The organism is Acetobacter sp. KSO5 (assembly GCF_044094635.1).
In the GTDB taxonomy this organism is placed as follows: Bacteria; Pseudomonadota; Alphaproteobacteria; order Acetobacterales; family Acetobacteraceae; genus Acetobacter; species Acetobacter cerevisiae.
On the sequence record NZ_CP172014.1, the window covers coordinates 1855001 to 1912671 of the forward strand.

At 58.3% G+C, this 57671-nt stretch carries 50 protein-coding genes and 1 tRNA gene (2 of these 51 running past the window's edge); 23 read left to right on the forward strand and 28 right to left on the reverse strand.

What is annotated here, in order from left to right; translation table 11 throughout:
* Window positions 1–234: the 3' portion of an NUDIX domain-containing protein gene (locus ACHQGU_RS08505; protein WP_395494647.1), read on the forward strand. It extends 213 nt beyond the left edge of the window; only the last 234 of its 447 coding nucleotides appear in the window; its start codon lies beyond the left edge, outside the window; it ends in the stop codon at window positions 232–234.
* Window positions 235–242: 8 nt separating this feature from the next.
* Here ACHQGU_RS08505 and ACHQGU_RS08510 read toward each other — a convergent pair whose 3' ends face one another.
* On the reverse strand, window positions 243–2762 hold the full coding sequence (locus tag ACHQGU_RS08510; protein WP_395494648.1) for an excinuclease ABC subunit A: 2520 nt from the start codon (window positions 2760–2762) through the stop codon (window positions 243–245).
* A 142-nt stretch (window positions 2763–2904) separates the two neighbouring features.
* On the opposite strand from ACHQGU_RS08510, the gene mobB reads away from it, so the two are divergent.
* Complete coding sequence (mobB, locus tag ACHQGU_RS08515; protein WP_395494649.1) at window positions 2905–3432, forward strand: molybdopterin-guanine dinucleotide biosynthesis protein B; 528 nt, start codon at window positions 2905–2907, stop codon at window positions 3430–3432.
* Here mobB and ACHQGU_RS08520 read toward each other — a convergent pair.
* From ACHQGU_RS08520 to fdnG, 5 genes are all read right to left on the reverse strand, one after another.
* Window positions 3414–4634, reverse strand: a complete 1221-nt coding sequence (locus ACHQGU_RS08520; protein WP_395494650.1) for a molybdopterin molybdotransferase MoeA — start codon at window positions 4632–4634, stop codon at window positions 3414–3416. The two genes, mobB and ACHQGU_RS08520, sit on opposite strands and share 19 nt — an antisense overlap.
* Window positions 4635–4696: 62 nt before the next feature.
* Complete coding sequence (fdhE, locus tag ACHQGU_RS08525) at window positions 4697–5677, reverse strand: formate dehydrogenase accessory protein FdhE (RefSeq protein ID WP_395494651.1); 981 nt, start codon at window positions 5675–5677, stop codon at window positions 4697–4699.
* Entirely contained in the window at window positions 5674–6327 is a 654-nt protein-coding gene (locus ACHQGU_RS08530; protein ID WP_062144080.1) for a formate dehydrogenase subunit gamma, read from the reverse strand. Before ACHQGU_RS08530 ends, fdhE begins: the two co-directional genes overlap by 4 nt.
* A 2-nt stretch (window positions 6328–6329) precedes the next feature.
* Window positions 6330–7289 (reverse strand): formate dehydrogenase subunit beta, encoded by a 960-nt coding sequence (gene fdxH, locus ACHQGU_RS08535; RefSeq protein WP_253558579.1) that lies wholly within the window; start codon window positions 7287–7289, stop codon window positions 6330–6332.
* 9 nt (window positions 7290–7298) lie between these two features.
* Window positions 7299–10349: a formate dehydrogenase-N subunit alpha gene (gene fdnG / locus ACHQGU_RS08540; RefSeq protein WP_395494653.1), complete on the reverse strand. Its 3051-nt coding sequence runs from the start codon at window positions 10347–10349 to the stop codon at window positions 7299–7301.
* 585 nt (window positions 10350–10934) lie between these two features.
* Here fdnG and ACHQGU_RS08545 point away from each other — a divergent pair.
* Entirely contained in the window at window positions 10935–13343 is a 2409-nt protein-coding gene (locus ACHQGU_RS08545; protein ID WP_062274020.1) for a TonB-dependent receptor, read from the forward strand.
* 115 nt (window positions 13344–13458) lie between these two features.
* Complete coding sequence (gene hpxZ / locus ACHQGU_RS08550; RefSeq protein ID WP_395494654.1) at window positions 13459–13860, forward strand: oxalurate catabolism protein HpxZ; 402 nt, start codon at window positions 13459–13461, stop codon at window positions 13858–13860.
* A 21-nt stretch (window positions 13861–13881) separates the two neighbouring features.
* Here hpxZ and xdhC read toward each other — a convergent pair whose 3' ends face one another.
* The 3 genes from xdhC to xdhA are packed head-to-tail and all read right to left on the reverse strand — an operon-like array spanning window position 13882 to window position 18527.
* Entirely contained in the window at window positions 13882–14703 is an 822-nt protein-coding gene (gene xdhC, locus ACHQGU_RS08555; protein WP_395494655.1) for a xanthine dehydrogenase accessory protein XdhC, read from the reverse strand.
* Between the two features lie 13 nt (window positions 14704–14716).
* Window positions 14717–17059, reverse strand: coding sequence for a xanthine dehydrogenase molybdopterin binding subunit (gene xdhB, locus ACHQGU_RS08560; RefSeq protein ID WP_395494657.1), 2343 nt, complete (start codon window positions 17057–17059; stop codon window positions 14717–14719).
* Window positions 17052–18527, reverse strand: a complete 1476-nt coding sequence (gene xdhA, locus ACHQGU_RS08565; protein WP_395494658.1) for a xanthine dehydrogenase small subunit — start codon at window positions 18525–18527, stop codon at window positions 17052–17054. The genes xdhB and xdhA overlap by 8 nt, the downstream gene beginning before the upstream one ends.
* A gap of 203 nt (window positions 18528–18730) precedes the next feature.
* Between xdhA and ACHQGU_RS08570 the strand changes: the two genes are divergently transcribed.
* A complete protein-coding gene (locus ACHQGU_RS08570) occupies window positions 18731–19675 on the forward strand; it encodes a LysR family transcriptional regulator (protein WP_395494659.1) in 945 nt (314 codons plus the stop codon).
* Window positions 19676–19690: 15 nt separating this feature from the next.
* On the opposite strand, the gene ACHQGU_RS08575 is transcribed toward ACHQGU_RS08570, so the two are convergent.
* From ACHQGU_RS08575 to ACHQGU_RS08595, 5 genes are read right to left on the reverse strand one after another with little or no spacing between them, the layout of a single operon-like run.
* On the reverse strand, window positions 19691–21130 hold the full coding sequence (locus tag ACHQGU_RS08575; RefSeq protein ID WP_395494660.1) for a nucleobase:cation symporter-2 family protein: 1440 nt from the start codon (window positions 21128–21130) through the stop codon (window positions 19691–19693).
* 4 nt (window positions 21131–21134) lie between these two features.
* A complete protein-coding gene (gene uraH / locus ACHQGU_RS08580) occupies window positions 21135–21467 on the reverse strand; it encodes a hydroxyisourate hydrolase (RefSeq protein WP_061504920.1) in 333 nt (110 codons plus the stop codon).
* Window positions 21464–21970: a 2-oxo-4-hydroxy-4-carboxy-5-ureidoimidazoline decarboxylase gene (uraD, locus tag ACHQGU_RS08585; protein WP_062142322.1), complete on the reverse strand. Its 507-nt coding sequence runs from the start codon at window positions 21968–21970 to the stop codon at window positions 21464–21466. The genes uraH and uraD overlap by 4 nt, the downstream gene beginning before the upstream one ends.
* Entirely contained in the window at window positions 21967–22860 is an 894-nt protein-coding gene (gene puuE, locus ACHQGU_RS08590; RefSeq protein WP_215754985.1) for an allantoinase PuuE, read from the reverse strand. Before puuE ends, uraD begins: the two co-directional genes overlap by 4 nt.
* A 33-nt stretch (window positions 22861–22893) precedes the next feature.
* The gene (locus ACHQGU_RS08595; protein WP_395496406.1) at window positions 22894–24306 is read right to left on the reverse strand and encodes an NAD(P)-binding domain-containing protein; all 1413 of its coding nucleotides are present in this window, start codon (window positions 24304–24306) and stop codon (window positions 22894–22896) included.
* A 147-nt stretch (window positions 24307–24453) separates the two neighbouring features.
* Here ACHQGU_RS08595 and ACHQGU_RS08600 point away from each other — a divergent pair, with 147 nt between their 5' ends.
* Both ACHQGU_RS08600 and guaD read left to right on the forward strand, forming a co-directional pair.
* A complete protein-coding gene (locus ACHQGU_RS08600) occupies window positions 24454–25356 on the forward strand; it encodes a LysR family transcriptional regulator (RefSeq protein WP_062142316.1) in 903 nt (300 codons plus the stop codon).
* A gap of 29 nt (window positions 25357–25385) precedes the next feature.
* Window positions 25386–26714: a guanine deaminase gene (gene guaD / locus ACHQGU_RS08605; RefSeq protein WP_395494661.1), complete on the forward strand. Its 1329-nt coding sequence runs from the start codon at window positions 25386–25388 to the stop codon at window positions 26712–26714.
* 13 nt (window positions 26715–26727) lie between these two features.
* On the opposite strand, the gene ACHQGU_RS08610 is transcribed toward guaD, so the two are convergent.
* The 6 genes from ACHQGU_RS08610 to ACHQGU_RS08635 form a co-directional block, all read right to left on the reverse strand.
* Window positions 26728–28335 (reverse strand): gamma-glutamyltransferase family protein, encoded by a 1608-nt coding sequence (locus ACHQGU_RS08610; RefSeq protein WP_395494662.1) that lies wholly within the window; start codon window positions 28333–28335, stop codon window positions 26728–26730.
* Window positions 28336–28339: 4 nt separating this feature from the next.
* Window positions 28340–29704, reverse strand: coding sequence for an AtzE family amidohydrolase (locus tag ACHQGU_RS08615; protein WP_395494663.1), 1365 nt, complete (start codon window positions 29702–29704; stop codon window positions 28340–28342).
* Window positions 29704–29889, reverse strand: a complete 186-nt coding sequence (locus ACHQGU_RS08620) for a DUF4089 domain-containing protein (protein ID WP_253558563.1) — start codon at window positions 29887–29889, stop codon at window positions 29704–29706. The genes ACHQGU_RS08615 and ACHQGU_RS08620 overlap by 1 nt, the downstream gene beginning before the upstream one ends.
* 34 nt (window positions 29890–29923) lie before the next feature.
* Window positions 29924–31153 (reverse strand): alanine--glyoxylate aminotransferase family protein, encoded by a 1230-nt coding sequence (locus tag ACHQGU_RS08625; protein ID WP_061491075.1) that lies wholly within the window; start codon window positions 31151–31153, stop codon window positions 29924–29926.
* 24 nt (window positions 31154–31177) lie between these two features.
* Window positions 31178–32464, reverse strand: coding sequence for an allantoate amidohydrolase (locus ACHQGU_RS08630; RefSeq protein WP_395494665.1), 1287 nt, complete (start codon window positions 32462–32464; stop codon window positions 31178–31180).
* A gap of 124 nt (window positions 32465–32588) precedes the next feature.
* Window positions 32589–33302, reverse strand: coding sequence for a GntR family transcriptional regulator (locus ACHQGU_RS08635; RefSeq protein ID WP_395496407.1), 714 nt, complete (start codon window positions 33300–33302; stop codon window positions 32589–32591).
* Between the two features lie 343 nt (window positions 33303–33645).
* Here ACHQGU_RS08635 and pgm point away from each other — a divergent pair, with 343 nt between their 5' ends.
* The gene (gene pgm, locus ACHQGU_RS08640; RefSeq protein WP_395494666.1) at window positions 33646–35292 is read left to right on the forward strand and encodes a phosphoglucomutase (alpha-D-glucose-1,6-bisphosphate-dependent); all 1647 of its coding nucleotides are present in this window, start codon (window positions 33646–33648) and stop codon (window positions 35290–35292) included.
* A 254-nt stretch (window positions 35293–35546) separates the two neighbouring features.
* On the opposite strand, the gene ACHQGU_RS08645 is transcribed toward pgm, so the two are convergent.
* The 3 genes from ACHQGU_RS08645 to ACHQGU_RS08655 all read right to left on the reverse strand — a co-directional run bounded on the left by ACHQGU_RS08645 (window position 35547) and on the right by ACHQGU_RS08655 (window position 38848).
* Entirely contained in the window at window positions 35547–36890 is a 1344-nt protein-coding gene (locus tag ACHQGU_RS08645) for a radical SAM protein (protein WP_395494668.1), read from the reverse strand.
* 199 nt (window positions 36891–37089) lie between these two features.
* The gene (locus tag ACHQGU_RS08650) at window positions 37090–37959 is read right to left on the reverse strand and encodes a neutral zinc metallopeptidase (protein ID WP_395494669.1); all 870 of its coding nucleotides are present in this window, start codon (window positions 37957–37959) and stop codon (window positions 37090–37092) included.
* A gap of 103 nt (window positions 37960–38062) precedes the next feature.
* The gene (locus tag ACHQGU_RS08655; protein ID WP_395494670.1) at window positions 38063–38848 is read right to left on the reverse strand and encodes an ImuA family protein; all 786 of its coding nucleotides are present in this window, start codon (window positions 38846–38848) and stop codon (window positions 38063–38065) included.
* A 322-nt stretch (window positions 38849–39170) separates the two neighbouring features.
* Here ACHQGU_RS08655 and ACHQGU_RS08660 point away from each other — a divergent pair, with 322 nt between their 5' ends.
* Window positions 39171–39626: a DUF2946 domain-containing protein gene (locus ACHQGU_RS08660; protein ID WP_395494672.1), complete on the forward strand. Its 456-nt coding sequence runs from the start codon at window positions 39171–39173 to the stop codon at window positions 39624–39626.
* An 87-nt stretch (window positions 39627–39713) separates the two neighbouring features.
* On the forward strand, window positions 39714–41897 hold the full coding sequence (locus tag ACHQGU_RS08665) for a TonB-dependent receptor (protein ID WP_395494673.1): 2184 nt from the start codon (window positions 39714–39716) through the stop codon (window positions 41895–41897).
* A gap of 140 nt (window positions 41898–42037) precedes the next feature.
* Here the strand turns inward: ACHQGU_RS08665 and ACHQGU_RS08670 are convergent.
* A tRNA-Gln gene (locus tag ACHQGU_RS08670) sits at window positions 42038–42111 on the reverse strand.
* Between the two features lie 189 nt (window positions 42112–42300).
* Here ACHQGU_RS08670 and ACHQGU_RS08675 point away from each other — a divergent pair.
* Window positions 42301–43431: a Ppx/GppA phosphatase family protein gene (locus tag ACHQGU_RS08675; RefSeq protein ID WP_395494674.1), complete on the forward strand. Its 1131-nt coding sequence runs from the start codon at window positions 42301–42303 to the stop codon at window positions 43429–43431.
* Window positions 43428–44228, forward strand: coding sequence for an RlmE family RNA methyltransferase (locus ACHQGU_RS08680; RefSeq protein WP_062274318.1), 801 nt, complete (start codon window positions 43428–43430; stop codon window positions 44226–44228). The genes ACHQGU_RS08675 and ACHQGU_RS08680 overlap by 4 nt, the downstream gene beginning before the upstream one ends.
* A 43-nt stretch (window positions 44229–44271) precedes the next feature.
* Here ACHQGU_RS08680 and ACHQGU_RS08685 read toward each other — a convergent pair whose 3' ends face one another.
* Window positions 44272–45168: an ROK family protein gene (locus tag ACHQGU_RS08685; RefSeq protein ID WP_395494676.1), complete on the reverse strand. Its 897-nt coding sequence runs from the start codon at window positions 45166–45168 to the stop codon at window positions 44272–44274.
* Window positions 45169–45280: 112 nt separating this feature from the next.
* On the opposite strand from ACHQGU_RS08685, the gene ACHQGU_RS08690 reads away from it, so the two are divergent.
* The 11 genes from ACHQGU_RS08690 (at window position 45281) to trpS (ending at window position 55195) form a co-directional block, all read left to right on the forward strand.
* Window positions 45281–45523, forward strand: a complete 243-nt coding sequence (locus ACHQGU_RS08690) for a sulfurtransferase TusA family protein (protein WP_043549995.1) — start codon at window positions 45281–45283, stop codon at window positions 45521–45523.
* Window positions 45524–45601: 78 nt separating this feature from the next.
* Window positions 45602–45856 (forward strand): exodeoxyribonuclease VII small subunit, encoded by a 255-nt coding sequence (locus ACHQGU_RS08695; RefSeq protein ID WP_373320526.1) that lies wholly within the window; start codon window positions 45602–45604, stop codon window positions 45854–45856.
* 7 nt (window positions 45857–45863) lie between these two features.
* Window positions 45864–46802 (forward strand): polyprenyl synthetase family protein, encoded by a 939-nt coding sequence (locus tag ACHQGU_RS08700; RefSeq protein ID WP_215754996.1) that lies wholly within the window; start codon window positions 45864–45866, stop codon window positions 46800–46802.
* A 5-nt stretch (window positions 46803–46807) separates the two neighbouring features.
* The gene (gene dxs / locus ACHQGU_RS08705) at window positions 46808–48787 is read left to right on the forward strand and encodes a 1-deoxy-D-xylulose-5-phosphate synthase (protein ID WP_395494677.1); all 1980 of its coding nucleotides are present in this window, start codon (window positions 46808–46810) and stop codon (window positions 48785–48787) included.
* A gap of 4 nt (window positions 48788–48791) precedes the next feature.
* A complete protein-coding gene (locus ACHQGU_RS08710; RefSeq protein WP_395494678.1) occupies window positions 48792–49541 on the forward strand; it encodes a TlyA family RNA methyltransferase in 750 nt (249 codons plus the stop codon).
* 179 nt (window positions 49542–49720) lie between these two features.
* The gene (locus ACHQGU_RS08715) at window positions 49721–50344 is read left to right on the forward strand and encodes a hypothetical protein (protein WP_395494679.1); all 624 of its coding nucleotides are present in this window, start codon (window positions 49721–49723) and stop codon (window positions 50342–50344) included.
* Between the two features lie 183 nt (window positions 50345–50527).
* Window positions 50528–51742: a 23S rRNA (adenine(2503)-C(2))-methyltransferase RlmN gene (gene rlmN, locus ACHQGU_RS08720; protein WP_395494680.1), complete on the forward strand. Its 1215-nt coding sequence runs from the start codon at window positions 50528–50530 to the stop codon at window positions 51740–51742.
* 114 nt (window positions 51743–51856) lie between these two features.
* Window positions 51857–53098: an argininosuccinate synthase gene (locus ACHQGU_RS08725; protein ID WP_043550972.1), complete on the forward strand. Its 1242-nt coding sequence runs from the start codon at window positions 51857–51859 to the stop codon at window positions 53096–53098.
* Between the two features lie 43 nt (window positions 53099–53141).
* Window positions 53142–53633 carry an FKBP-type peptidyl-prolyl cis-trans isomerase gene (locus ACHQGU_RS08730; RefSeq protein WP_062142105.1) on the forward strand — a complete coding sequence of 164 codons (492 nt, stop codon included), beginning with the start codon at window positions 53142–53144 and terminating at the stop codon, window positions 53631–53633.
* 60 nt (window positions 53634–53693) lie between these two features.
* Window positions 53694–54164 carry a cytochrome c gene (locus ACHQGU_RS08735; RefSeq protein ID WP_062249023.1) on the forward strand — a complete coding sequence of 157 codons (471 nt, stop codon included), beginning with the start codon at window positions 53694–53696 and terminating at the stop codon, window positions 54162–54164.
* A 35-nt stretch (window positions 54165–54199) separates the two neighbouring features.
* Window positions 54200–55195: a tryptophan--tRNA ligase gene (gene trpS, locus ACHQGU_RS08740; RefSeq protein WP_395494681.1), complete on the forward strand. Its 996-nt coding sequence runs from the start codon at window positions 54200–54202 to the stop codon at window positions 55193–55195.
* A gap of 69 nt (window positions 55196–55264) precedes the next feature.
* Here trpS and ACHQGU_RS08745 read toward each other — a convergent pair whose 3' ends face one another.
* From ACHQGU_RS08745 to ACHQGU_RS08755, 3 genes are all read right to left on the reverse strand, one after another.
* Window positions 55265–56029 (reverse strand): YoaK family protein, encoded by a 765-nt coding sequence (locus ACHQGU_RS08745; protein WP_395494682.1) that lies wholly within the window; start codon window positions 56027–56029, stop codon window positions 55265–55267.
* A gap of 65 nt (window positions 56030–56094) precedes the next feature.
* On the reverse strand, window positions 56095–56562 hold the full coding sequence (locus ACHQGU_RS08750; RefSeq protein WP_062271977.1) for an MliC family protein: 468 nt from the start codon (window positions 56560–56562) through the stop codon (window positions 56095–56097).
* 154 nt (window positions 56563–56716) lie between these two features.
* Window positions 56717–57671 carry the final stretch of an FUSC family protein gene (locus ACHQGU_RS08755; RefSeq protein WP_062142110.1) on the reverse strand. 980 nt of this gene lie beyond the right edge of the window, so 955 of the gene's 1935 nt are visible here — the last part of the coding sequence; its start codon lies beyond the right edge, outside the window — the gene reads right to left on this strand; its stop codon occupies window positions 56717–56719.

The following is a 57671-nucleotide window of genomic DNA, read 5'->3' on the forward strand; positions in this document are numbered from 1 at the left end:
CTGGGAACATTCACTGCGGCAGCCGCGAATGAACCCGGCCACCATATTCAGGCTGAGGTGTTCCGGATGATTTTATCTACGCCCGTCACCGCGCAGGCAGAAATTGCGGAAGTCATCTGGATTGACCCGGCAAAGGCTCCTGAGGAGCAGCTAGCTCCCCTCACCCGTGACACGCTGATGCCTTTGGCGAAAAAGCTCCTGCTTTCCGCCCACCCGACCAGCGAAGAGGCTTAAGCCTCCTCCTATATATAACGTGCCAGGAAGGGGGCTGTTTTGCTTTGAGGCTGCGCCGCGACATCCTTCGGAGTGCCGGCAGCGACAATATGGCCCCCATCCTCACCAGCGCCCGGCCCCAGATCAATCACCCAGTCACTTGCTGCGGCCACACGCATATCGTGTTCGGCCAGCACGACGCTGTTGTTCTGGTCCACCAGTGTCTGCAACTGGCGCATCAGACGATCGACATCTGAGGGGTGCAGACCGGTCGTGGGTTCATCCAGCACATACAACACATGGCCTGAGCGACGTTTCTGCAGTTCTGTAGCCAGCTTGATACGCTGCGCTTCCCCGCCAGAAAGCTCTGTTGCGGGCTGACCAAGCCGCAGATAACCCAGACCGCCCTGCTGCAATGTGTCAAACCCGTGCGCAATATTGGGTTCCGGCGCAAAGAAATCATGCGCTTCATCAACACTCATCCCCAGCACGTCAGCAATGGTCTTGCCGCGCAAGGTGACCTCCAGAACTTCCGGCTTGTAGCGTGTGCCCTCACATTCCGGGCACGGCGCATACACACTCGGCAGGAAGAGCAGTTCCACCATTACGGAGCCCACGCCCTCACATTTAGGGCAGCGGCCTTTGGCGACGTTGAACGAGAACCAGCCGGCATCAAACCGTCTCTTCCGTGCTTCCGGCGTCGCAGCAAAAGCCTGACGGATCAGGTCGAACAGCCCGGTATAAGTCGCCAGATTGGAACGGGGTGTGCGGCCAATAGGCTTCTGGTCGATCACAACCAGCCGTTTGATCTTGCTCAGGCCGGAAACCACCTTGCCGACGGGCTGACCGGGCTCACTATCGAGAAGAGACGCATCATCCCCTTCTTCCGTCGCCGTTTCCGTCTCAATCGACTGGCCCAGAGCCTTCCCGACGACAGAGACCAGCGCCTGCCCCACAAGGCTGGATTTACCAGAGCCGGACACACCCGTAACAGAAACCAGCACGCCCAGCGGCAGAGAAAGGCTGACGTCGCTCAGGTTATTCCAGAAAATACCGGACAGTTCCAGCCAGCCCGCAGGCTTGCGCGGCGGCGTGTCCCGATGCGCTGGCGGGTTAAACAGATAGGGCCGCGTGCGGGACTCTTTAACTGCCTTCAAACCCTCAGGTGGCCCGCTATACAGAACGCGGCCGCCACGCTCACCGGCGTCTGGCCCGACATCCACCAGCCATTGCGCCCGACGGATAACATCCGGGTTATGCTCGACCACCAGCAGGGAATTGCCCGCTTCAAGCAGGCCATCAAGGGCGCGCAGGAGAGCCTGCGTATCCGCCGGGTGCAGGCCTGAGCTGGGCTCATCCAGCACATACACCACTCCGAACAGGTTAGAGCGGATCTGCGTGCCCAGTCGCAACCGCTGATACTCACCCGGGGAGAGCGTCTGAACCGGCCGACTGAGTTGCAGATAGCCCAGACCGAGGTCGAGCAGCACGTCAATGCGCTCAATCAGTGCCTCGACAATGCCTTGGGCCGCGAGGGTTGTGGCATCTTTCTGTGTCAGCCCAGCCAGAGCCGAGCGTAATGCATTCTGAATATGTTTGAGAGGAAGCTCGGACAGGTCTGCAATATTGCGCCCGTCAAACGTCACCTTCAGCGCATCCGGGTTGAGGCGCTGCCCATGACAGACAGGACACGGCGCGCTGACCATGAAGGACGCCGCCCGCGCCCGCATCTTGGCACTCTGAGACTTTGTAAAAGTTTGCAGCACATACTGACGCGCGCCGGTGAAGGTGCCGTTATAGCCCGGTGGGTCACCCCGCTTGATGGCAGCCAGCACTTCCTCATGCGTCAGGCCGGGATAAACCGGCTCCGTCGGGGTTTCCTCAGTATAGAGGATCCAGTCCCGCGTTTTCTTCGGCAGGTCACGCCAGGGCGTATCAACATCCACGCCACGCGTAATCAGGATATCCCGCAGGTTCTGCCCCTGCCACGCCGTGGGCCACGCCGCCACGGCCCGCTGGCGAATGGTCAGACTATCATCCGGCACAAGCGTTTGCTCGGTCACATCATAAATGCGGCCCATACCGTGACAGCGGGGGCAGGCCCCCATCGGCGTATTAGGCGAGAAAGATTCTGCCTCCAGCCGGGACAGCCCCGGCGGATAGGTCCCTGCACGAGAATAGAGCATGCGTAGAAGGTTGGAGAGCGTGGTGACACTCCCGACAGATGAGCGCCCGCTGCTTCCGCCACGTTGCTGCTGCAAAGCGACTGCGGGAGGCAGACCATCAATGGCATCCACTGCCGGAACCGGCATCTGGTTAAACAGGCGCCGCGCATAGGGCGAGACAGATTCCAGATAGCGCCGCTGCGCTTCCGCATAAATCGTGCCGAAAGCGAGGGAAGACTTGCCTGACCCGGACACCCCGGTGAACACCACCAGCTGGTCTCGCGGTAAGGCGACATCGACATTTTTCAGGTTATGTTCACGCGCCCCACGGACGCGGATCATGGTGCGTGGGTCGATCGAGGTGGTTTTTGTCTGCTCGTCCATGCATCGCACTATACAGCTTCTGACAGGCAGGGAACCGCTGCACGCTCCCGCAATCTGTCAGACTTGCCATGCGTGACACGCTCCCCCTTCCCTGCCCTGATACGTATGATAAAGCGAGGCAGGCAAGACCGGAGACATGGCCATGACAAAACCTATCAGACATCAGGCCATTTTTGGCATCACGGGCCGGAGTGGATCAGGGAAAACACACCTTCTGGCCCGTCTGCTTCCTGCCCTGCGAGCCCGAGGGTTGCGGGTGTCCACCATCAAACACACGCACCACACTATTGATATCGACAAACCCGGCAAGGATTCCTTCGTGCATCGGGAAGCAGGTGCGTCGGAAGTGATGCTGGCCACGCCGGACCGCTGGGTTTTGCAGCATACGCAACCTGACGAGCCTTTTACGCTGCCGGACCTGCTGGCCCGCATGGCGCCGGTTGATCTGATCCTGATTGAGGGTTTTCACGCCACAGTGCCTGCCTGCCTTGAGATCTACCGCCCCAGTGTGGGCAAGGCCCCTCTCTTCAGCGTGCAAAGCAATATTATCGCGGTGGCGACTGATACACCTGAGGCCGTCCCGGCACCGCTTGCCGCACTTGACCTGAACGATACGGAAGCGCTGGCCGCGTTTATTCTGGAACGGGCTGTTCAGATCCCGTTAGGCTGAAGCGGCAGAACCCAGCGGGTTTGTCCGGGCTCTACCGGTGCCTCAGGATCAACCCGCAACAAGGCCGAAGCGCGGGAGAACACGATAATATCGGACGCTCCCACAGTGGGCAGGGCGGACAAACGCCAGCCTTGAGGCTCGGGATGGCAGGCCACAGGGATAAAATGCGTTGTGCCTGCAACGGGTGTAAACGCAAAATCCGCCACACCCGGGACCATGGGCGCAGACGCCGATGCCCCCATAACCGACCGCAGGTAAGGCATAAGAAAAACCATCGCACAGATGGCAGACGCCCCCGGATTGCCTGGCAGGCAAAAAGCCTTACGGGTGCCCTGCGTCATAACGGTCAGCGGTTTGCCGGGGCGGATTGTTACCCCTCGGAACACCGTCTGCGCGCCAAGGCTGCTGAGCGCATCCAGCACATTATCCGTCTGCCCGACCGAAATCCCCCCGGTGGTGACTAGCACCTCGGCTTCAGCCCACGCCTGCGCCAGCGTCTCGCTGAGCTTCTGTTCGTTATCTGAGGGAACGGAATGCAGCGCCACCTCTGCTCCGGTCTCACGTAGCAAGGCGGCCAGCATGGGAGAGTTAGAATCTGCACGGGCGTCAGACGCATCCGCAGCCAGTTCGGCCCCGTTTGAAACCACGGCAACGCGCACAGGACGGACGACAGTGACATCTGCGATCCCCTGACATGCCAGAAGAGCGATATGCCGCCAGTCCAGACGGGTGCCACGTGTCAGCAGAATTTCGCCTTTGGAGAATTCCTCCCCAGCCCGCCGAATGTTGGCTCCTTTATCAGCAAGCACCTTGGCGGGCATTACGCAGCCCGTCTCGGTCAGGCGCATGCGTTCCTTAGCCATCACGCAATCCGCACCTTGCGGAATACGCGCGCCGGTCAGAATACCGAGAGCCTGACCCGTTGGAAGCGGCATGGGCATGTCACCCGCAGCGGTTTGGCCGGCAACAGGCAAACCTGCCTGAGCGGCCTGCATGGCGGCATGATCAAACGCATAGCCATCCATGGCGGAAATATCGGCTTCAGGCCGGGCTGTAACGGCGCGCACATCTTCCGCAGCAATACGCCCGGCAGCCTCAGCCAGCGGAACGCGCATACTTTGCAGGGGAGTGCTTTTCGCGCACTCGGCAATCAGCCGTAATGCGGTGTCACACGCCACCATGCTCGTAAAACTGTTCCGCATTATCGGAAAAATCCTGTCCTGAAACACCCGGCTCCGGAACGCCGCCCTGCGGCGGCCGTCCTCTAGGCCGGAAGGGCGAACGGGTTCAGTGCCGCCCGGATAAAGCCCTGATCTTCTAGTGCTGCATCCAGCACGACAGTTGCCAGATCATCCGCGAGCACTTCCAGCGCGGGATCTCGGTCCAGCCGGAAGAGTTTCACGTAACTCTTACAATCCCCGCAGGTTTCCGCCTGTATGGGAGCATTTGTGTTCTCAAAGGACCAGTAATCGATATGGTCCGTCGCGTCACACACGCTGCATGTGGCCCGCACTTTGTGCCAGCGCGTTTCACACAGGCTGCACTGAAGATACCGCAGCCCTTCCCGGTCACCCGTCAGAACCAGCGCGCCAGAGGGCGGCGCACCGCAACAGGGGCATGCTCCGCCTTCTGACCGACGCTGTTTCAGCGCCTTGTCCTCGTCTGCCAGCAAGGCAATGGCCTGCGCCCAGAAAACAGAAAGTGCCGCCCACAAAAAGACAGCCGCCCCGGCATCAACCTGATCATACTGGCCGGACAGTAGCGAATAGGCCTGCGTGGCCAGAACGTCCGGCTTTTCTGCAGCCAGCACTTTCAGCGCGTCCTGCGTTTCCGCCGGAAGCTGAGCGCCGGCATCATCCACGAGAGTTGAGAAGGCTTTCTGCCAGTACAGGCTTTTCTCCAGCATGTCCTGCGTGGGGATATCCGGAGAGGTGTTTTTGCCGCGCAGCAGAACCCGAACGGGCTCGGCCTCCGCGAGGCTCAGCGGGGTTTTCGCCAGCAGACGCCCCTGCGCGGCCACAAGGCCAGACAGAAAGCTGAAATACCCGGCGTTTATTTCCTCAGCCTCGGCAGAAGACGGCTCAGTCTGAGCCGCCTCTTTCACCAGCTGGAAGGCCAGCTCTTCCAGCCGGGCCGAGCGGCGCGCATAGAGCGCCTCAAGCCTGGGGAAAATAACGGGCTCGATAGCGGGAACGCCGGGAATCCGCTTATCGAGTGAAGGAATGTCTGAGTGGTCTTTAATCATGAATGATGCTTTGCCGGAGTATCCTTGGAGGGTGCAACCTCTTCATCATACCACCGGTCATGATGCTGTTTGGCCCATGCGCGGGAGACGTAACCCGTCAGCATGCCCGTCACAGACCCACGCACCCAGATGCCCATATAGATATGGCCAATCACCAGCAGGATCAGACCAAGGCCAGCCAGAGAATGCGCCAGCAGCGCCAGACGAATGGCCGGAATAGGGAAATACCCCGCAAAGTAAGGGCGCCATGCCACAACACCCGTGGCAAACAAAGCGCTGATCAGCATCATGATGCACCAGAACAGGATTTTCTGCCCGGCGTTATATTTGCCAATTTTCAGCGGTTTCGTGTGCTTGTTCATCAGAACATCCACAATGTTCCGAAACCACGTCACATCCGTTCTGACCGGCATGTTGTGGTGCACAAAGCGGAAGAACATGCAGATCAGCAGCACGAACACTACCGTGCCGAGGAACGGATGCAGCATCCGCGCCAGCTGCGGCGTGCCCAGCACACCGTTCATCCAGCTCAGGCTGGGGAAAAACCATGACAGGCCAGACATGGCGACCAGAAAGAAGCAGGCCACCATGGTCCAGTGGCACATGCGGTCCATAAACTTGGTCCGCAGGATAAGATTTTTGGTGTCCATGGTTATTCTCTCCCTGCCGGGTGATCATCCTGAGCCGTATCAGACGCTGCCACAGTCTCTTTTTCTTCAGCCAGCTTTGCGGGCTCAGCCTCAGGGTCCGGGATATCGACCGTATTCGGACCAACGCCGACATAGTGCGCAAAGGCCCCGGCCAGTGTGGCGATAAAGCCCAGAGCGCCAACCGGCTTCAGCCACTCTTTCCAACCCCGCACAAACGGGCTGATATGCGGGTCTTTCGGCAGGCGATGATACATTTCCGGCTTGTCGGCATGGGTCAGCACATACATCACGTGCGTGCCACCAACGCCCTGCGGGTCATACAGCCCTGCCCCGTCATGCCCACGGCTTTTCAGCTCTTCAATACGGGTTGCGGCCAGATCCTTCATTTCGGCTTTGGAGCCGAAGGAGATTGCACCGGTCGGGCAGGTTTTCACGCAGGCCGGTTCCTGCCCAACGCTCACACGGTCTGCACACAGGGTGCATTTGTAAGCCTTGTTATCTTTCTTGTTGATGCGCGGCACATCGAACGGGCACCCGGCAATGCAATAGCCACAGCCAATGCACTGGTCGGACTGGAAATCGACAATCCCATTCGCAAACTGCACAATCGCGCCGGGGCTGGGGCATGCCTTCAGGCAGCCCGGCTCCTCACAATGCATGCAGCCTTCTTTGCGCAGCAGCCATTCCAGAGTGCCGCTTTCATCTTCCACTTCGTCAAAGCGGATGACTGTCCAGCTTTCCGCCGTCAGGTCCGCCGGGTTGTCATACACCCCAACGTTATGGCCCACGTCATCCCGCAGGTCATTCCATTCTGAACACGCGACCTGACACCCCTTGCACCCGGTGCAAATGGAGACGTCAATCAGCTTGGCGACTTCCTGCTGATGGTCACGCGCCTGCGGTGCGGGCGTCAGGCCATTGGTTGCGGACCGCCTGATGATGTCCTGTGATTGCATTCCCATCATTCCACCTCAGGCTTTTTCAACATTAACAAGGAAGGCCTTGAATTCCGGTGTCTGGGAGTTTGCATCCCCCACTGCCGGGCTCAACGTATTGGCAAGGAAGCCTTTGCGCGTTGCGCCTTCAAAACCCCAGTGACAGGGGATGCCGATCTGGTCGAGCTCACGCCCCATCACGTTCAGGGTACGGATACGCTTGGTCACCACGGCCTTAGCCTCAATATACCCGCGCTGGGACGAGACTTTCACCTTGTCCCCTGCGGCAATATTCAGACGGCCGGCCAGCTTCTCACCAATCTCAATAAACTGTTCCGGCTGCGCGATGGCGTTCAGGCGAGAATGCTTCGTCCAGTGCCGGAAAAGCTCGGTAATGGAATAGGTGGTTGCCACATAAGGGAAGTCTTTCTGTTCCCCCATCCGCGCACGGTCATCCTTCAGCACACGTGCTGTCGGATTGTAGGTGACCTTCGGGTGCAGCGGGTTATTAGCCAGCGGCGTTTCTGTCGGTTCGTACTGTTCCGGGAACGGGCCATCGACCATCCCACCGCAGGCAAACAGACGCCCAAGGCCGTCCGGCTGCATGATGAAGGGACTGACCCCACTGCCCGGCGGTGACGTCGGCGGATAGTCCGGCACATCGGACCCACCCCAGCGCTTGCCATCCCATTCCAGAATCTGGCGTTTGGGGTCCCACGGGCGACCATCCGGGTCCATGGAGGCACGGTTATACAGAATACGGCGGTTGGCAGGCCATGCCCACGCCCAGCCCGGTGTGCAGCCAAGCCCGGTATCCGTGTTATCCCGGCGGGCCATCTGGTTGCCCGCTTCCGTCCAGGACCCGGCGAATACCCAGCAGAAGCTGGAGGTTGTGCCGTCATCCCGCAGCACAGAGAAATCGGGCACCAGATGGCTTTTGGGGACCACAATATGGCCCTGCTCATCCGTGATGTCGGCCAGCGCATAGCCGTTACATTCGCGGGCCACTTCTTCCGGCGTCGGGTCTTCAGGATCTTTATAGTTCCACTGCATGTTCAGCACAGGCTCGGGGCAGACACCGCCCTCTTTCCTGTAAAGCTCACGCATCTTGGTAAAGATCGTGCCGATGACCTTGCCATCCTGCCAGGTTTCTCCGGGCGGTGCCGCGCCAGCAAAATGCCACTGCAACCAGCGACCGGAATTGACGATGGAGCCGTTTTCTTCCGCGAAGCAGGTTGCAGGCAGACGGAAGACTTCTGTCTGGATATCTTCCGTCTTCACATCATTAAACTGCCCCTCATTCTGCCAGAAGGAGGACGTTTCCGTGCTCAGGGGATCAATCGTGACAAGGAATTTCAGCTTGGACAGCGCCGCAATGGTCTTGTTCTTGTCCGGCATGGCGGCCAGGGGGTTGAAGCCCTGCGCGATATAGCCGTTCACCTTACCCTGATACATCATATCAAAATAGGCCAGCATATCGTAGCTGCGGTCCCATTTTGGCAGCCAGTCATAGCCCCAGTTATTGGCGGCTGTGGCGTGGTCACCCCACAGCGTCTTCATCATGCTGACAAAGAATTTCGGCGTATTGTGATAGTAGTTCACCTGTCCGGGCACATCCGCCACGGGCGTGGTGGCCTTCAGATAGGTGGCCATATCCTGCTGTTTGTCTGACGGCAGGTTCAGATACCCCGGCAGACGCAGGGAGAGCAGCCCAAGGTCGGTATAGCCCTGAATATTGGAATGACCACGCAGGGCGTTCATGCCGCCGCCGGCCATACCGATATTACCCAGCAGTAGCTGGACCATGGCCGCCGAGCGGATAACCTGAGAGCCACTGGTATGATGCGTCCAGCCAAGCGCAAACAGGAAGGTGGACGTCAGATCCGGCGCACTGGTGGCTGCCAGTGTTTCACACACATGCAGGAAGTCTTTCACCGGTGTGCCACACAGCTGCGTCACCATTTCCGGCGTGTAGCGCTCCACGTGCTTGCGCAGAAGGTTGATAACGCAACGGGGGTTCTGGAGCGTAGGATCCTGAAGAGCAAACCCTTTTTCGTCCCGCTCATACGTCCAGGAGGATTTATCGTAGGTGCGGTTTTCAGCGTCATAGCCGCTGAAAAGTCCCTCATCAAACGAGTAATCTTCCCGCACGATCAGGGCCGCGTTGGTATAGGCCTTAACGTATTCATGCTGGATTTTGTCGTGAGACAGCAGGTAGTTCGCCACCCCCAGCATGAACGCCGCATCGGACCCCGCACGGATAGGCGTGTAGAAATCCGCCACCGCCGCACTACGGTTAAAGCGCGGGTCCACCACCAGCACTTTTGCACCGTTACGGATCTTGGCTTCCATCACCCATTTAAAGCCAACCGGATGCGCTTCCGCCGGGTTGCCACCCATAATGAGCACGACGTTGGCGTTCTTGATATCCACCCAGTTGTTGGTCATCGCCCCGCGCCCGAAAGTGGGAGCAAGCGCGGATACGGTGGGAGCATGACAGAGGCGGGCCTGACAATCGAGCCCCAGCATCCCCAGAGAGCGGGCGAACTTAAAGTCCAGCAGTCCGGTCTCATTACTGGCCGCAGAGGATGCCAGCATCCCCGAACTCAACCAGCGGTTGACCAGCTCCCCTTTTTCATTCCGTTCGATGAAGTTTTTGTCACGATCGTCTTTCAGCAAGCGGGCGATACGGGTCGTCGCCTCATCCCAGCTGATCCGCTTCCACTCCTTGGAACCCGGCGCGCGGTATTCCGGATACTGCAGACGGCCTGCACTATGAATGAAATCAACCAGCCCGGCCCCTTTCGGGCAAAGAGACCCACGGCTGACGGGATGATCCGGATCGCCTTCAATATGGAAGATGCTCGGTTTGGCGTTCTTCGCGCCGTCGCCAAGGCTGTACATCAGAATGCCGCAGCCAACGGAACAGTAGGTGCAGTTGTTCCGGGTCTCTTTAGCCCGCAGCAACTTATATTGCCTGGAATCCCCCGCGTAGGCCTTCGGCGGTGCAAAACCCAGAGCGAGAGCACTGGCCCCGGCAACACATGTGCCGCCAGCCTTTAAAAATTGCCGTCTTCCCAGAGTCATTGCACTAAGCCTTCAGTTACGCATCGAATAAACTGCATAAGGAATATTTAGATGATTTCATCACAATCTGAATTGATGCAGATCATTTAACGACTTGCACGGCAAATCACTTTTCTTTCAAAATAAAGAATTTGTGGCAGTTTTCTATATTCGTTCGAATATAGAATGAGCAACCATAGGTTGAATATTTAATCTTTCTTATACGTTTGTGGCATGGGGAGAGCATCTTCCCCTCACCCGCATAAACGCCTCGCCCCTTAAACATGAAGCATACAGGCTGCCCTGCACCCCCTTGCCGGATCGACATATCCTTATTAAACGCGGGCAACCCGACCTCATATTAGCAACGCTGAAGTGCTTTTTTTTATTTTGTGCGAACACCGTTCGTCTTTTATATAACGATTACGGATCATTCCTTAAGATTATCGGATAGAGAAATGCAGTCCCTTCTCCCATCTCATGCGCCAGACATGCACCGAGATATGGTCTCTGCTTTTTTCAAAATCCAAGACGTTTTCCCTCCCCTGGCCAAATCCTAGCGCCCTGTTCCCAAGCCGCTGTATCTCCTGACAGGAAAATCCCCGCATGCCCACCAAATGCCTACATCCCCGCAGTTCCATTGCTTGTCTGGCGGCTCGCCCTTCCCGCCTTTTCGTCACGAGCCTGACCGGAGCTGTAAGCCTGTGGGCCATGCTGGCATATGCTCAGGCCGCAACGGGAACGTCTCATGCCAGCCGCACGCATCACGGTGGCAAAGCAGTCTCTCCTGCAAAAACGGCGCAGCCCCGTAGCGTGGCGCGACGCCCATCAGGCCCGGTGCTTGCCAAAGGGGAAGAAGAAATCTCAGTCGCCTCCCATCGTCAGGCGCTGAATGGCGGTGGCGGGATGATGCGGCAGGAAACAGCTCCGCATGCCGTGCAGACGGTCACAAAAGCCTACATCAACATGCGCAGCCCGACTTCCACTGCGCTTGATCTGGTCAAAAACCTGCCCAGCCTGAACATCATGACGCCGGATAGCTCCGGCATGGAAGGCGGGCAGATCCAGTCTCGTGGTCTGACAGATCTGGATATGGCGCTGATGGTGGATGGGGCACCGGCGGCATCGGCCAAATACCTGTCGGAAAATATTGATTCCGAAAACCTTGAGGAAGTGAGCGTTACACCCGGCAGCGCCGCGCGTGATCTGCCTGTGATGTCTGCCGCAGGTGGCGTGATGAACTCCCGCACCCATCTGGCCTCCCGCAAAGCAGGCGGCATGGTGGATTTCTCCTACGGCACCAACAATCTCTCGCGCGAATTCATCCGTCTGGAATCTGGTGAGATTGGCAAAAGCGGCGTGCGCAGCTTCTTCTCCTTCTCCAACGCCCATGCGCGGAGCTGGATGGGGGCTGGCATCAACCAGCGTAAACATATTGATTTCGGGCTGCAGAAAGACTGGCAGAACGGCTCCAACGCCCGTCTCTTCCTTTCATGGAACTCGGCTGATTTCACGATCGACAATTACCCGACTGCGCAGGAATTCTTCCAATATAAACACACAGGCACTGGCTACGGACGGTCTGCTGATCCTAAGAGCGTTAATTACTGGAAGAACAATAACGATCATTGGAACCAGATTTTCCTGACGGCTCCTATCCATATTGTTCTGCCCAAAAAGTTCAACTTTGACCTCCAGCCTTACTTCAGCATGGGTCAGGGCTGGGATGCCTCTCCGGGCGGCGTGGCGGCAGAAGGGCAGTATACGCATAACAGCGGCGGCGCAGCCGTTCCGGCTGGCACCAACATGACCAGTTTCTTCCTTGAAAACGAAGCACGGCAGGTCGGCGCTGTGGCCAAGCTGAGCTACGATATTGATAGCCACAACCACCTTACACTTGGCTACTGGTATGAAAACAACCAGACCATTCAGGGCTACCCCACCAGCACAACCATGGCGAACGGGGCGGCGGCCAGCCCGAACTGGGCAAAATATGCCGTTGGCGGTGCAATGTATGGCCAGAACGCAGGATATGAACTGCATTCCCTGTTCATTCAGAACCAGTCCCGCTACCTGAACAACAAGCTGCTGATTAACGCTGGCTTCAAGTTTGTCATGTCCAACGCGTGGAACCGTGGCTTTAGTGGTGAAAACAAGAACTGGATTTCAGGCGATCGCTCTGGCAACAACACCACAGCCCCCCTGCCCCAGCTGTCGATCAGCTATCAGATTGACCCGAACAGCCAGATTTATGTGAATGCGGAAGGCGATTACCGCCAGCCGAGTGCAACGGATATGGGCTGGCTCTCCGCCAGTGCGCCGATGCTGAAAAACCAGTATTCCATCAAGGAAGAACTGGGCTACCGCTATCACAACAAATACCTGCTGCTGGACCTGTCCTTCTTCAACTACAATGTAACAAACCGCATTGTGGACCAGTATCTAGGCATGAACAGCTTCAAGCCGTTTTCCATCGGCAACCAGACCATGCGCGGGCTTGATTTCATGATTGCCGGCAGAGAGATCCACGGCTTCAGCCCCTATGCGTCCGTGGAGTATCTGCACGCCACTCAGGACAGCAATGTTTTTGACCCGTACCAGAACATCATGCTGCACTCCAAAGGCACGCAGGCTGTCATGGCACCGCACGTTATCGCAAACTTCGGCCTGACCTATACCTACAAAGGATTTTTTGCGAACGGTGCGGTGCACTACACCGGCCCGCAATCTGTCTCTGTTGCCAATGATCAGCGCATTCCGGGCTACGTGACGGACTCCCTCTCTCTGGGCTATCACTTCAAGCCTGTTGGGTTCCTCAAATCCCCCACGTTTAAGCTGAACTTTACCAACCTGACCGGCTCTATTGTCCGCTCTGGCGCGATGGGCGCTGTCTATAGCGCCCACGATACCAGCACGGTTTATAGCGGCAGCAGCGCGGCTTACACGGGTTACGGCAACGCCTTCATGCTGGAACCGCGCTTTACCATGACTGGCACGGTCTCCACGTCCTTCTGATCAGCCTCTTTACGGAACGCTGTTCCCGTTCTTCAATACGGTGTCGAATATCTCACTCTGAGATGTCCGGCACCGTTTTTTTGTGTTCTGCCGCATAGCCTGAAAGACCCCGGATATGTTCAATACACCCGCTCTGGTGGCCGAAATCACTGCTCTTTCCGATGCTTATGAAAAAGCTCTTGGCGAGAATGACCTTGTCGCACTAGACGCCTTCTTTCACAATGGCCCGGAAACCGTGCGCTACGGCGTGGGCGAAAACCTGTATGGCGCGGAAGAAATTGCAGCCTTCCGACGCGCACGCAGCGGCGGCTCTCCCCCGCGCAAGGTTCTGCGCCGGGCTATTACTACTCTGGGTGAGAGCTCAGCCGTTGTCAGTCTGGAATTTCAGCGGGAAGGCTCCACCCGGATTGGGCGGCAAATGCAGACATGGGTGCTGACAGACAAAGGCTGGAAGATTATCGCCGCCCATGTCTCACTTATGGCAGAGCGCCCGGAAACCAGCCGCCCGGCCTCATAAATCTGTCAGAAAAATATGGCTTTATGCCGCCTGCGGCGGATGGGGCAGAAACCGTTCAATCAGTTCCGCCGCCACAAGGGCTGCAATAATTTCAGGCCGTTTGTCTCGCACACCCCGGTCACCAATCGGGCAGATCAGCGAGGCAATCCGCTCTTCGGGCAGCCCGATTTCCCGGAAGCTGGCTTCAAACCGGCGGCGCTTAGTGCGGGAACCAATCAGCCCGACGTAAGACAAATCCCCGCGCTCCAGAGCGGCGGCCACAATCAGGGCATCCAGCGAATGGTTAGGGGTTAGCACCAGCACGCCAGAACCGGCTGGCACTTCGGCCAGAACATGCTCCCAATCGGAGGTAACGCGTGCATCCACGCCCTCCGGCATCGTGCCAAATTCCTCCGCGCGCGGGTCCACCCAGATCAGACGCAGCGGAAGAGGCGCCAGAGCCCTTGCCAAAGCGCGCCCGACATGCCCTGCCCCAAACAGCACCAGCACCGGCCAGGCCTCTTCCTGTCCGGCAAGCTGTTGTTGCAGGTGCGTTGCCAGAGCTGCATCCATGCGCGTGATGCGCACATCCACGCGACCGCCGCAGCATTGCCCGGTTTCAGGCCCCAGCACAAAGCGATGAGACCAGTCAGTCTCTCCCGTCTGCAAAAGAGTTCTGGCCTGATGCACACAGTCCCATTCCAGACACCCACCACCGATGGTCCCGGCCTGCCAGCGTTCCCCAATCAGCATGAAAGCCCCGCTTTCTCGCGGGGCAGAGCCACGCACATCCATGATCTGCACACACGCGACCGGCGGTGCATCGGGAGACCACTCAGACAGACGTGCGGCGAGCTCCTTCATGGCATTGCCGCGCTCAGTGCGCCGCCTGCTGCCGCATCCGCTCAGCCGTGCGCAAAATCTGCTCCGGCGTAGCGGGGGCATCAAGCTGTGGGCAGGTCTGATAATCATTCAGGCTGGCGAGCGCATCGGAAATAGCCTGCAACACCGCCACACCATGCACAAAGGGGGGCTCCCCCACCGCCTTGGAGCGGAAAATAGTCGCCTCCTGATTAGGAGAATGCTCCAGCAACGCCACGTTGAACACGCGAGGCCGGTCTGAACAGGCCGGGATTTTATACGTGCTGGGGGCATGGGTGCGCAGCCGGCCTGTGTCATCCCACACCAACTCTTCCATGGTCAGCCAGCCCGCACCCTGCACAAAGCCCCCTTCAATCTGCCCGATATCAATAGCCGGGTTCAGAGACTGCCCGGCATCATGCAGAATATCCACGCGCTCAATGCGGTTCTCACCGGTCAGCAGATCAAGCGCCACCTCGGCGCACGCTGCGCCATAGGCAAAATAGTAGAAAGGACGCCCACGCCCGGTTGCTGCATTCCATGAAATTTTAGGCGTTTTGTAGAAGCCATTGGCCGAAAGAGAGACGCGGGCAAAATAGGCCGCTTTTGTCAGCTCAGGGAAGGAGATGATCTGCTCTCCCACCTGCACGCCGTCTGGCAGAAACTGCACGTTCTCTTCCGGCACCTGCCAGTGCTCAGCCGCGAAGCTGATCAGCCGGCCCTTGATCTTATGCACCGCATCCAGCACCGCCATACCGTTCAGGTCTGCGCCGCTGGACGCAGCCGTCGCGGAGGTATTGGGCACCTTGCCTGTGGTCGTTGCGGTAATGCGCACGCGGTCTTCTGTCAGGCCGAACTCCCGCATGGCAATCTGCACCATTTTGGTATGCAGCCCCTGTCCCATTTCCGTGCCGCCATGGTTCACCTGCACGGAACCATCCGTATAGACATGCACCAGCGCGCCGGCCTGATTGTAATGGGTCGCGGTGAAGGAAATCCCGAATTTTACCGGCGTGAGGGCAATACCGCGTTTGATGCACGGGCTGCTTTTATTGGCCTCCCGCAAGGCCTGCCGCCGCTGGCGATAGTCACAGCGCTCGGCAAGCTGCGTCATGATCTCGCCCGCAATCGAATCTTCCACTGTCATATGATACGGCGTGATGTTGCGCGTGCCGGTGCCATACACATTGCGCACCCGCACATCCAGCGGGTCCAGCCCGGTGGCAAAGGCTATTTCCTCAATCACCCGCTCCGCCGCCACAATGCCCTGAGGGCCACCAAACCCACGATAGGCCGTATTGGACTGGGTATTGGTTTTCAGCGGTTCTGATTTAAACCGCACATCCGGGTAGAAATAGGCATTGTCCGCGTGGAACAAGGCTCGGTCGACTACAGGGCCGGACAGATCTGCCGCCCAGCCACAGCGAGCCGCCAGCACCATATCGACGGCAAGAATATTGCCCGCATCATCAAACCCAACCTCGTAATCAATCACGAAGTCATGCCGCTTGCCGGTCATCATCATGTCGTCATCACGGTCCAGCCGCATTTTTGCAGCGCGACCTGTGACATGGGCGGCAATCGCGGCAAGGCAGGCTGGCGTATTGGCCTGAGATTCCTTTCCCCCAAAAGCGCCCCCCATACGGCGGACTTCAACCGTCACCAGATTGCTCGGCACATGCAGGCAATGCGCCACCATGTGCTGCGTTTCTGTAGGGTGCTGGGTGGAGGACCATACCCGCATCTCGCCTTCTTCTCCGGGCTGCGCCAGTGCCGCCTGCCCTTCCAGATAGAAATGCTCCTGCCCGCCAACCGTCACCTGACCAGAGAGCCGCCGAGGGGCCGCCGCCAGCCCTGTCTCCACATCACCCCGGCTCATGACCAGAGGACGCCAGACCAGAACGCCCCCGGCCTCCCGCGCCTGCGCGATATTCAGCACGGCTGGCCGCTCTTCATACTCAATTTTCGCCAGTTTGGCCGCGCGACGTGCAACCCCTCGATTTTCCCCCACCACGACAAAAATCGGCTGGCCGTAAAAACAGACCTCGCCATCTGCCAGCAAAGGTTCATCCCCTTTGCCAACAGCACTGACCTGATTGTCTCCGGGGATATCAGCCGCCGTCAGCACACACACCACACCGGGCACGGCCCGCACGGCCTCAAGATCCATGGAGATAATCCGGGCATGCGCTTTGGTGCTTAAGCCCGGAACCACATGCAGCAGACCCTGCGGTTCCGGCAGATCATCAATATAGGCAGCACTGCCGGAAACGTGCATCCGGGCACTTTCATGCCGCAGGCTTTTGGAAGCACCGCCCGGTACGATCCGGGGCGTCTGTTTTGTCAGAGTTTCAGACATGAGCCTGCTCCTTCCACCCGGCCAGCCGGGTTTCTGTCCCTGCATGTTCAGGGGCTGTTTCCACAAACAGGCGTGTCAGCAAATTCACGGCGACGGTCTGACGATACCACGCACTGGACCGCATATCGGAAATCGGCGCGAAATCTGTTTTCATGGCCACCTGAGCGGCCTTCAACGTAGCCTCCGTCCAGAACTGGCCTTGCAAGGCCGCTTCCGTCGCAGAAGCACGTTTGGGCGTTGCCGCCATACCGCCGAAAGCAATCCGCGCGGTGGCAATCCGCCCGGCATCATCAAACACCAGCGAGAACGCCCCCAGCACGGCAGAAATATCCTGATCAAACCGCTTGGAAATCTTGTAGGCCCGGAAAACGGTGTCCGGCTGAGGCTCGGGGATCACCACAGCTTCAATGAACTCGCCCTGCTGTCGGTCCTGTTTACCATACGCCAGAAAATACTCTTCCAGCGGCAGACTGCGATGAGCCTCCCCACAGCGAAGTTTCAGCACAGCGCCTGCTGCAATCAGGAGAGGCGGTCCGTCCCCGATGGGAGAGCCATTGCCAATATTACCGCACACCGTGCCTGCATTGCGCACCTGCGTAGACCCAATACGCCGGATGACCTCACCAGCATCGGGCAGGAGTGCTGCAATGGGCTCTTTCGCCTCCGTATAGGTTACAGCGGCACCAATCCTCAACCCTTCCGGCGTAGACTCAATTTTATGCAGATCCGGCACCAGCCCGACGCTGATCAGATGCGGCAAGGTACGCAGGCCTTTGGTCACCCACAACCCGACATCCGTTGCACCAGCGACCAAGGTTGCCTGCGGGTCTGCCTGATACGCTGCGGCCAGAGCGTCTGCACTGGCGGGAAGAGTGACGCGACCCTCCGGCCCCGCAATCTCCACAGTCTGACCATCAACCAGAGCCTTCAGGCGGGTTTTGATCGCCTCTGTCTGTGTATCCAGCCCATCTGCCGGTGCTGTCAGAGCCTGCTTCATAGCCCGTACAATGGGAGCATAGCCGGTGCAACGGCAGAGATTGCCTGCGAGAGCTGTGTTAATGGCCTCGTCCTCCATGGAGGCACCGGGCGTCTTGCAATAGGCCACCATCGACATCACAAAACCCGGTGTGCAAAAGCCGCACTGAGCGCCGTGCAGGTCCACCATGGCCTGCTGCACCGGATGCAGCGCGCCGTCCGGGCTGCGAAGATCTTCCACGGTAAAAAGCTGCGCGCCGTCCAGCATCCACAGGAACTGGATACAGGCATTCACCGCCCGCCAGACCAGCGTATCGCCTTCCAGCCGGACGACCAGAACTGTGCAGGCCCCGCAGTCGCCCTCATTACAGCCTTCCTTGGTGCCCGTGCGGCGGCGGTCTTCCCGCAGCCAGTCCAGCACGGTCCGGGTCGGACTGAACCCAGAGACTTCGTGACGGACATTTCCAAGGTAAAACCGGATAGACTCCCGCATAAAATGCGCTCTCCTGCTGGAACATGCGGCCCGGTGGATGATGGGCGAGCGGTTCCGGGTCATGATGGTATTGTTTCAGAATCATCTCATTTTCGGGTTTCGTCCAACATAAAGAATGCGACGCCCTGTTGCGTTTTTGTCGACACACCGCCAACAGTTCCACGCGATGCTCAACACCCCTCCCTACTGTCTGGAGATGCGCCATGCGGAGCCCTAACCGCGTTTTTACGCTATCCCGGTTTTCCATTTATTTTGAGATGGTTGCACAGACTGGCTCCATCCGGCAGGCGGCAACCGCTCTGAATGTTTCACCCTCCGCAGTCAACCGGCAAATTCTGGCTGTGGAAGAGGAAATGGAAACCCCTCTGTTCCATCGTCACAGTTCGGGCCTGACCCTGACGACTGCGGGGGAGTTGCTCTTGGCAGCCATTATCTCCGGCAAGCGGGATTTTGAGCAATTTCAGTCCCGGCTCGACAGGCTCTCCGGCCTGCATGGCGGTGTGGTGGAAATTGCTGCCATTGAAGCCGTGAGTGACAGGCTGATACCGGACATCCTCTCCGACGTAACCAAGCAGCATCCGCGCGTGGAATTCAAGCTTCAGACACTGGATTTCAAAGCCATCTGGCAGGCTGTCAGCCGGAATGAAGTTGATTTCGGGATTTCTCTGGCTGGAAAATCCTCGCGGCAGGTGCGCATTGTCAGCACACTCCAAGCCGCTATCGGGTTTGTTGTCAGGCCCGACCATCCGCTGGCTCAGCGGGACCATGCCCGCCTGAACCATGTATTTGGCAGCAAGCTAATTTTACCGGACAGCACGCTGGCTGTGGGTGCAGCCATTCAGGAAGGGCTGGCCCAGCATAACGTCAGCCTGCATCCCACGTTTACCAGCAACCGGATTGCCAGCATCAAGGCCCTGATCCGCAGCGGTCTGGGGGTTGGGATGCTAACCCAAATGGATGTGATGAATGAGGTGAAAGCCGGCGAACTCTGTTTTGTGCCGCTGACTGAGTCCGGCATCAAACCGCTTGGCTTTTGCCTGTTCTATAATACGCAACGGCGGCTCTCCGCCGCCGCCCAGACTACGCTTGATCTGATTACCGAGAACTTCCACGCACTGGCAGAGCAGAACGCGGAAATGGCCTCCTGAACCGCAAGAGAGGCCTTAGCCCTCGCGCACAGTCTCTTCGTGCGACAGTGCAGCTTCCATGCCCTCTGCAGGAAGAGTTTTAGAAGGCTGATCGCCTATCACTACCCCATGCTTATTCGCGGGCATGAAGTGGTTGAACACCAGATGCAGGCTCATGGCCGCCATGGAACCCAGTGTAATCCCACTGCCAAAAATGATCTGCGCCCAGCTGGGGAAATTATCGGCAATATGCGGCTGAGCCGTAGCCAGCATGCCAAGGCCGATGCTGGTGCCAACGATAATCATGTTGTTCTGATTATCAAAATCCACCTGCGCCAGCGTCTGAATACCCACCACGGCCACCGCCGCGAACATGGCCAGCGCAGCACCGCCCAGCACAGGCAGCGGCACACTTGCCATAATGGCCGCCAGCTTAGGGATACACCCCAGCACCATCATGATGACCGCAGCAGACGCAACCACCCATCGGCTTTTAACCTGCGTTAGCCGCACCAGCCCGACATTTTCGGCAAAGCAGGTGTAGGGGAAGGAATTGAAGACCCCGCCGATAAAGGTCGCCAGCCCGTCTGCCCGGATGGCTGCGGCAATATCAGCAGAGCCAATCGGCTTTTTGACAATCGCCCCCGTTGCAAACACATCGCCCGTTGTTTCCAGCATGGAAATGATCATGACGATAATCAGCGAGAGAATGGGCACAACATGAAAGGTCGGCATCCCGAAGTAGAACGGCTTTGAGATGGTGAGTAGCGGCGCTGCCCCGACATCGGCAAAATGCGCGTCCCCCAGCACCCAGGCAACCAGCGTCATACAGACCAGACCGATCAGCACCGCAATGGTGCCCAGAAACCCACGACAGAATTTCTGAATGGCCAGAATAAAGAACAGCGTGCCCAGCCCGTAGGCCACATTGCGCAGTTCCACCGGGTTTTGCATGGCGTTGGTGCCGTGCCCTGCCACAATGTCATTCGCCGCGACAGGCAGCAGCGCCAGCCCGATGACCAGAATGACGGAGCCCGTCACCACCGGCGGGAAAAAGCGGATCAGCCGGGAAAAATACGGGGCGACAATGTATGAAAAAATACCGGCGACAATGACGGAGCCAAAAATCTGCCGAAGCCCTTCAACCCCACCACCAGCTGACACACCAATGGCGATCATCGGCATGACGGCCACAAAGGTTACCCCCTGCAGGAGCGGCAGCCGCACCCCGATCTTGCCAATGCCGACCGCCTGAATGAAGGAGGCAATGCCGCAGGTAAACAGGTCTGCTTCAATCAGGTGTTCCAGCATCTCATGCGAAAGGCCAAGCGCGCTGGCCAGCAGAATAGGAACAATAACCGCAGCCGCATAAAATGTCAGAACATGCTGAAAGCCGTAAATAGCCAGCTCCCACAGGGGGAGGACTTCATCAACGGGGTGAACGGGTTCGGTCGTATTACGTTTGTCGAGGGTCACGCACTCAACTCCCTCGGTAAGTCGAATATCCATATGGGGCGGCAAGCAGCGGCACGTGGGCATGCCCCTCCGCACTTAGCCCGAACACGAGGGGGACAACATCCAGAAATGGCGGGTCTGCCAGCTCATGCCCCTGTGCGCGGAAATAGGCTGCAATTTCAAACTCAAGCCGATACTGCCCGCCCTCAAGCGTCAGCTCCCGCAAAGCGGGGCAACGGCCATCGGCATCGGTCTGACCTTCAAACAGCACGGACGCGCCTGAAAACAGACGCAACCGCACACCCGCAGCAGGGCGGCCGGAAACGGTGTCCAGCACATGCGTTGATAAAGAACTCATCCCTTTACTTTATCCTGCAAGCGTAAAGAGGCAATAGCATCAATCTGCTTCAGCGCCTCAGCCAGTTCGGCCTCCGGCGTGCTGGCCAGACGGTGTGCCATGGCCTCCAGAATAACGGCTTTACCCGCCTTACGCACACAGATGACAAACGGCATGCCAAATTTGTCCCGATACGCCGTATTCAGGCTTTGAAAGTGCTCATATTCAGCCGGGGTCAGCCGGTCCAGCCCGGCACTTCCCTGCTCCTGCGCAGAAGCTTCGCTAAGCGCCGGATCAATCCCGGCGCGATGCCCAAGTTCCGGATGCGCGCGGACCAGAGCAATCTGGCGGTCATGCCCGGCCTTCTGCACCACGTCAGAAAACGCTGTCAGCATGGCCGCCTTGCTGGCAAAAGGCCGCTGTGTTGCAGCCCCTTCCGCCACCCAGGGAGAGTGTTCATACAAGCCGCCAAACTCGGCCACAAAGGCCGGAACTGGCAGAGCATTCACATCATCAAGCGTCATGCCGGGTGCACCGAAAGCCAGTGGCGCGCAATGTCCAGTCGGGTTGCAACCCAGACGTTCTCATGCGCCTGCACATGCTCCAGAAAGCGCGCCACAGCCAGCGCACGGGCAGGCTTGCCTGCCAGCCGGCAATGCAGGCCCACGGACATCATCCGCCCGCCTTCCCGATACAGCATGTCAAACGTATCACGCAGGTAGCGGAAGAACTGCTCGCCTTCCGTAAAGCCGTTCAGCGCGGCAAATTTCATGTCATTGACGTCCAGCGTATAGGGCACAATCAGCTGAGGCCGCCCGTAACGCCGGTCATAATACGGCAGGTCATCGGCGTAGGAATCTGCGTCGTAAACAAAGCCGCCTTCTTCCACCACAAGGCGTGCCGTGTTCGGGCTTGTCCGGCCCTGATACCAGCCGAGCGGGCGGGAGCCGGTCACCTGCGTATGCAGTGCAATGGCCTCCTGAATATGCGCACGCTCAACGTCTTCCGGGATATCCTGATAATCAATCCAGCGCAGGCCGTGGGTGGCAATTTCCCAGTCACCCTCTTTCATAGCCGCGACCGCTTCCGGATTGCGGGCCATGGCCAGAGCGACGCCAAACACTGTTGGCCGGATGCCTGCGGACTGGAACAGCCGCTGCAACCGCCAGAACCCGGCGCGGCTGCCATATTCATACAGACTTTCCATCTGCATGCAGCGCGCATCGGGGATAGAACGCGTGCCCACCATTTCTGACAGGAACGCTTCCGAGCCTTTGTCCCCATGCAGGACGCAGTTTTCCGCGCCCTCCTCGTAATTGATGACAAACTGCACGGCAATGCGCGCACCACCCGGCCACTGAGGGTCAGGCGGTGTCGGGCCATATCCGGTCATATCCCGCGGATAATCAGTCATGCTTTCTCCGGCTCTGCTTGGTTTTGTCGTCTCTTACACAGGTGGGGCAAGGCTGACGAGTTCGTCGGTGTCGTAATCCAGCAGGCTTTGCAGCTGCTTTTCTCCATCCTGCACAAAGAGCTCACGCCCGATGGACTGGGCGAGCCGCTCTACGCCAAACCGCATCCCGCTGATGGACGCGCCAGACAGCCCCATGCTGGGGGTGGCGGCAAAGGTGAAGTTGTGAATAGCTGCCAGCATCGGAGCCATCGGGTCCGCCGCGTTGCGGGGCAGGAACTGGAAGTTGCCGCCCAGATAGGGGTGGCTGGACAGCACTTCACTTTCTTCCCCTTTGGGAGCCGTAAAGCGATCCCGCCACAACGTCACATTCTCAGCAAAACGGTGCATTTCCGGGCGGCGGGTCAGGTCAATAACAAAGCCTGTGCCGATAATCAGGAAATCAAACGTCATTTCGCCATGCGGTGTCGTGACGACCACGCCGTCCTCTGTTTCCTTCACGGCCAGCCATGGGGTGCCGGTGTGGAAGGCGAAGTTCTCATGCTTGCGGCAGCGCCAGAACGTATCCTGCGGCGGCGGCTGGTTCAGATCATAAATCCGATGCATGAAGCGCCAGCGGATCTGATCAGGCAGATCGGCAAAATAGCCGAGGAAGCCTGCGTTCTCCATCCAGCGATACGGGTTCACACTCGGAATTTTAGGCCGACGCAGGCACAGATCAACACGCCCTGCGCCCAGTTCCAGCGCCGTCGCGGCATTATCAAAAGCCGAAGCCCCGGCCCCCAGCACGCCAATACGTTTGCCTTTCAGTGCTGCAAAATCAATCTGCTGGCTGGTGTGGGCATAACGAGACGTGGGAAGAGCCTGCGCAATAAAGTCCGGCACATGCCAGGCCCCGCCGCCTTCAATCCCGGTCGCCAGCACCATTTTACGCGCCCAGACATGGGACTGCGCACCATTCGCCTGCTGGAAAGTCAGGCGGAGCAAGCCATCCTGCCAGTCAATATCAATCAGTTTCCGGTCATTCTGCACGGGCAGAGACAGCACATCACGCAGCCAGTCCAGATAAGCCTGCCAGTCCTGACGAGAGATTTTATCCAGCGCTTTCCAGGCTTCCACCCCATAACGGGCTTCAAACCAGGATTGCGGCGTCAGACTGGGGATCCCCAGATCCGGCCCGGTGACATGCTTGGGCGTCCGCAGGGTGATCATGCGGGCAAATGTCACCCACGGGCCTTCGCCGCCACGGGCTGCCTGATCAAAAATGCACGTATTGCTCAGGCCACGCCGACGCAGGGCAAAACATGTGGCCAGACCACCCTGCCCGCCGCCGATAATGGCCACGTCCAGAACACGCTCTCCCTCCCGCTCCAGCGGCTCACACCAGTCTCCCGTTGCGTAGCGGATCTTGGCCAGATCATCGCGAACACGACTTTCAAGCTGGTCCAACCCTGAAGAGGAAGAAACTTGTTCCATATGCACTTCAAACCTTATCTTTATCTGAACCTACTGCCATCTGAAACAATTTCACACCCGGACCATTCTTGTATATGACTTAATTCAGTCTAATCCGTTCGCAAAATGAGATCACCTCTTATGCCGGTTTTTTCTCGTTTCCTCCGTTACTTCATCGCCGTGGCGCAACAGGGCTCCATCCGGAAAGCCTCGGACGAGCTGAACATTGCGGCCTCCGCCATCGACCGGCAGATCCTGCAAGGGGAAAAGCTACTGGGCACTCAGCTTTTCGAGCGCCTGCCAACCGGACTACGACTGACCACCGCCGGGGAACTCCTGCTGTCTTCCGGCATCCGCTGGACCCGGGACCTCCGTGCCCTCACCACCCAGATTGATAATCTGAAAGGCTTGCGGCAGGGCTCGGCGGACATTCTGATCCCCGATGCACTGACCAAAGGCTTTCTGCCCGCCGTCCTGGGCCGCCTGCGGGAAACACATCCGGGTATTGTGGTAAATGTGCATGTGCGTGCCAGCCGGGACATGGGCGAGATTCTGGTAGACGGTCAGGCCGACTTTGCCCTGATGTTCAACCCCGGCCACATGCGGGAATTGTTTGTGCGGGCACATCGGGAAATTCCGCTCGGCTTCATCTCCCAGCCCGATCATCCGGTTGGTGCGCTGGAAACAGCCCCGTTCAGCCTGTGCGCGGAATATCCGGTCGTCATCCCCGCCCCGCCTCTGGCGTTATGGAGGCCCCTTGAACTTCTGGAAGCCGAAACCGGCATCAAGATTCAGGCGGTTGCCCGGGCCGATAATATCCAGATGATCAAATCTCTGGTCAGCGCCGGCGTGGGCATTGGCATCCTCAGCTATCTGGATGTGTATGACGAAGTGCAGAAAAATCAGCTTGCCTTCACGCCCATCCTCAATAAAAAGCTGTCTCCGCTCACGCTGGCGCTCTGTGTTGACAGGTCACGCCAGCTTTCCATGGCGGCCAGACTGATCATTTCTGAAATTGAGCAGTTTTTCGCCGATCAGCTCTAAAGCCGGCCCACTCATTCTTGCGAGGTTTCATGCCCTCTTCCTCCCGCACTGCCGCTCTGAGAGGGCGTTTTGTGACCTTTACTGGCAATCCGTTCACCATGCCGCCGGAAGACGCGCTGCATGTGGAAGAGGACGGGCTGATCCTGATTGAAAACGGGAAAATCACCCAATGCGGCGCGTATGATGCCCTGCGTGCACAGGTGCCGGAGGGGGGCATCACGCATTACCCGGACAGCCTGATCAGCGCCGGGTTTATTGATACGCACGTCCATTATCCGCAGCTGCCCGTCATTGCCTCCTGGGGTAAGCAGTTACTGGAATGGCTGCAACAGTATGTCTTCCCGACCGAGGCAAAGTTCTCCAGCCCGGAATTCGCCCAGGCCATTGCCCGCGCCTTTTTGCAGGAGCTGCTACGCAACGGCACCACGACTGCCGCAGTTTACTGCACCGTGCATCCTGAATCCGTCACGGCTTTCTTTCAGGAATCAGAAAAGCTCGGCACCCGGATGATTGCAGGCAAGGTCCTGATGGACCGCAATGCCCCGGATAATTTGCGTGACACCGCTCAGCAGGGTTTTGATGAGTCTCAGAAACTGATTGAGACATGGCATAACAAGGGGCGGCAACTCTACGCTATTACACCGCGCTTTGCGATTACCAGCACCCCGGAACAGCTGGAATGCGCAGGCGCTCTCTTCCACAGCCGCGATGATCTGTTCATGCAGACACATCTTGCGGAAAATGAAGATGAGATTGCCTTCGTCAAAACTCTGTTCCCGGAACGCTCATCCTATCTGGATGTGTATGACAAAGCAGGACTGGTTGGGCCACGCGCCATTTTTGGTCATGCCATTCACATGCACGAACACGATTTTCAGCAGTGCCATGACACACACTGCACGCTGGCCCACTGCCCGACGTCCAACCTGTTTCTGGGCAGCGGCGCGTTTCGGCTGTTTGATGCTGTCGACCCGCGTCGCCCGGTCAATGTGGGTCTGGGCACAGATATTGGTGCGGGCACCAGCTTTTCTCTGCTCAGCACCATGGGGGAAGCCTATAAGGTTTCCCTAATGGCCGGGAAACAGCGCCTCCATGCCATTCAGGCCTTCTGGCTGGCCACAGCGGGAGCCGCACAGGCCCTGCATCTGGATGACAAAATCGGCACCATCGCCCCCGGCATGGAAGCCGATCTGTGCGTGCTGGACCCGGCAGCAACGCCTCTTCTGGCCCTGCGCACCAAAGAGTGTACCAGCATGGCCGACCTTCTGTTCGTACTGATGACGCTGGGAGACGATCGCAGCGTTAAAGCCACATGGGCCGATGGCCGCCCGGTCTACGTTCGGCCTGAGACCGCTTAAAGAACTGCCTGTTTTACCAGGCGGCCACAACACCATCACTGCGGGGGTCCGTCGCGCCCTCCAGTATGCCATTCCGGTGCCGGACAAGGGCACCGGCATGGCCCATCATTGACGTAAAGGGCGCGACCCGTTCCATCTGATGTCCAGCCGCCGACATCTGCGCGACCACCTCCGGCGCAAAGCGGTCTTCATATTTGAGGGTGACACTCTCCTCCCCCCATGTGCGCCCCAGCAACCAGCGCGGGGCCGTGACGGCCTGCTGCAAGCCCATGCCATACTGCGCATAACGGGTGAACACGGCGGCCTGCGTCTGCGGCTGGCCCTCCCCGCCCATAGTGCCGTAAACCATGACCCGGCCATCATGGAACCGGGCTGCGGCAGGGTTCAGGGTATGGAACGGTTTCCGGCCGGGACGCAGGGCATTCCACCCATCCTCAGTCAGTCTGAAGCTGGAGCCGCGGTTCTGCCAGACAATCCCTGTCTGCGGCAGAACCACGCCTGAACCAAATTCAAAATAGGTGCTCTGGATCATGCTGACAGCCACGCCATCCGCATCAATCGCCCCCATCCAGACCGTATCACCGGCCTGAGACGGATACGGCCATGGGGCCGCCTTCTGTGGGTCAATGGCAGCGGCCATCTGGTCCAGCACTGCCGGGTCGCTCAGCGTATGCTGGGCTTCAACCGTCATGTAAGCCGGGTCACCCACGTGGGTGTCCCGATAACGAAACGCCTGCTTGGTCGCCTCAACCAATCCATGCCAATAGGCAAAGCTTTCCGGCTCCTGCACCCGTAGCCGGTCAAAAAGCGCCAGAATAAGAAGAGACGCGACACCCTGCGTCGGGGGAGCCATATTATAGAGCGTCGCTCCGGTAACCCCGACAGAAAGAGGTTCACGGATTATGGCAGCATGAGCGGCGAGATCAGTTGCAGAAAGCGGGCTGCCTGCTGCGGCAAGATCTGCGGCAACGCTTTGCGCCAGAGAGCCTGTATAAAAACTGGCGGGACCTTCTGCCGCCAGCGTCCGCAATGTCTGCCCCAATGCTGGGTTTTTCAGAATATCGCCATCCCGTAGCGGGCGGCCTTCCGGCTCGAATACCGCCTCGTATCCTGGCACAACGCGCAATTCGGCCCCTTTTTGAACGGCCACCTCTGCGCCACCTGCCGTCACCGGCACCCCGGCTTCCGCATACCAGATGGCGTCACGCAAGAGCCGCTCCAGCGACAACGCCTGCGTCTGCTGTCGGGCATGGTAGGTTTGAGAAAGCCGGTGCGCCTCACCCCAGCCGGAAATGGTTCCCGCTACGGTGTTGGCTGCTGCTCCGCCGCGCCAAGGCACTACGGCGTGGCCTGCGTTGCGGTAAAATGCCAGATCAGCTTTGGCCGCCGCCGCCCCACAGGCATCAATGGTTTCCGTGCGCCCGTCCGGCCACATAATCAGCCAGAAGGCATCTCCCCCGATGGATGTCATATGCGGATAGACCACGGCCAATGCAGCTGCCGTCGCAATCACAGCATCCAGCGCCGTGCCGCCATCCTTCAGCACATCCAGCCCGGCCTGACTGGCCAGATGATGCGGTGATGTGACCATCCCTCGGGTTGAGCGGGGCGTATGCAGCATGAGGTCAGGCCTGTGTGTTCAGAGTTGCATCAGCACAGGGAAAGCCCAGTAAGCCGACTTTTTCCATCGCCTGCGCAAAGGCCAGAAGCGTTGCTTCCTTCCCCGGGGCGGCAATCAACTGCACACCCAGCGGCAACCCGTCTGGTTTTCCAGGTGCAGGCGCCAGCGGAGCCGCCACAACAGGCATGCCCGCCAGACTTAACGGCTGGGTAAACAGGCCAAGATTAGCCCTCGCTGAAACCTGTTTGCCGCCAAGCGTGATAGTCGGCTGGTCCAGCCGGGGTGCAGCACCCGTCGTGGCCGGAGCCACCAGAATATCTACCTCCCGGAAGGCGTCATGCAGCACATCCCGGAACCATGAGCGTATTCTCTGTGCATGCACAATCGGCATGGCGGGCAGCAACGCGCCTGCCATCAGTCTGTCACGCGTTGCCGGGTCGTACGCCATCGCCTGCATCCGCAGGCGGCCCAGATGCAGCGCTCCGCCTTCCGCCGCCGTGATGACGAAGGATGCGGCCCGCACCCGCGCCACCTCTGGCAGTGTCACCGTGCGCACATCGGCACACGCAGCCAGAAGCCGATCCATGCCGACCACCAGTTCCGAGGCCAGATCCTGCGCAAACCACCCGTCCAGACGTCCGATTTTCAAACCCGAGACGTCCTGATCCGTGGCAACGGACTGACCGCTCAGTGCTTCAAACGCACAGGCGAGATCCGCACTGGTGCTGGTAAACGGTCCGACCACATCCAGACTAGCCGCAAACGGATAGACCCCCTGCAATGGCAGAAGTCCCTGCGTGGGCCGCAGCCCCCAAACCCCGCACAAAGAGGCGGGCACACGAATTGAGCCGTTGGTGTCAGACCCTAGTGTGAGCGGCAACAGTCCCGCAGCTACCGCAGCCGTGGACCCACCGGAAGACCCTCCCGCCAGACGCGCCGTGTCATGCGGGTTTTTTGTCGTGCCGTAATGGGCGTTTTCTGTCGCAAACCCGTAGGCGAACTCATCCATATTGAGGGTTGCAACGGGAATAGCGCCTGCCGCACACAGCCGACGCACCACTTCCGCATCCTGCGTGGCAGGGGGCTGGTTTTTCAGAACAACAGATCCGGCTGTTGTGACCAGACCTTCCAGATCAAACAGATCCTTCACGCCAAACGGCACACCGGCCAGCGGACCCACCTGTTCACCCCGGGCAAGACGCGCATCAACCTCGGCGGCCGCTTTCAGAGCGCGCTCATCCAGCAGGCGCGTAACAGCGTTATAGACGCTATTCCGCTCCCGAATGGTCTGCAGCGTTTGCTGAACAATCTGGACGGCAGAGACTTCACCCGCCCGGATACGATGTGCAATGTCGATTAGGGACGTCATCAGGGGCGATACTCATAAGCAGGCAGACAGGTATCAGGCAGGGTCATGCCGCAAATCAGATCGACATAGCCCTGCAAGAGCTGTGTGTTGGCCACTACGCCCGGCAGGCAGGCTTCCGGAATTATCAGATCAAGACAGGCAGCCGTCGCCTCCAGTCTGGCGATTGTGTTGTCTTTCTCGCTCATGTCGCCCTCCTGTCAGTCTGTTTCGATAGTGATATCAGTTCTGGCACGTTGCAAGAGCGGCATCCACACCTGCACCGCGTTTAACGGCATAGCCTTCTGCCGCCAGACAGGTTTCCAAAGCCCCAAGTGTTAGCAAAACATTGTGCTTTTTGGCATTGTAGCCCATGGCCCCGATGCGCCAGATCTTGCCTGCCAGCGGGCCAAACGCGGTTCCAATTTCAATACCGAAATCATCACGCATACGCTGACGCACCCGCTCGCCTTCCACACCCTCCGGGATCCACACCCCGGTTACGTTGGTCATGCGATAGGCATCATTCCCGAACACCTTCAGCCCCATGGCCCGCAGTCCGGCCACCATGGCAGCCCCGGCAGCCTTATGCCGGGCAAAGCGCGCATCCAGCCCTTCTTCCAGCATCACACGGGCCGCTTCCCGCGCTCCGTAGAGCATGGTGGTGGCTTCCGTATGGTGGTTCAGCCGTTTTTCCGACCAGTAATCCATCACCATGGCCAGATCGAAATAGTTGGAGGGGATACGCGCGCGGCTGCCGTTTGCCATATCCCCGCTACGAATTCCGGCTTCCACATGCCGGCGCGCCATGATGTGCTCTGCCGCACGGTCAGAAATGGTGATGGGTGCAGAACCCGGAGGCCCACCCATACATTTCTGCAAACCGCCGGAGACCACGTCCACGCCCCACGCATCGACCGCAACAGGCATGCCGCCCAGCGTTGCCGTAGCATCCACGTAGGACAGCACATCATATTTGCGGCACAGCGCGCCCACACCTTCAAGCGGCTGGGCCATGGTGGTGGAGGTATCACCGTGGATACAGGCAAAAACCTGCGGGCGATGCGCGATTAATGCCTCTTCAATCTGCTCCAGCGTCGCCACTTCACCCCAGGGCAGATCAATCGTGCAGATTTCCGCACCAATCCGCTCGGCAATTTCAGACAGCAGCAGGCCAAAACGCCCGGCCCGCACAATCAGGATTTTGCTGCCCGGTTCCACCAGAGAGACCAGAGCAGCCTCAATCCCCGCACGCGCCGTGCCGTCCACCAGAAAGGTCCAGCGGTTCTGCGTCATGAAAACCTGACGATACAGCGCCATGGTTTCATTCATGTAGGTGGTCATTTCCGGGTCAAACTGGCCCAGCATGTCCGCCGCCATGGCCCGCAGTACGCGCGGATGCACATTAACCGGCCCCGGTCCCATCAAAAGCCTCTGCGGCGGGTCAATCTGGCCAAAAAAATCGTTTGCCATCACACAGGCCTTTCCTTGGTTACGTTACGGACGACGTCCGGCAAAATCTTCAATAAAACGGGTCATGACCTGAAAGGCCTGCTCGACATCCGACGGGTTCACGGCTTCTGCCGGGTTGTGACTGATCCCACCCTCACAGCGGATAAACAGCATGCAGACGGGGGCAAGTGCTGCGACGATCATGGCGTCATGCCCTGCCCCGCTAACCATTCTGCGCGGCACAGTGCCCGTCACGCTCTGGGCGGCTTCACTCAGCATGTTGGTCAACGCGGCATCACACGGCGTTGCAGGCAGATCCTGCTGCAAGCTGATCTCCAGCGTCACCTTGCGCCGGGCTGCCAGAGCCTCCAGCGCTGTGCGGATTTCTGCCGTGGCGGCATTGCGCACTGCGACATCCCCTGCCCGCACATCAATGCTGAAAACCACTTCTCCCGGCACAACATTTGGCACACCCGGCACCACGGTCAGCTGACCAACCGTGGCGACCAGATCAGACGGTCCGGACTGACCGATTTTTTCAATCGCCAGAACAGCCTCAGCGGCCGCAGCCAGAGCGTCCTGCCGCAAGGTCATGGGCATAGTGCCAGCATGACCTGCCACACCCTTCATGCGCACCCGGAAACGATATTGCGCGGCAATGGCCGTTACCACGCCAACGGCCCGGTTTTCAGCCTCCAGAACCGGCCCTTGCTCGATATGCGCTTCCAGATAGGCAAGGATTTCTTCTGGCTTACGCACCGCCTCAGGCATGCGTTCCAGCGCCAGACCTTCTGCGGCCAGAGCGTCCTGCAGGCTAATACCTGCCGCATCCTGCATATCGGCAGGTACTTCTTTAAGAAGCCCGGCCACAGCGCGAGACGTCAGCATGGCAGCAGGAAAGCGTGAGCCTTCCTCATCCCCAAACCCGATAACTTCCAGCGCAAACGGAAAGCGCCGCCCCTGTGCGGCGTAGTGTGCGACAAGTTCCACACCCATCAGCACACCCAGCATGCCGTCATAGCGGCCGCCATCCCGCACGCTATCAATATGGGAGCCGATAAGCAGGGCCGGAGCGTCTGGTGTCAGCCCCTCATAACGCCCGACGAGATTCCCCGCTGCATCAATGCGGGTTTTCATGCCCGCAGACTGCATCCAGCCAGCAATACAATCACAAGTCGCGCGATAGGATGCGCTCAGATAGGGGCGGAAAAGCTGGTCTTTTTCTTCAGAATAGGGTGCCACACCAAGCGCATCACACCGGGCAACAGCACGGTGTCCTCCCGGAGGCAGCGCTGAAAGGCTGGCGATATCCGAACAGTCTGAAGACATCATAAAAAGAGGCTCCTGCCTGCAATGGCGCAAGTCGTTGCAGTTCGCATACAATCTTGCATACAAGAAAAAGGTCTTGCAACCCCCTTCCGCACGTCATGCTCAGGAGGGATGCTTTGATGGGTGTTTAATCAGGGCGACCGAGCGCAGATTTCAGGTTTTTCAGCCGGGTGCGCACATGCCGTTCGTTCAGTGCGTTTTCCACATGGCGCAAATGTGCATCCATCAGACGGGCTGCTTCCGGCACGTCGCCTGCTTCCAGCGCATCAATAATCTGCTCATGTTCGCCGCTGGATTCACACGCATCGTGAGACGATTGGTAGAGGGCCGCAATCAGCACGGTACGCGTTGTCAGATCCTGCAACAAAGCCGCCAGAACCGGGCTGCCCAGCGTTTCCGCCAGACAGACGTGAAAATGTCCGAGCAAATAGCTGCGTGCGGCTCTGTCATCTTTTTCAATGGCGGCCTGTTCAGCCTGAACATGCTCCCGCAAAGCCTGAATGACGCGGACGTCGCCCTTCCCCAGCGTGACCAGCATCCCCACTTCCAGCGCCCGGCGGGCATCTAGTGTATGGCGAGCTTCTTCCTCGGTGGGTTCAATCACAAACCAGCCCCGGCGAGAGGAGACCTGCACAATGCCGCGGGCCTGCAACCGCATCATGGCCTCACGCACCAGCGTGCGGGATACCCCGAAGATTTCCGCCAGATCCTTTTCCCCCAGTCGCTCGCCCGGCGCGATCTGGCCAGAGAGCGCGGCATAGACAATGCGGTCCTCAATCCGGCTGGAAGATGAGCCCTCATCAGGGAGTGCGGTCAGGGTCATGCGGTTTTTGTCCGTCATAGTCACTCAGAGATCGTTCCGGTTCATCAGCATTCTCTGTCTTATATACAGAGCGGGCCCGCAAGACAGACAGATCTTGCACCTCTTCAAAGCCTCATTCCGGCCAGACTCTCGTGTTTGATAGGTCTTCTCTCGTTTGTCTGCCTTTTCCAGAGCCCCTTCTGAGAAACGCATCTTTGCTAAATAAAAGAAAACAATTACCGTTAGGAAATTTTTTATTAGTCAAGACCGGCGGAAACGCCCTTTCCGCTCTGGACATCCCACCGGACACACGCTTTCCTCCTGACAGAAAGCGTATTGGCAGACCGTTGATACCCCAGGTTCTACAAGGATTTTTGAAGCGATGGCCTCACTCAGCCCGTTTGCTGGCAAGACACTTGATCAGTCCCAGCTTACTGACATCCCGGCTCTGATTGCAGCGTATTATGACCGCAAGCCTGATGTCTCCATCCCGACCCAGCGCGTCTCCTTCGGCACCTCCGGGCATCGCGGATCGTCCTTCCACACCAGTTTTAATGAAGGCCATATCCTGGCCATCTGCGAGGCGATCTGCCGCCACCGTAAGGCTGAAGGCATTGATGGCCCGCTGTTTGTTGGCATGGATACGCATGCTCTGTCCGGTCCGGCTCAGCGTTCTGCCATTGAAGTGTTTGCAGCCCATGGGCTGGATGTGCGCGTGGACGAGAATGATGGCTTCACCCCCACACCCGTCATTTCTCACGCAATTCTGACCTATAACAAAGGCCGCACGACGGGGCTGGCTGATGGTGTCGTCATCACCCCATCCCACAATCCGCCCTCCGATGGTGGCTTTAAATACAATCCGCCCAACGGTGGCCCGGCAGATACCGCCATTACAAAAGCCATTCAGGACATGGCCAATGGCTTTCTGGCTGATGGCCTGAAGGATGTGAAGCGCCTTCCCTATGAGGAAGCTCGCAAGGCCGCCTGCATCAAAGGGTATGACTACATTACCCCCTATGTGGCTGATCTGGACTCCGTCATTGATATGAAGGCCATTCGGGATGCCGGCGTAAAAATCGGCATTGATCCGCTCGGTGGTGCTGCTGTGCATTACTGGAAGCCGATTATTGAGCGTTACGGCCTGAACGCTACGGTGGTGAATGAAACGGTAGATCCGCAGTTTGCCTTCATGACGGCCGACTGGGATGGCCAGATCCGTATGGACTGCTCCTCGCCTTACGCCATGAAGAGCCTGATTGGCATGGCCGACCAGTTTGACGTGGCCTTTGCAAACGATACTGACGCCGACCGCCACGGCATTGTGGCCAAGCCGGATGGCCTGCTGAACCCCAACCATTACCTTGCTGTTGCTATCTCCTACCTGTTCCGCAACCGCCCCGACTGGAGCCCGGAACTGGGTGTAGGCAAAACGCTGGTCAGCAGCGGGCTGATTGACCGCGTTGCGAAAGATCTCGGTCGTAAGCTGGTGGAAGTGCCTGTCGGGCTGAAATGGTTTGTGCCGGGCCTGATGGATGGCTCACTGGGTTTTGGTGGTGAAGAAAGCGCGGGCGCGACCTTCCTGCGGCGTGATGGCACCGTCTGGACCACAGATAAGGACGGCCTCATCCTCGGCCTGCTGGCTGCTGAAATTACGGCGAAAACCGGCAAAAACCCGAGCGTGCAGTATCGCGAACTCAGTGCACGTCTGGGCACGCCGTTCTACGCGCGCATTGATGCCCCGGCCAATGCCGAACAGAAAGCCAAGCTGAGCAAGCTTTCTCCAGAGCAGTTCCCGCTGGAAACGCTGGCTGGAGACAAGATTATCAGCAAGCTCACGCGCGCTCCGGGCAATGACGCCCCCATCGGCGGCCTGAAAGTGGTGACGGAAAACGGCTGGTTTGCCGCCCGCCCCTCCGGCACGGAAGATGTCTACAAAATCTACGCCGAAAGCTTCAAAAGCGAAGAACACCTGCACGCTATCCAGACGGAAGCTCAGGCCGCTATTTCGAAAGTTTTTGCATCCTGAAAAAGAGCGCCTGCTTTGCTGCCTGATGGCATGAAGCAGGCTCTTTCTTTATTTCTGCTTTCTACGATCAAGGCGCAGCGCTACCAGAGAACGCTGCGCCTTTGTTTTGTAATCTGCCGGACTGCAAGAACGGCTTACTGATGCTGGAGCAGAGAACCTGTCCCGCTCATTGCCATCAAAAAATGATCCGTTACGGTAGCAGCGGAAAATCCATTTTGAAAAAAACTTTGACCGAAAAGCTTGATGAGATTTTTTCAGGACGGAATTTTCGAACAGTTTAGTGAATGAAAAAAACTATCCAGATCATCAATATCCCGAATATTTCTGGTGAGAATAGGTATTTCAACCATCGCTTCGCCCTCACTGGCCCGACTGATCCCTCTTAATTCGAGCGTTCCATCCCACATAAGACGAGCCAGATATCGGTCTGGCAAAAAACCGGCCTCCGAATATGCAGCAGGCACCACGTCCGGTTCAGCGACATCGTCCTCACGTGTTTTCGAAAAAGCCGGCCTATCCAGAACAACTTGCCCTGAGCCCAGATGAGGAAGATTGGCCTGAAGCCAGTCCCAGTCCTCCTCCTGTAAAAACTCCTGATCACGAAAAGCTGCCTCAATAAATGGCACATCGTAAGTATAGCGAATCTCCACACGTGCAGCGCGGCGTTCTTCTATCAAATAACGGGCCATACTCGGCAACTCATCGAGGTTCGATTTATAAGCCATAATAATATAGTATAAATTAACTGATGAATTGACCTCATTAAATGCAGTGATGAGCTTATCCCAGTTTTCCATGAAGATGGGAAAGCGTGCCCCCTTACGCATCCGTTCATAGATTTCTGGCGTGAGAGATTCGAGAGAGATATTGACGTGAGAGATTTCGCTTTTTGCGAGCCCTTGAAAATAAGATTCCGGCATACGGCGGGCAAAATTCGATGTGAAAAACACCTTCTTTCGCATCGCGGGCGGTACCAGATTCAGAAATGAGAGAAAATCCGGATGAAGCGACGGCTCATGCAGGCAGGAAAACCAGAATTCCCGGTCCTTGGTATAGGGCATGAGGCGGAGAGCTGATTCCAGGGTTTCCTGCGTCATAAAGTGCGTTTTGCGCACCTTACTGTAATCATAAAGGCAGAAAGGACAGCGCAGATTGCAGTTATCGACGATATCCATCGCAACATGCAGAAGTGGATGCCAGGATTCCAGATTGGGGGCGCGACAAACTTCTTTCCGGCCCGGAACCCTTACCTGCAGATTCTTTTGTTCTTCAGGGGTGATCTCACGCTTTAGAGGAAACCAGAATCCATACTGCCGGCTGTTATCACCAACCCCTGCAATTCCATGATTAAACTGACTTGCAACAGCGTTACCAAGGCTTTCCCCTGTTTCTGGCAAAAAAGCTTCTACAGAGAGGCGTTCAGCCGGATCATCCGGATCCATCACCCAGCCGTGCACGTGACGCAAACCAATATGATCCACAAAGCCGAGCTGAGATGTGACTGGATTGCCCTGCTCTTTTTTTAAATCGCCTTCTTTGGAGCGGTATCCCTTAAAAGCTCTTAAAATTTTGCGGCTTAATTTCTTAACACTCTTCAATGGAACACCGTACGCGCATCAGGTTTTCTTTGGATAACCCAGTAGTATAAGAGGTCCCCAAAAAAAGCATGCAACATTTTTGAGATTCTCTATTTCTATGCGCAAAAAAAATGCCCCCCGAATAATATCGGGAGCACTTTTTTATTCATTGCTGGAATCAGAAGGATGCAGATTCAAAACAGTTTGAATAAGACCCGCCTTAAAGAGCAGGCGCGCTGAACGTATCGCACTGCCGGATATCGCCGCTTTGTAGCCCCCGGCTGAACCAGTTGACACGCTGGGCGGATGTGCCGTGCGTAAAGCTATCCGGCACAACGTAGCCCTGCCCCTGCCGCTCCAGACGATCATCCCCCACAGCGGAGGCCGCATTCAGCCCCTGCTGCACATCGCCCGATTGCAGGATGCTCTTTGCGTCATTCGCCCGCTTGGCCCAGACACCGGCAAAACAATCCGCTTGCAGCTCGGTCCGGACAGAAGCGCCCGTCGCGCCGCGCTCGCTCATGCCGCCATTCTGCTTTTCAAGCTGCGCCATAATCCCCAGCTCATTCTGGACATGATGCCCGACCTCATGCGCCACCACATAAGCCCGCGCAAAGTCACCCCCGGCACCCAGCCGGTTTTTCAATTCCTGAAAAAAGGCGAGATCCAGATACACCTTGTGGTCTGCCGGGCAGTAAAATGGCCCCACAGACGTTTGCGCATATCCGCAGGCAGACTGCGTGCCGCCTGAGAACAGCACCAGCCGGGGCTCATGATACGTGCGGCCCATCTGCTGAAAATAGGATGTCCAGACATCTTCTGTTGAACCCAGAATACGGGCAATAAACTGCTTCTGCGTATCTGGCCCCTGCACAGACTGCTGCGGCGCGACAACCGCGCTTTGATTACCGGAAGACGCACTCCCTTCCAGAAGGCTGAAAACAATTTTGGGATCTACTCCAAAATACAAAGCCCCCAGCGCCAGCAGAATGCCGCCGATACCGATCTTCAGAGGAGCACGGCCACCACCACCGCCGGAACCACGCTCGTCATCAATATTCGTGCTTTCCCGCTCATCATCCAGACGCATGCTTTCTATCCTTCTGTGCCTGATAGTCCGATCATGTGCTGCTCCTTAGCATGGATCAGCTTCAGATACGGCAAGAAGAAAAGCATCCTCGCTCGTGAGAAACTCAGGCGCGCAACGCGCTCCGCCACCAGGACCTCCGCTCTCTATCGTCCTGGGCGTGTTGCGGGCTTTCTTCTGGCGAAACAGAGAAAGGATGCCTCTCATACCGGGCGGGATCAATCACCCAGCCAGCCGCCCCACCATGATGATGGCTCAGCATCTCAATGGACCACCGCTCTTCCGCCGCATAGGCGCCGCCAACAGGGTTATCTCTGAGACTGAACGACGTGCTTGGTCCGATTTTCCAGCGTGTGGCACTCAGGCAGTGTGACGGACAGCCAGCCAGAAAAGCTGAGCGATAGAGCAGAAAGCCGGTCGCTCCGCGCTCATGCGCAGCCCGTTGCAGGCGGCGCGTTGTGCCAAGGTCTGGCGCGGTGCGGCTATCAACCACCACAGCGGCAACGCCCGGCTCTCGCAGCACGGCTTCACATAAATCCACAAAAGAGGCTTGCGTCGCTGTCACACAGATCAACCGCCCCGGATTGAGACCAGCCTGCTCAACGCCTGCTACACAGAGATCGAGCGTTTCCTCGCCAATCCAGATGACCACACCTGTCGTGCGGGCCAGAACGGCTGCCACAAAACGCGCAGGCTTGGCAGAAACCTGCCGGTCACTCCCTGCTCCAAAAAATTCGTGGACGGTCCCTTTTTCCAGACCGCCGCCCAGACGGGCATCAATTTCCGCAACGCCCGTGGAAAGCCGTTGCGTGATGGAACTGGCAGGGCTGATGTTCATCCGGGCAATCCGGTCCCGCAGCAAATCCAGTGTATCCGAGTGTGATGACGCCATGAGTGCATCCCTCCTGTTCCGTTTTTTATAATGAGAACAAAACAGGAACTCAAGAGCTTTCTGCCCGCGCCATCCGGTCTCCCTTGATGCAAGCCACCGCCACCCTATGGCCACTCATACTCTTTGCGTCCCTCAAACACGAACTGAACTAACGTCAGTAAAACGGAAAAATACCCCACATCAGAACGCTGAAGTGCATAGTAGTCAGAATATACCCCTCCGGGGTTATGGAGATAAAACGCATGATTATTATGCTCTTTACAACAGCCTCAGAGTGCTTTCTTAAGGGGATATTCTCGGAATAGAGGCGAACACTCTTCCCATGCGCCGTTCAGACTCAGCCCCCTTTGCACTGGCGACACTGTGTCGCTGGCTGATGGTGTGCTGCGTTCTGCTGGGGTTTTGCGGACAGCTTTTTCTCCAAAGCAATGCTCTGCCGGATGAAGCACCCCGTGTGACATTTGAACGGCTGACCGGATTACAGATCGGGCCAGATCAGCCCCCCGCGCCCCCGCATGTCATGCACATGGCTGCCGGGCATATGCTGAAAATGGCACACGCCAAAGCGCCTCAGCATTCAGGCCATCATCATGATGGGTCGTGCCCGCTCTGCCCGCTGCTGCATCTGCCAGTTGTCATTTTCAGTGTCGCGTTTCTTGCTGCCCTGATCCTGATTGCCTGGTCTCAGTCAGCCTATGGCACGCTCCTGCCGCGCGCACCGCCGCTTCTTGCTCTTGCCCTTCGGCCACCACCCACGGGGCCACCAGCCTTTCTCTGAAAACGATACGCGTTGACACGCAGGCCTTCAGGACACCTGAGCGCCTGTGATGTCGGCTGTTTCCGTTTCAAGGAAAGTCTCAGCACAATGTCTTGTCTTTTTGTTCGGCATGCCGCGCGCACCAGCCTGCTTGCTGCCGGTTGCGCGCTGGCCTGCACAGTCGCCCGCCCATCCTCAGCGGACGCTCAAAGCCGTCTTCCCGCTACACCTGTTTCAACAGAAGCCTTGACCGTACCAGCCACGCCAACCTCAGACGAGGACGCCAACAGCCCATCCACAGAGCAGATGATGGTCAACGGAACCCGGCATCACATGTCCTCCAACCCGGATACGGCCAATCTGTTTCGGCACAGTCTGGGCTACAGCGCCTATTCCGCTGGCGGTGTCTCCTCTTTGCCTGTTCTGAACGGCATGGCGGATGAGCGCGTGGCGACCTTTGTCGATGGCATGCGCATTCCCTCCGCCTGCCCCAACCATATGAATCCGGCCATGTCTTACATTGACCCGGATGCCGTCTCGTCCGCCGTCGCCATTGCGGGCATCACCTCTGTCAGTCAGGGTGGCGACAGCACGGGCGGTACGCTGGAGGTCAATCGGAAAGATCCGATCTTTTCCAGCACGTCCAAATTGCTCGTGACAGGCCATGTCCGGGGGGATTATCGCAGCAATGGCGGCGGATCGGGCGCGTCCGGATCTCTCACCACCGCCAATGACTGGCTAAGCCTGCGCTATACCGGCTCATATAGCCATGCCAGCGATTATCACACGGGAGGCAACAGCCGGCGCGTTCTCTCCACCAGCTATCTCAGCTTCAACCATGCCGTGACACTTGGGGTGAAAAAAGAGAACCATCTGCTGGCGCTCACCGTCGGTCAGCAGGATATCCCTTATGAGGGTTTCCCCAACCAGTACATGGATATGACCAATAACCGCTCCACCTTTGTGAACGGCAAATATAAGGGTGATTTCAACTGGGGCACGCTGGAGGCTCGCGGTTTCTGGCAACGGGTCGACCACGCCATGAACATGCTGGCCGACAAAGGAGGCCATACCGCCACAACCGGCATGCCGATGAATACGGATACCCGCACGGCAGGCTATTCCATCAAGGCGACCATTCCGCTTGGCCGGAAGCATATACTCGGGCTAGGTAGCTCCTTTGACCATAATGGCCTGAACGACTGGTGGCCGCCCCTGAGCGGCAGTATGATGATGGGACCAGACACGTTCCATAATATTAATCAGGGGCACCGCGACCGCCTCGGCCATTATATAGAATGGAAAGCCCAGTGGCTGCCGCGCTTCTCCACAGAACTGGGACTGCGGAATGATCTGGTGATGATGAATACCGGTCCGGTCGCCCCGTATTCATGGACCAGCATGATGAGCATGGCCGACGCCATGGCTGCCCAACGCTTTAACGCGGCCTCTCGCGGACGCACCGACACCAATTTTGATGTCACAGCTCTGGCCCGCTGGACACCTCTCGACAGCCTCACGCTGGAGGGTGGATACGCCCGCAAAAGCCGCGCTCCCAGCCTGTATGAGCGTTACTCATGGGGCGAAGGCGCTATGAGCACCACGATGATTGGCTGGTTTGGAGATGGGAATGGGTATGTCGGCAACCTCAACCTGAAATCAGAAATTGCCAATACGCTCAGCACCACCCTCACCTGGCATGACCCGGTGCATGATGCGTGGGAACTCAAGGTGCAGCCTTATTATACCTACACCCACAACTATATAAATGTGGTGCGCATTGGCACGCTCTCTAACGGCCTGTCCAAACTCCAGTTCGTCAACCACAATGCCCGGAGCTATGGCATCAACAGCTCAGGCTTCGTGAGACTCTGGAAAAGCCCGGCTTTTGGGACAGGGGAGCTCAAAGCCAATCTGAACTGGGTGCGGGGGCAGGATCTGGTGACCCACTCCGGCCTGTATCATCAGATGCCCGCCAACGGCTCCATCAGCCTGCATGAAACCTATGAAAACTGGACGGGTCGCGTCGAGGTCACCCTTGTTAAAGCCAAGAGCACTGTGGACTGGCTGCGCAATGAGCCCCGCACGCCCGGCTATGCCCTGCTGGGTCTGGGCGGAAGCTACCACTGGCGGGTGCTGACACTGGATGCCAGCATCGAGAACCTCCTAAACCAGAAATACTATCTGCCGCTGGGTGGTCTTTCTCTGGGGGACTATCGCGCCACCGGGGTTCTGAGCCCGCTCGCGGGTTTAGGGCGCTCGTTCAATCTAAGCCTGAGCGCGACCTTCTGAAATCTGGCAGCGCCCTGCTTTGCGATCATCCTCATGGGAGATCGGAAGGCAGGATGACCTGTCTGAACACAGGTTTACAGCGCAGAGTTGAATATCACTCTGAGCGACCCAATATAAGACTATAATTTTTTGGGAAAGATTGGCTGGGAGACCTGGATTCGAACCAGGGCTGACCGGGTCAGAGCCGGTAGTTCTACCGCTAAACTATCTCCCAGCAAGGAGAACCGGGAGGCTTAAAAAGCCGCCTCCGCTGCGGTGACGCCTTCCTAGCACTGTGAATTAGGGGGCGCAAGTGCCTAAACGAAAAGAAATGTCGGTTTGTCACATAATTGTCTTGCTCCTTTGGCCGCCCTCCCCAAAAATAGTCTTAACATGAGTCAACCTCTTACTAAGGACCGGACAGATGGATCGCATCCCCCCCTGGGCCGGCCGCCCGGACAGACCAGCTTATCCTTCACCCTACTCTCGTTCTGCCGAAGATGAGCTGTTTGCCGCGCTCGACCTGGGAACAAACAACTGCCGTTTGATGGTCGCGGCGCAAACCGCTGGCGGCTTCCGCGTTATTGATAGCTACAGCCGCATGGTGCGGCTGGGTGAAGGCCTGCACCATACAGGCCGACTGGGCGAACCCGCCATGGAACGTACAATGGACGCACTGCGCGCCTGTGCGGAACGTGTCGGTCGCCGCCCTATCAAGAATATCCGTGCCGTTGCAACGGAAGCCTGCCGCCGCGCGGTGAACGGATCAGACTTTCTGAACCGCGTGCGGACGGAGACCGGCTTTCATATCAATATCATCTCCGCGCGGGAGGAAGCCTCCCTTGCGGTAGAAAGCTGCGCCAACCTTGTGCACAATCCGCGCTTCGGGCCTGTGCGCAACCGGGCGCTGCTGTTTGATATTGGTGGCGGCTCGACAGAAATTGCCTGGGTCCGTGTGGACGCCCCCCGTCAGACGCATGAGCTGATTGGCTATCTGAGCCTGCCCGTGGGGGTCATTACCCTCTCAGAGCAGTTCGGCAGCACCGGGCATGATGACCCGAGCCTCTATAAAAAGATGGTGGACCACACCAAGGCGGCCCTGCAGGACTTTGAAGGCGTGCATCGGATTGGCCCGGAAATCCGCCGCAAGCAAACACGTTTCATTGGCACCAGCGGCACCGTCACCACTCTGGCAAGCCTTGTGCTTAACCTGCCCCGTTATGTTCGTGCGGCGGTCGATGGCTCACAGCTACCAGCCACCAGTGCCCGCAAGGCCGTTCGGACATTGCAGGATATGGGGCATGCAGGCATAGAACAGCATCCGTGCATCGGGCCGGATCGTGCCCCCTTCGTTTTGCCGGGCTGCGCCATTTTCGAGGCTATTCACGAGACCTGGCCGGTGGAAGATATTATTGTGGCAGACCGTGGCCTACGGGATGGCATGGTTCTGCGCATGATCCGCAAGAGTGGATCTGCATCCAGAAGGCTCCACAAAGCGCCCATGCTCAATGGCCCCATCCCTTTTCTGCACCCTATTCAAGCAACAGGTTCATGAGCGACAAAAAATCCGGGCCTCCCCGGAAAGCAACTTCTCTCCGCGTTCCGGGGCGTGCCCGCACCAGCAGCAGCGCCCCCGGCTCCAGTCATTCTCTGGATGACTCATCGGCCCCGCGCACAATGCGCACCAAATCCGTCAGCCTCCGCACGGCGCGCGGACGCACAACTGCGCAGCAGCGCTGGCTGGCCCGCCAGCTGAACGACCCCTATGTGCAGGCTGCCCACAAGCAAGGCTGGCGTTCCCGTGCGGCCTTCAAGCTGATTGAACTGGATGACCGTTTTCACCTCATCCAGCCCGGCATGCGCGTGGTCGATCTGGGTGCCGCACCCGGCGGCTGGACACAGGTGGCCGTCAAACGTGGTGCGAATCGCGTTGTCGGGGTTGATCTGCTGCCGGTTGATCCTGTGGCGGGTGCCGAGATCATCGAAGGCGACTTCACAGACCCCGAGATGCCGGACAAGCTGGTCAGCCTGCTGGATGGCAAGGCCGATCTGGTGCTCTCCGACATGGCCCCCAACACAACCGGCCACGGCCCGACGGACCATATGCGGATTATCGGGCTTGCTGAAGAAGCCCTGTATTTTGCATTTGAAATTCTGGCGGAAGGCGGCGGCTTTGTCGCCAAGGTGTTTCAGGGCGGCTCAGAAAAGGCCATCCTTGATGTGATGAAGCAGGCCTTCACTTTGGTGCGGCACGCCAAACCCCCGGCCAGTCGCAAGGATTCTAGCGAACTTTATGTGGTGGCGACAGGCTTCCGGCCTGATCGCCTCAAAGAGGCTCAGGCCAACACCTAAACCTGCCGGAACGGAATGAGCAGGCAGGCCTCAGGTCAGCCTGTTATTTCCCCCACAGCCACGCAGCGCCACGCACGCCGGAACTGTCACCATGCTGATTTTTCAGCAGTTCCGTGCGGCATTCCGGGGTGATGGCGTATTTCTTCATCACTTCAGGCACACGGATGTAGATCGTCTTCAGGTTGGAGACGCCGCCGCCCAGCACAATCGCGTCCGGGTCCACCATGTTGATGACCAGCGCGCAGGCACGCCCCAGCCGATCCACATAAGTATCCAGCGCCTTAATGGCAGCAACATCGCCTGCAGCAGCAGCAGCTTCAATACCATCTGCGCAGCGTTGCCCCTCGCCTTTCCATGAAGCAGCCAGAGCAGGGCCGCACAGGAAACGCTCCAGACAGCCCTCATTTCCACAGAAGCACTTCGGCATAGGGAATTCGTCTTCCCGCACCCACGGAAGCGGGATATGCCCCCATTCGCCGGCAATGTGATGCAGGCCTGTCACCGGTTCACCATTGATGACAAAGCCGCCACCCACGCCGGAACCGAGAATCACCCCGAAGACGATCTTGCGACCCGCTGCTGCGCCATCCACAGCTTCAGATAGCGCAAAACAGTTGGCGTCATTTTCTACCTTCACCGGGCAGCCGAGCACCTGCTCCAGATCTTTGCCGAATGTCTGACCGTTCAGCCATGTGGCATTTGCATTCTTGACCCGCATTGTGCGGGAATCAATGGCACCGGGGATACCGACCCCGACCGTAGCCGTCCGGTTTGTACGTCCACGTCCCTCTTCCACGAGATCCCGCAACGTCACGAGCAGATCATCGTAATTACCGGGATTTGCAACACGATGCCGCAGAAGGATTTCCCCTGTGAAATCAAGGGCTGCTATTTCGACCTTGGTTCCACCAACATCGATTCCTAAACGATAATCTGACATACAGCGACCCTACGTCTTCTTCCGGCAAATGATTAATATGCCATGCGGCATGGGATAAATTAGTGAACTATGCAATCACACATCTTCCACTCTCTATACAAGGCTCTGTGTCATGAATGAGGCTGTTCTTGATGCGCGGGGGCTTGGCTGCCCCCTTCCGGTTTTGAAAGCCAACCGTCTTTTGCGCGGCATGCAGGCGGGAGAAAAGCTCCGCGTTCTGGCAACAGACCGATCCTCTATCGTGGATTTTCAGGTGTTTTGCAGGGAAACCGGTCACGCGCTGGTCGCGTTTTCAGATGAAAACGGCTCCCTGTCCTTCACCATCAGACGCCGTGCGGATATACCCTCACCGTGAGGGCGGTATGTTTTATTGCGCATTCTACCCCGGCAAGACTTGGCAGACCCACGCTTATCGGAGTAATGCCTGCCCCTCATGACGGATAGGAAGACCTGCGCCATGTCGGATAACATCAAGTCTCTGTCGTTTGAGGACGCACTCTCCGAACTGGAGAAGATTGTGCGCGGCCTTGAAGGCGGCCAGCTCAAGCTGGAAGAGGCCATTGCATCCTACGAGCGCGGGGCAGCCTTACGCCAGCATTGCGAAACCAAGCTGAGCGAGGCCGAGGCCCGCGTTCAGGCGATCGTGCAACGGTCTGACGGATCGTTGACCATGAAACCTATGGATTGAGACGTCGATGACTGACCCGACAACCATCGCCCCTTCCCAGACGCACTCCTCAGCCAATGGGCCGCTGCTCAAGCAGGCTATGGCGGCCCGCGCCAAAGTGATTGAAGCGACAATCGACCAGCTTCTGCCGCCCACCAGCGGTGGCGATGCCCGTCTGATTGACGCCATGCGTTATGCCACGCTGGGCGGCGGCAAGCGTCTGCGTGGCTATCTGGCCATGGCAACCGCCAGCCTGTTTGATGTGCCGGACTGCCAGTCCGCCCGCGTTGCGGCCTCTGTTGAAATGCTGCACGCCTACTCCCTGGTGCATGATGATTTGCCGGCCATGGATGATGATGATCTCCGTCGCGGTCAGCCCTCCACGCATCGCAAGTTTGATGAAGCCACAGCCATTTTGGCCGGTGACGCTCTTCAGACCAAAGCATTTGAAATTCTGGCAGAAGCCGAAACGCACGAGAGCACGACCGTGCGCATCGCCCTGATCACCGCTTTCGCGCAGGCCTCAGGCGCTGCCGGGATGGTGGGTGGCCAGATGATCGACATGGAAGGCGAAGGCCGCGCCCTGCCGCTGGAAGAAGTCCGCCACCTGCATGCCCTGAAAACCGGCTGCCTGATCCGCTACTCGGCAGAAGCAGGAGCCATTCTCGGGCAGGCCAAACCGGAACTTCAGCAGCGTCTGCGCTCCTACGGTGCCAATATTGGTGCAGCCTTCCAGATTGCGGATGATGTGCTGGACGCCACGGCTACGGCTGAAGAACTGGGCAAGACGGCTGGGAAGGATGAAGCTTCCGGCAAGTCTACCTACGTTGCCCTTCTGGGAATTGACGGCGCGCGCGCCGAAGCAGAACGCATGGCCAAAAGCGCCATTGAAGATCTTGCTCCGTTTGGAGAGCAGGCCGACCGCCTGCGAGATCTGGCCTATTACGTGATTGAACGCAGGAACTAAGAAGAATGTCGGACAAGCCCCAGATTCCCACCCTTGGCCGTTTTCCTGCTCTGGACCGGGTGACCTACCCGTCTGACATGCGGAACCTTTCGGTCGAGCAGCTCAAGCAGATTGCGGACGAGCTGCGGGCCGAGACCATTGACGCCGTCTCCACCACCGGTGGCCATCTGGGCGCCTCTCTGGGCGTGGTGGAACTGACTGTGGCCCTGCATGCGGTGTTCGATACCCCGGCCGACAAGGTGATCTGGGATGTGGGCCATCAGGCCTACCCGCACAAGATCCTCACCGGTCGCCGTGACCGTATCCGCACCCTGCGCCAGCCGGGTGGCCTCTCCGGCTTCACCCGCCGGTCCGAGAGTGAGTATGACCCGTTCGGGGCCGCGCACTCCTCCACCTCCATCTCTGCCGGTCTGGGCATGGCCGTGGCGCACCATCTGCGCGCGGAAGAAGACCCGTCCTACCATGAGCGCAGCGTCATCGCCGTGATCGGGGATGGCTCCATCTCCGCCGGTATGGCGTATGAGGCCATGAACAACGCCGCCGTGGCTGGCCCGGGCGCTGAACGGCTGATCGTCATCCTCAACGATAACGAGATGTCCATCGCCCCGCCGGTCGGCGCGATGTCCAACTATCTCTCCCGCCTGATGTCCTCCCGCAAGTTCATGGGCCTGCGTGAACTGGCCGGCAAAGTCGTCAAGAAGCTGCCTGCCCCGGTGGAACGCACCGCCCGCAAGGCGGACGAGTATGCCCGCGGCATGATTACCGGCGGCACGCTGTTTGAAGAGCTGGGCTTCTATTACGTCGGCCCCGTGGACGGGCATGACCTGCCGCAGCTGGTCGCCATCCTGCGCAACCTGCGCGATACGGATAACGGCCCCATCCTGCTGCATGTGATGACCGAAAAAGGTCACGGCTATCAGCCCGCCGAGAAGGCCGGGGACAAGTATCACGCCGTCGCCAAGTTCAACGTCGTCACCGGTGAGCAGAAAAAAGGCCCTGCCGGACCGCCGTCCTACACCTCCGTGTTTGCACGGGAGCTGGTGCGCCGGGCTGCAACCGACAACAAGATTGCCGCCATCACCGCCGCCATGCCGTCCGGCACCGGGCTGGATGCGTTCGCAAAAAACTATCCCGACCGCTTCTTTGATGTCGGCATTGCCGAGCAGCATGCCGTGACCTTTGCCGCAGGTATGGCGACCGAAGGCCTGCGCCCCTTCTGCGCCATCTACTCCTCCTTCCTGCAGCGCGCCTATGATCAGGTCATGCATGACGTGGTGCTGCAGAAGCTGCCGGTCCGCTTCGCCATTGACCGCGCCGGTCTGGTCGGGGCCGACGGGGCGACCCATGCCGGCTCCTTCGACATCGCCTATCTGGGCTGCCTGCCGGGCATGAGCATCATGGCCCCGTCTGACGAGGTCGAACTGCTGCACATGACGGCGACCGCCACCGAGTTTGATGAAGGCCCGATTGCCCTGCGCTATCCGCGTGGTGGCGGCTTGGGTCTGGAGCTGCCGGCAGAAGGTCAGGTTCTGGAAATCGGCAAGGGTCGGATCATCCGTGAGATGGGCCGTCAGGCTGGCGGCGAGAAAGGCGGCATTGCCATCCTCTCGCTCGGCCCAAGGCTGAAGGAAGCCCTGAAAGCGGCCGATCTGCTCACGGCGCAGGGCCTGCCGCCCACCGTGGCCGATGCCCGCTTTGCCAAGCCGATTGATACCGCTCTGGTGGAAAATCTGGCCCGCAACCATGCGGTGCTGATCACGCTGGAAGAAGGCGCGATTGGCGGGTTTGGCGCGCAGGTGGGCCAGCATCTGGCCAATACCGGCCTGCTGGACCATGTCCGCTTCCGCCCCATGACCCTGCCCGATATCTTCATCGACCATAACACGCAGGACGCTCAGTACGAGCAGGCCGGTCTCACCGCCCCGCACATCGTCAAAACCGCTCTCAGCGCGCTGGGGGTGGCGCTGACGGAGCAGACGGCCTGATCTGATGGCGCGCCGTCGTGTTGACCAGATGCTTGTTGACCGGGGGCTGGTTGAAAGCAGGACAAAAGCTCAGGCCCTGATTATGGCCGGGCTAGTGTTCACCGGAGAAAAACGCGTTGCCAAGGCAGGTGATCAGCTTGCCGAGGACGCGCCTCTGGACGTGCGTGGCCAGCAGCATCCGTGGGTTTCCCGCGGCGGCTGCAAACTGGCTCACGCCCTAACTCATTTTGATCTTTCCCCGCAGGACCGCGTGTGTCTGGATGTCGGTGCCTCTACTGGTGGCTTTACCGATGTGCTGCTCACCAACGGGGCACGGCATGTTTATGCTGTGGATGTTGGACACGGGCAGCTGGCATGGAAGTTACGGTCTGACGCCCGCGTGACCGTGATGGAAAAATGCAACGCCCGGCATCTGGACAGCACGCAGATCCCGGAAGCCCCGTCTGTCATTGTCTGCGATGCCAGCTTTATCGGCCTTCGGACAGTGCTGCCTGCTGCCCTGTCTCTCGCAGCTGATGACGCCTGGGCCGTCGCTCTCATCAAACCGCAGTTTGAAGCAGGCCGTGACCAGATCGGGGCCAAAGGCGTTGTGCGTGACCCAGCGGTGCATGAAAGCGTGTGCCAGATGATCCATGACTGGTGGAGCGCTCTGCCCGGCTGGTCTGTGCTGGGGATCGAAGCGAGCCCCATTACGGGGCCAGAAGGCAATCGGGAGTTCCTGATTGGCGCCAAACGGGTTCCGCTCGTCGGTTAAAACAGTCCGGCAAGACTGCTTCCTCAAGCAGTCTTTCTGCCCGTTCTTGTAAAAACACTTCCTTAAAAGATTTTTTATTACTGCCTGTTCGGCAAATACGTGGCGAAAGATCACTTTTTCTGCCACATTCCCCAAGTAATAAAATCCTCTCACAGCATAGTTAAGGAAGTCTGTCGCTTATGCGCAAAATCATCATGATGCTTGGCGTTGCAACCGGCCTGCTCGGCATCACTGGTGGTGCCCAAGCTGCCCCTCGCCCGTACAATACTGCCGCCAACGCCCCTGCCCCGCAGGACAGCGTGACGGAAGCGGGCAGCTCTCTGCTCCGTGGCTACGAGCAGGACGGACTTACGCTCCAGGATGATCTGAAAAACCAGACACTGGTGATTTCAACAGATCCGGCGACACTGCATGCCCGCGCGCTCCCATCCGATGGAAATAACCGGTATCGCATCGCCATGCGGGATGTGCTTTCTGCCGCGGCCTCTTACGCCTATCTGTATTTTGGCCTGCATCAGGATGCGGACCACCTTTCTGTAGTGGCCAACATCCAGTCTGACGGCCTCCAGCAGGCCAGCATGGCAGGCAGCACAGCGGAGGCGGAACAGCCAGCGATGACGTTTGATATTCCGCGCCCTTCCTTCCCGATCTCTCCGGACACGACGCCGGATGCCTATTCCGCGCAGACAATCAGCGCGATTCTGGGCGGGATTGATCCGGCCAAAACCAGTATCGCGGCATGGCTGCGCTCGGGTTTGCAGGCTTCCCCACAACCATCGGTCGCCCCCACGCACACACCGTAAGGAAACCTTCCGGTCCTGAACGCTGAACGCGCGAGCGCGTTTGGCAGCAGGACCAGTTCCTTACACAGCTGATCCAACGGCTTTACGCAGAAAGATCAGGATAATTTATCAAGGGTCCGGTGCTTGCCGGGCCCTTCTCTGTTATAAGGGCTCCTTTCCTCCCTTCCAGTAGTGGCTCCGTTCATGTCTTCAGGTAATTCTGCTCATCCCACACCATCGCACGATGCAGAGGCCGCAGCCTCGCTCAATGCGGATGAACGGGCCCGTATTCTGGCAAAAGCCGCCCTGTTTAGCCCGCCTCCGGCCACTCTGCCGGATGGGCGACGCGATCTGGTGGGGCTGACGCGCGAGGAAATTACGGACATTCTGGTCGAAATCGGAGAAAAGCCGTTTCGGACCAAACAGCTCTGGCACTGGATCTACCATCAGGGCGTGACCGATTTCACGCAGATGAGCAGCATTGCCAAACCGCTCCAGCAAAAGCTGGCGGAACGGTTTGTTGTTGGTCGCCCGGAAGCCGCAACGGTGCAAACCTCCTCGGACGAAACCCGCAAATTCCTCTTCCGGTTCCGTGACGGGCAGGAAGCTGAAACTGTCTATATTCCGGACCGCCGGGAAGACCGGGGCGCTGTATGCATTTCCTCGCAGGTTGGCTGTACGCTGTCCTGCACCTTCTGCCATACCGGCACCCAGAAACTGGTGCGGAACCTTGGCGCGGCGGAAATTGTCGGCCAGTTCATGGCGGCGCGGGATTCCTATAACGAATGGCCCAGTCCCAAAGGTGACACGCCACGCCTGCTCTCCACCATCGTACTGATGGGCATGGGTGAGCCGCTCTATAATTACGAAAACATCGCCAAGGCCATGCGGATTATCATGGATGGTGAAGGCATTGGCCTCTCCCGCCGCCGCATTACGCTCTCCACTTCTGGCGTTGTACCGCTGATGGACCGTTGCGGGGATGAACTAGGCATCAACCTCGCTGTCTCCCTGCATGCGGTACGGAATGACCTGCGGGACGAGATTGTGCCGCTCAACCGCAAATACCCCATTGAGGAAGTCCTGGCCGCCTGCCGCCGCTACCCGGCTGCCAGCAATGCCCGCCGCATCACGTTTGAATACATCATGCTGCGCGGCGTGAATGACAGTGAGGCCGACGCACGGGAACTGGTCCGGCTGATTTCCGGCATTCCCGCCAAGGTCAACCTGATCCCCTTCAACCCCTGGCCGGGCAGCGCCTACCGCCCCTCCACGCGGGAACAGCAGAACAAATTTGCGGATATCATCATGGCCGCAGGCTTTGCCTCCCCCATCCGTACACCGCGCGGGCGCGATATTCTGGCCGCCTGTGGGCAGCTGAAAACCGAAAGTGAGCGCATCCGCGCTTCTCAAAGCTGATTTTTCTGCATCAGACCACGCTCAGCGGGGGTTGGGCTCTGGCTCCCTTCCCCCGCTGGTGCTAGGACACTCATCGGACTTTATTCATTTTATCAGATTCAGGAGACCTGCCTCATGGCCGCTACTGCCGCCAGAAAAGATGTCAAAAAGGTTGTGCTGGCCTATTCCGGCGGCCTTGATACGTCCGTCATCCTGCGCTGGCTGCAGAAGACTTACGGGTGTGAGGTTGTCACCTTTACGGCTGACCTTGGTCAGGGTGAGGAACTGGAACCGGCCCGCAAGAAAGCTGAGATGTTCGGCGTGAAGGAAATCTTCGTCGAAGATCTGCGCGAAACCTTCGTCAAAGACTTCGTGTTCCCCATGTTCCGGGCCAACACGCTGTATGAAGGCCAGTATCTGCTGGGCACGTCCATTGCCCGCCCGCTGATTGCTCAGCGCCAGATCGAGATTGCCCGCGCTGTTGGGGCCGACGCTGTTGCCCACGGCGCAACCGGCAAAGGCAACGATCAGGTTCGCTTCGAGCTGGCCTATTACGCCCTGCAGCCCGACATCACGGTTATCGCACCTTGGCGTGAGTGGGATCTGACCTCCCGCACCCGCCTGCTGTCCTTCGCTGAAGAAAACCAGATCCCCATTGCCAAGGACAAACGCGGCGAAGCACCGTTCTCCGTCGATGCCAACCTTCTGCACTCCTCATCTGAAGGCAAGCTGCTGGAAGATCCGGCCATTGGTCCGGAAGAAATCGTTTTCCAGCGCACCATTTCTCCGGAAGCAGCGCCGGATGTGGCGACTGAAATCACCATTGATTTCGTCAGCGGTGACCCGGTTGCCATCAATGGCGAAGCCATGTCTCCGGCCACCCTGCTCACCCGCCTGAACGAGCTGGGCAAAGCCAACGGCATTGGCCGTCTGGATCTGGTGGAAAACCGCTTTGTGGGGATGAAATCCCGCGGCATTTACGAAACACCGGGCGGCACCATCCTGCTGACGGCGCATCGCAGCATTGAGTCCATTACGCTGGACCGTGAAGCCATGCACCTGAAAGACAGCCTGATGCCGCGCTACGCCGCCATCCTGTATAACGGGCTGTGGTTCTCCCCGGAACGCCGTATGCTGCAGGCGCTGATTGATGCGTCTCAGCATTCCGTGTCAGGCCGCGTGCGTCTTAAACTCTATAAGGGTAATGTCATCTGCGTTGGTCGCGAAAGCCCCAATAGCCTGTATGATACCCGTGTCGTGACGTTTGAGGATGATGAAGGTGCGTATAATCAGGCTGACGCACAGGGCTTCATCAAACTGAACGCGCTGCGTCTGAGACTGGGAGCACAGATTGGCCGCAATGGCGGCGCTCTCTGAGCTTTTGGACATCTGCCATTCTTTCTAGATTGCCGAGAGGACCATGACCCGTCGTTTCAACATCATCCCCTATCTGCTTGCGGCCAGCATGGCCGTTTCTCTTACGGCCTGTGGCTCCCACAAGCAGGAAGAACCCGAGCTGACCCCCATGCAGCAGCTGGACAAGCTGCGCAGCCAGCCTGGTGTGACGGTGCTGAAGGACGGGCTGGCCTACAAGGTTCTGCAGTCTGGCAAGAAAGACGCCGACCAGCCGCGTCCGGGTGATGTCATGATGCTGATCTATGAAGGCCGTCTGCCTGATGGATCCATTTTTGACAGCTCAGAACAGCATGGTGACGGCGCTTATATGCAGATGCCGCTGGAAGGCCTTGTAAAAGGCTGGATGGAAGCCCTGCCGATGATGCGCGTAGGTGATACATGGATGCTCTATGTGCCGCCTGAGCTGGGCTATGGCCACAAAGCCATGGGCGTTATCCCGTCCGACAGCCCGCTTATCTTCCGTATCCAGCTGCTGGGTGTGACGCACACGCGCTAACCCCGGCACGTTGCCAAAGCTGGCTCCGCCCGTGTGGAGCCAGCAGGTCTTTTTAGTATTATGACGTTTTTCAAACGGCTTCGCCCCGCTCTTCTTGCCGCAAGCGGGGCTGCTCTTTTCCTGACAGCCTGTACCCCTAAAAGCGGGGCTGGCCTGTACGGGACAAATTGCGGCATCTGCCACCATGGTGGCGACGGAATGCCCGGCGCGGTCCCCCCGCTTGTCGGACGAATTGACCGCATTGCCAGCACACCGGAAGGCCGGAAATATCTGGCTGATGTGCTGATGAATGGCGTCAGCGGTCCCATCAAAGCCAACGGGCAGCCTTACGAGGCCGAAATGCCGCCCTTCCGCTACCTGCAGGATGAACAGGTGGCACAGATTCTGACGTGGCTGTCTTCCCGCGGGCAGACCAGCCCCACACCGCAAATTACCACAGCAGACATTGCAGCCGCTCGCACTACCCGCAAATCGGCTGGCATGGTCGCGCTGGAGCGGGAAGAGCTGGACCATAAAGCCCCCCTTCCCTGACCCTTCCTTTTCCTGACGCAGGCACTGGTATCCTTATGCAACGTATTTTTTCCGGCATTCAGCCCTCCGGCATTCCGCAGCTTGGCAATTATCTGGGAGCCATCCGCAACTGGGTAAGCCTGCAGGCCGACCATGAGTGCGTTTTCTGCCTTGTGGACATGCATGCCATCACGGTGTGGCAGGACCCGGAAAAACTGCGCAACCAGACGCTGACGCAGACCGCGATCCTGCTGGCCGCCGGGATTGATACGGATAAGCACATTCTGTTCAACCAGTCCGCCGTTTCCGCCCATGCGCGGCTGGCCTGGATTTTCAACTGCGTGACCCGTCTTGGCTGGCTGAACCGCATGACGCAGTTCAAAGACAAGGCCGGCAAGGACCGGGAAAACCATTCCGCTGGCCTGTATGTCTATCCCAGCCTGATGGCGGCCGACATTCTGGCCTATAAAGCCACCCGCGTGCCGGTTGGGGAAGACCAGAAGCAGCATCTGGAACTGACGAATGACATCGCCCAGAAGTTCAACCATGACTACGGCATTGAATTCTTCCCGGAGGTCGAAGCCCTGATCCCGCCTGCCGCCGCGCGTGTGATGAGCCTGCGCGACGGCACCAAGAAGATGTCCAAGTCGGACCCGTCTGCCCAGAGCCGTATTGAGCTGACGGATGATGCCGACACAATTGCCCTGAAGCTCCGTCGCGCCAAAACGGATGCCGACGTGCTGCCCGCAGAACCTGCCGGACTGGCAGACCGCCCGGAAGCCAAAAATCTGGTGACCATTTACGCGGCTCTGGCTGACCTGAGCGTGGAAGAGGTTCTGGCGCGCCATCAGGGCGAAGGCTTTGGCCCCTTCAAAAAGGCGCTGACCGACGTTGTGGTCAACGCTATTGCCCCCATTGCGCAGGAAACCACGCGCCTGATGCAGGATGAAACCCATCTGGCCAACGTGCTGCGCTCCGGCGCTCAGCGCGCACAAGCGATTGCTGAGCCGATTGTTTCTGAAGCTGAAAAAATTGTCGGCTTTCTGAAGTAAACCGCTCCCGCGGCATCTGTCAGCAAGAAGGCCACTTCAAGAAACTGCTTTCTTGCTGGATGCTTTTTTTCAGAGAGACGGCGGATGCGTTGTATTCCGCTCTGTCTGACCAGACGATACTGGAAACGCGTTCGCCAGAATACCCGGCAGCGCCAGAGCAATGACCACACAGGCCACGCCCATCAGAAAAAAGCGTGGCCATGTGGTGTAGCCAAAGGCTCCTACTGCCCCGCCTGCGATAAAACAGGCAATAATTTTACTATGCAGCCGCAGGCGTAGCACCGTTTTTGCATGGTGTTCCGGATCAACAGGATGCCGAAAGGCATCGATCCAGTCTGCCAGTTCGATGCCCAGGTCGGTAATCATCCCTGTCACATGCGTTGTACGCACCACGGAACCTGAAATCCGGGTGACTGTGGCGTTTTGTAACCCCATCAGAAAGCTCAGCCCCAGCGGTGGCAAAATATGGTGCCCGGATGGGGGAAGCCAGAAAAACTGTGCCAGATTGATCGTGGCGAGAAGTAAACCTTCCAGCAGAATACTATAGGCATAAATCGCCTTCTGCCCGCGCCTGCGACCGCCATTGACCAGAAACGTGCACATCATCGCGCCGAGAAAAAAGCTGGCAATCAGGGCAACGCAGGTCAACACCTCCTCCGCCTGCCCTTTTTGCAGACCGATGGCAAAGGCTGTGACATTGCCGGTCATGTTCGCACAATAGGACCCAACACTCAGAAACCCGGCAACGTTCACTGCCCCGGCCACAAGAGCCAAAGAACAGCCGAGTTGCCGGTCATGCAGAAAGCTGCGGCTTCCTTTTTCAAGAAAAAGCATAGGTCAGCTCAAGACCACAGGAGCCAGCGCACGTATGCCTGCCTCTTTTTCCCGGCTCGCATCACTCAACGCCCTTTGCGCGAAGCTGCTTTATCCGTTTCCTGACAGGTTAAAGGCTTCGTGTCCTCTGCCCCCACTTCCGAGAAAAAAGCCGTGTCACCCTTGCTCCACCATTCAAACCGATTGGCCGTATAGCGGGCGCCAGAGGCGGAAATGACATTAGAGAAAACCTGTGTTTCTCCTTCCACCTGCAGCACAGCCAAACTGACCGCCCCGGCATTGAGATAGGTGACGGAGACGAGCGGTTTTGCGAGTTTATCCAGCAGTTCCTGAGAACCGGAACAGCGATACGTTGTGCTGATTTTCTGCACCTGACTTGCAGGTGTAAGCGGAATATTCAACGTGCTTGCCGCAGCGGATTTGGCTGCCAAACAGGTATTTGCGCCTGCGCCATCCAGCACACCAAAGGCAGCAGCCAATCCGGCCAGCACTTTTAATGTCAGGCCTTTTTTGCCAGCATTTCTGACGTTCACGAGGGCTCTCCAATCTTACCAGCGGGATACTCTGGCCGGAAAACTACACCCGGTTTGCTGTTTTACAAAAATTCACTGATTCAAAACCACTCATGCAGCGGGAAAAGCTTCGCCGTCCCTAAAGAAAGAAAGACCTCACAGAAGCCGATTTTCTTCAGGACAGCACATCCTCTGGCCGTTCAGCTGCCAGAATACGCAGGCTGATGGCCGCTTTCTGCAGGGTTTCCTGCACCTCAAACGGCTTACCGTGCATTTGCCGCAACAGCCATCCTTCCGTCATCCCGGCCCATGCCGTGGCATCTGTACCCGTCTGCACCCATTTACGCAAAAAGACCTGAATGCCGCGCCGGGCGCTGAGCGGCAGAACCGGGTCCTTCGCCACATCCCGCAGGAAGACAATGTGCATCCCCATGGTCATGGCGCGAAACTGCGTCTGCATATAGGCCAGCCGGACAGGTTGCGGCACGCCCTGCGCATTCCGCAAAATCCGCACAAGGCTGGAGGCGCTTTCTGCAAGCCATTGATGCACCGTCACCCGGCTGCCCGGTGCCCCCAGAGCCTTCAGTCTGCGCTCCACCCAACGGGCCGTGCGCCGCATGTGAGAGTCCACCCGGAATGGCAGGACGAGGCGATACGTCCAGCCAACAAAGGTCACGGCGACCAGAAAGGCCATGGCGTTGTTGAAAAAGGCTTCTTCTGAAAAGCGGCTCTGGTTCCCCGGCCCGATCAGAACGGGCAAGAACATATTAAAGGAAAAGGCATACCCTGCAGTAGCTGGCTTCCGCGCAGCCAGACCACCAATTGTCATGACGATCATCAGCATGACAATCAGCACCTCGGGGGCCGTGACCGCAGGCATGATCCAGAAGGCGTAAATGGCGGCAGCAAACGCACACCACAGCGCCCCTTTCAGAAAGGGGGTCGAGGCCACAATCGGATTTTCCCGCGTAGCCAGAAGCCCATAGACCAGAGCCACAAAGGAAATGAAGCCAGCCCCCGCAGGCCAGCCCGTCACCTCCCACACCAGCCAGCCAGCCAGAATGCCCGCGCAGGAGCGGATACCGTTTTCAACCGCTTCCAGCGCATGGCGGCGGGAGGTCATTTTAAAA

Excerpts from the sequence above, each read along its gene's own strand:
- ACHQGU_RS08510 (WP_395494648.1), bottom strand. The coding sequence starts at position 2,762 with ATGGACGAGCAGACAAAAACCACCTCGATCGACCCACGCACCATGATC.
- mobB (WP_395494649.1), top strand. The coding sequence starts at position 2,905 with ATGACAAAACCTATCAGACATCAGGCCATTTTTGGCATCACGGGCCGG.
- ACHQGU_RS08520 (WP_395494650.1), bottom strand. The coding sequence starts at position 4,634 with ATGCGGAACAGTTTTACGAGCATGGTGGCGTGTGACACCGCATTACGG.
- fdhE (WP_395494651.1), bottom strand. The coding sequence starts at position 5,677 with ATGATTAAAGACCACTCAGACATTCCTTCACTCGATAAGCGGATTCCC.
- ACHQGU_RS08530 (WP_062144080.1), bottom strand. The coding sequence starts at position 6,327 with ATGGACACCAAAAATCTTATCCTGCGGACCAAGTTTATGGACCGCATG.
- fdxH (WP_253558579.1), bottom strand. The coding sequence starts at position 7,289 with ATGGGAATGCAATCACAGGACATCATCAGGCGGTCCGCAACCAATGGC.
- fdnG (WP_395494653.1), bottom strand. The coding sequence starts at position 10,349 with ATGACTCTGGGAAGACGGCAATTTTTAAAGGCTGGCGGCACATGTGTT.
- ACHQGU_RS08545 (WP_062274020.1), top strand. The coding sequence starts at position 10,935 with ATGCCCACCAAATGCCTACATCCCCGCAGTTCCATTGCTTGTCTGGCG.
- hpxZ (WP_395494654.1), top strand. The coding sequence starts at position 13,459 with ATGTTCAATACACCCGCTCTGGTGGCCGAAATCACTGCTCTTTCCGAT.
- xdhC (WP_395494655.1), bottom strand. The coding sequence starts at position 14,703 with ATGAAGGAGCTCGCCGCACGTCTGTCTGAGTGGTCTCCCGATGCACCG.
- xdhB (WP_395494657.1), bottom strand. The coding sequence starts at position 17,059 with ATGTCTGAAACTCTGACAAAACAGACGCCCCGGATCGTACCGGGCGGT.
- xdhA (WP_395494658.1), bottom strand. The coding sequence starts at position 18,527 with ATGCGGGAGTCTATCCGGTTTTACCTTGGAAATGTCCGTCACGAAGTC.
- ACHQGU_RS08570 (WP_395494659.1), top strand. The coding sequence starts at position 18,731 with ATGCGGAGCCCTAACCGCGTTTTTACGCTATCCCGGTTTTCCATTTAT.
- uraH (WP_061504920.1), bottom strand. The coding sequence starts at position 21,467 with ATGAGTTCTTTATCAACGCATGTGCTGGACACCGTTTCCGGCCGCCCT.
- uraD (WP_062142322.1), bottom strand. The coding sequence starts at position 21,970 with ATGACGCTTGATGATGTGAATGCTCTGCCAGTTCCGGCCTTTGTGGCC.
- puuE (WP_215754985.1), bottom strand. The coding sequence starts at position 22,860 with ATGACTGATTATCCGCGGGATATGACCGGATATGGCCCGACACCGCCT.
- ACHQGU_RS08600 (WP_062142316.1), top strand. The coding sequence starts at position 24,454 with ATGCCGGTTTTTTCTCGTTTCCTCCGTTACTTCATCGCCGTGGCGCAA.
- guaD (WP_395494661.1), top strand. The coding sequence starts at position 25,386 with ATGCCCTCTTCCTCCCGCACTGCCGCTCTGAGAGGGCGTTTTGTGACC.
- ACHQGU_RS08610 (WP_395494662.1), bottom strand. The coding sequence starts at position 28,335 with ATGCTGCATACGCCCCGCTCAACCCGAGGGATGGTCACATCACCGCAT.
- ACHQGU_RS08615 (WP_395494663.1), bottom strand. The coding sequence starts at position 29,704 with ATGACGTCCCTAATCGACATTGCACATCGTATCCGGGCGGGTGAAGTC.
- ACHQGU_RS08620 (WP_253558563.1), bottom strand. The coding sequence starts at position 29,889 with ATGAGCGAGAAAGACAACACAATCGCCAGACTGGAGGCGACGGCTGCC.
- ACHQGU_RS08625 (WP_061491075.1), bottom strand. The coding sequence starts at position 31,153 with ATGGCAAACGATTTTTTTGGCCAGATTGACCCGCCGCAGAGGCTTTTG.
- ACHQGU_RS08630 (WP_395494665.1), bottom strand. The coding sequence starts at position 32,464 with ATGATGTCTTCAGACTGTTCGGATATCGCCAGCCTTTCAGCGCTGCCT.
- ACHQGU_RS08635 (WP_395496407.1), bottom strand. The coding sequence starts at position 33,302 with ATGACGGACAAAAACCGCATGACCCTGACCGCACTCCCTGATGAGGGC.
- pgm (WP_395494666.1), top strand. The coding sequence starts at position 33,646 with ATGGCCTCACTCAGCCCGTTTGCTGGCAAGACACTTGATCAGTCCCAG.
- ACHQGU_RS08650 (WP_395494669.1), bottom strand. The coding sequence starts at position 37,959 with ATGCGTCTGGATGATGAGCGGGAAAGCACGAATATTGATGACGAGCGT.
- ACHQGU_RS08655 (WP_395494670.1), bottom strand. The coding sequence starts at position 38,848 with ATGGCGTCATCACACTCGGATACACTGGATTTGCTGCGGGACCGGATT.
- ACHQGU_RS08660 (WP_395494672.1), top strand. The coding sequence starts at position 39,171 with ATGCGCCGTTCAGACTCAGCCCCCTTTGCACTGGCGACACTGTGTCGC.
- ACHQGU_RS08665 (WP_395494673.1), top strand. The coding sequence starts at position 39,714 with ATGTCTTGTCTTTTTGTTCGGCATGCCGCGCGCACCAGCCTGCTTGCT.
- ACHQGU_RS08675 (WP_395494674.1), top strand. The coding sequence starts at position 42,301 with ATGGATCGCATCCCCCCCTGGGCCGGCCGCCCGGACAGACCAGCTTAT.
- ACHQGU_RS08680 (WP_062274318.1), top strand. The coding sequence starts at position 43,428 with ATGAGCGACAAAAAATCCGGGCCTCCCCGGAAAGCAACTTCTCTCCGC.
- ACHQGU_RS08685 (WP_395494676.1), bottom strand. The coding sequence starts at position 45,168 with ATGTCAGATTATCGTTTAGGAATCGATGTTGGTGGAACCAAGGTCGAA.
- ACHQGU_RS08690 (WP_043549995.1), top strand. The coding sequence starts at position 45,281 with ATGAATGAGGCTGTTCTTGATGCGCGGGGGCTTGGCTGCCCCCTTCCG.
- ACHQGU_RS08695 (WP_373320526.1), top strand. The coding sequence starts at position 45,602 with ATGACGGATAGGAAGACCTGCGCCATGTCGGATAACATCAAGTCTCTG.
- ACHQGU_RS08700 (WP_215754996.1), top strand. The coding sequence starts at position 45,864 with ATGACTGACCCGACAACCATCGCCCCTTCCCAGACGCACTCCTCAGCC.
- dxs (WP_395494677.1), top strand. The coding sequence starts at position 46,808 with ATGTCGGACAAGCCCCAGATTCCCACCCTTGGCCGTTTTCCTGCTCTG.
- ACHQGU_RS08710 (WP_395494678.1), top strand. The coding sequence starts at position 48,792 with ATGGCGCGCCGTCGTGTTGACCAGATGCTTGTTGACCGGGGGCTGGTT.
- ACHQGU_RS08715 (WP_395494679.1), top strand. The coding sequence starts at position 49,721 with ATGCGCAAAATCATCATGATGCTTGGCGTTGCAACCGGCCTGCTCGGC.
- rlmN (WP_395494680.1), top strand. The coding sequence starts at position 50,528 with ATGTCTTCAGGTAATTCTGCTCATCCCACACCATCGCACGATGCAGAG.
- ACHQGU_RS08725 (WP_043550972.1), top strand. The coding sequence starts at position 51,857 with ATGGCCGCTACTGCCGCCAGAAAAGATGTCAAAAAGGTTGTGCTGGCC.
- ACHQGU_RS08730 (WP_062142105.1), top strand. The coding sequence starts at position 53,142 with ATGACCCGTCGTTTCAACATCATCCCCTATCTGCTTGCGGCCAGCATG.
- ACHQGU_RS08735 (WP_062249023.1), top strand. The coding sequence starts at position 53,694 with ATGACGTTTTTCAAACGGCTTCGCCCCGCTCTTCTTGCCGCAAGCGGG.
- trpS (WP_395494681.1), top strand. The coding sequence starts at position 54,200 with ATGCAACGTATTTTTTCCGGCATTCAGCCCTCCGGCATTCCGCAGCTT.
- ACHQGU_RS08745 (WP_395494682.1), bottom strand. The coding sequence starts at position 56,029 with ATGCTTTTTCTTGAAAAAGGAAGCCGCAGCTTTCTGCATGACCGGCAA.